The following is a 57,671-nucleotide window of genomic DNA, read 5'->3' on the forward strand; positions in this document are numbered from 1 at the left end:
AGCACCGGGAGGCAGCGTCACGATGATGGCCGACTCCAGATCATTCGTCGGCGCCAACCCGGTGGCTTGAATCAGCGCTTCCTGGGTATCTCTCCAGTTGTTGTTCGTCACCGGGACGAAGCTGCCGGGCCCGTGCAGTTCTAGAGTCGGATCGGCCAGCAGCTCCGACGCCGGGAATCCGAAGTTCGTCAATGACGGTCCGATACCGCGGATGATCACTTTCTTGGGAGCGCTGCCTGTGATGATCAGACCGCCGATTCCTGCGTTATCTCCGGTATCCGCTCGCAGACGGGTGGACAGGTTGAGGGCCTGCGCCGCAGGGGTTGCCGTGGCGGTTGCGGTAGCTGTCGACGTTGGCGTAGCGGAAGCGCTTGCCGTCGCGCTCGCCGTTGCTGTCGCCGTAACAGTCGGCGTGGCCGTGACTACCGGCGTCATGGTCGCAGTAGCCGAGGCGGTTGGCGTGGCCGAGGCCGAAGGCGTGGCGGACGCTGTGGGTGTAGGCGTCGCGGTTGGGGTGACCGTCGGAGTTGGGGTTGGGGTTGGTGTCGTGCATGGGCCGTTTATGATTGAGAGGGTGTCAATGCGCCACCCTGGTGCGGCCGTGAACAGGTCCGTCCCCATCCGCCAGCGCAGTCTGATGGTTTGTCCACTTAGGTTGGGGCCCAAATTCACCACCGTGGTGATGTAACCCGCTGAATTTCCGCTCCATGCCATGCGCCCGGCCAACGGGTTGCTCGCGGTCCCATCGATCTCCCCGGTGTATCCTCCCGAAACAAAACTTCCGCCCACGGCCGGATCGGTCACCTCGATAAACGCGCCGCCATTGATATTAGGCGAAGCGACTTCCAGCACCCCTCCATCCCAGAAAACCCCGCTACTCATTTCCGTGTTGAAATTATTGCGGAACCTTAACTGAGTTGAAGGGGACGGAATGGTGATAGGCGGAGAAATGAGGAGCTTGTCGCTCACTCCGTTCTGGTCGTCGATGAAGGCATCGTTGGGCGCGGTATCAGGAGCGATCGTCGAAGTCACCCACAGTATCCCGTTCCCGGTGCCGCTCGTGCTCCAGCCCGGCGGCAGCGCCGGCGCCGTTACTCCATCAAAGTTCTGCGAGAAAAACGTGGTACCGCATGGGGTAGGCGTTGCCGTCGCCGTCGCAGTTGCTGTCGGACTTGCGCTCGCAGTGGCGGTTGCTGTTGGACTCGCGCTAGCCGTTGCGGTGGGAGTCGCCGTTACGACCGGTGTGGCTGTGGCCGTTGCCGTTGGTGTCGCCGTCACTACCGGCGTGGCTGTCGCCGTGGGCGTCGCCGTTACTACCGGCGTTGTTGTGGCCGTGGCTGTTGGGGTCGCTGTCACGGTAGCTGTCGGGGTCGAGGTGGCAGTTGCGGTGGCAGTCGGCGTAGCTGTTCCCGTTGGCGTTGCCGTGGCTGTCGCAGTCGGGGTAGCCGTGGCACTGGCGCTGGGCGTTGCTGTGGCAGTAGGCGAACCCGTAGCCGTTGGGGTCGCCGTCGATGTCGGAGTGGCTGTTGCTGTCGGCGTAGGCGTTCCACCCGCCGGTCCGCACGGAGTTAATGGTCCCACCGCAACCGTGTATTGCGTGCCGCCACGAGTGGTATCCGCCTTATTGTTTCCAGTCGCACCGGACCCCGCTGTCGTGAACGTGCTGCCGCGCAGACCCGTCAGAATTGAGCCCGCCCCAATCGCAGCATGCCCAACGGGCAAGACAGCGTTAAACTTACTCAACGCCACTTTGATGGTGATTGTCTTCGCTGTTTGATCAAAAAATCCACAGTCGGCCGCGCCCTGGTCTGTATAAGTGATCGAGCCATCAAAGTTTCGCTTCGCCGTGCCGTAAACGAAGGTTTGAACGCCGGTTGGATCAGTGGTGGCTCGGACAAAGAATCCATCGCCCCGGTCGGAAACACCGAAGGTATATTCGTTGGTCGGACTCAGGACTGAGTTCGGCGCGTTGGCTGCAAAAGTCATGCGCCAGTTCGAGCTCGGGGTGATTGCTGTCATGTCCGATACCTTCATGGTAGCCACCAGAAGCGGCGCGGGATTTACCGCGGACGTTGGCTCAGCCGAATACAGCACCGACAGGATGTCGAGCGGATCATCGACCGGCAGGACAGCAGTGCCTCCGGTTTCCGGGTTACCACCGAGCCGCACGTCCGCCCTAAAGTCGGTCACCTGAGAACCAATGATGCCGCCCACGCTGGCCGCCGTGGGCAATGGCTGGTTGGGCGGAGGAGGCAAAGAACTGCCCTCGACCGGGGTCGGAATGGCTGCCCCGGTGGCGCCGGGTCCGCTGATTTGACGGGCGACAAAAGCGTGGCCGCTCAGATCATTGTGATCGTCACAATAACCGATGACGGCGGCGCCGGTTGGATCGAAAGCGACCTGGAAGTAATCCGCCAGGTTACGATTCGGCGACATCCCGCCCACGACCAATCCAGCCTCGGAGATATTTGCTCCATGAATAACGTGATCGCTGGCTTCCGCTTGCCGGAAGATCGGGTTGCCCTTGACGTCGGTTCCCAGCGCGTAAAAGACGTGCCAATCGGCCGTATCGTCGCCGGTGGTAAGCTTATCACTCCCGTACCAAACCACGCCAATGGTCCCGGGCACCGGTCCAGTCGTCATCCAGGGGAAGACCGCTGTTTCAGTTTCAGGTCCGTCACTCACGCGAATCGCCGGGCTCCAAGTGTTAGCCTTGTCAGTCGAAAACTTAACGAAGACATCGTGGTCGTCTGAGTAACAAACATAGACAGTTCCATCACCGCCGACTTTGACCGTGAAGAAGAGGTGCGCCTTTCCGGTGCCCGCTGCGTCATGCGTCGTATAGGTGATGGGCGGTAACCCGGGCGCAGGTGGAATACCCACCGATACGCTCCCGTTGCTGCCGCTGATATAAACGGTGCCATCATTCTGGTCGACAGAGATCCCGCCCGCCTGTCCGACGGCCCCGGCAGTCGTCGCATTGCCATAGGTAAGTCCGCCGTCGATCGAGCGCTGAATTTGCGAGATCGCCGGCTCGAGAGTCCGATAAAATATGTAAACTGTGTTCGGGCCGAAAAACTCAAGCCATTGCCGGTCGTCCCCGGCTACTCCACCGGTAGCGGTGCCGCCGGGATTCGGAATGAACATCGCACCTCTATCGGTCGAGCGCTGGGTCGAGATGTTAGCGATCGCGAGACTGGAATAAGCCAGAATCGGCGGCGCATTCAGGACTTCAATTGTTTCGGTGTTAAAGCCGACCGCGATATCAACGTCACCGCCACCGTCTCCGCCCACGGTTCCATCACAAGGAGCGGGAGCCATGCACGGGTTTGTGATTTTATCCGGCTGACCGCGGTACTGAGGATTCCGCATGAACGGATCGTAGTTGCGGTTTGGAATAGAACTTCCAGGCGTGTTTGGATCCGGAACTGTCGGACGCAGGTCGAAATACCAGAGATCGGTGCCACCCGGGACGCCTCTAATCGCCGCGACGTAGCAGTTCCCAAACTTGTCGCAACGAACGCTCGGTTCGACATCCTGGCCGATATAGGGTGCGCGAGTCGTGTAGTTGGGGCTGAAGGTCATCCCACCATGGATGTAGGTGGCGCTGCCCGTTGTTGGAATCGGTATCGGCGTGCAGGCCCCGGACTTTGCCCTTACCGTGTAAGTTCCACTGCTGGTCGAATCTTCCCCGGTGAAAACCGCGCCGCCCAAATCCATCTGGGTCAGGCCGTTCACCGCCGTCAGGAGCGAGCCAGAAGTGGGGCTGCCCACTTTCGCCATGGCAATGGCAAGCCGGATATTTCCCTGCGTATCGAAAGAGCCGGACTCGAGTCCTCCCAGCGGAGTGATCAGATTGCCCGCCACCGTGCCATATTCGTAACTCACCTGGGAGTTATCGTCGGACTTCATGGCGACGTAGTACGTGATCGCGTTAAACGTCCAACGCACGTTCCAGATTTGGCTGGGCGGAATTGCGGCCAGGTTGGAATTGACCTTCAGGACAAAGACAAGGCGTTCGGAGTTAATGAACGTGTAATCCTCGCCTGCTGATACCGACACGATATCCACGTCTGCCGGATTAGTCGGTGGCGCGGGCGACGGCAGCGGGCCCTGGTCGTTGGTCGGATCGGTGAGTACGACGACAGGAGCATTCAAGCAATCGGGATCAGGGCCTGGCGTTGGCGTGGCGGTAGGCGTTCCTGTCGCAGTTGGCGTTGCCGTGGCTGTCCCAGCAGGAGTCGCTGTTGCTGTCGCGGTTGGGTTCGGGGTTGCCGTGGGAGTGACCGTCGGTGTGGGACTGCCACCGCCGCAAACAGTCGTGATGGTCACAGACCAGCCGCCCTGGATGCTGCCACCGTCAATGGCGGTATCGTCGTCAACGAACAAGCGCCAGGTCCCATTTGGATTTGTGCCATTGAATCCGGAGAGCACGTTAGCGTAAGGCGAGGCAGGAGCGGGCGGCGCAAAACTTGCCGGATGCGCATTGCTCAACGTGTTGATGGCGCCTTGCGTTGGTTTGTACGATCCCGTCACAATTGGCCCTTCGTCGGGCACCGAAAGGGTGGCAGCGTCATCGAAGGTCATGGTGACGCCGCTGAGCGAGAACCCGGTTCCTCCGCCCCCGGCGTCAGTCATCAGGCGCACTTTCGCTCCCGTGGGTCCCACCAGCAGCGCCCCGATGTCATCCGGGAAATTATGAGTAATCCCGGTGAGCTCCACGGTGACCTTGCTCACCGTCCCCGGGGCGACGAACGCGTTGATGGTTGAGGGATAGGGTGAGGCAGGGAGGTTGTCATTGATCGTGATCGTGCCCGGGTTCGAATACTTCACCGGCGTTCCACATGGTTGGGGAGTCCCGGAGGGGGTAGGCGTGGGAGTGGCCGTCGGTGTGGGAGTAGGCGTAGGCGTGGCCGTCGGGATCGGTGTCGCCGTGGGAGTTGGAGTAGGTGTCGCCACGAAGGGAACACACTGCGGGAATTTGAAACTTCCGATTCGGGTGTGCCATACTCCGAGCGCTTCGTCGACGGAGGCGTAGTATTCGGTCGTGTACCAAAACGTGCAGTCATCGGTAGGATCAACCGTTAAGCCGCTGTAATCGCCCCAGCGGCCAAAGCTCGGAGCGAATAATTCGCCGTGCTGAGGACCGCTCCCGGCAAACATTTGCGCTTCGCCCTGTCCAAGCGTGTTGATCGTATCGGTCGTCAGCCTGCCGGCATAGGCGATGGAGGGAAAAGAAGTAGCGGAGGAAGTGCTGTAGCCAATGGCAATGTCCCCTGAGCCATCCATGGCGATGCTCCCCATCCAGCGATGGAGCAGGTCTGTCGGCCCGGACGGCCCCCACGTGCTTTGCTGGAAAATCGAAGGAGTGCCGCCGGGGTTTCGCACCTCGTACCAACGCGGCCCCATTTGCATCGTCGTGCTGTCCGCAACCACCGTGTGATTGAGGACAAGTGATTCGTGATCGCCAAAATTTCGGTAAACCAGCCGTGCCATCAGGCGATCCCCGATCGGATCCAATTGAAACGGGTCTCCCTGCTGCGGGACACATCCCGCGCTGTAGTTGACGCAATTCGGTCGCACAAAATCAGCGATCGGGGTAATCGTGTTGGGCTGCCCGTTAATTCCAAATGTCGAATTCGCTGGGTTCGCCCAGTCCACGTGAAACTTCCAAATTCGCAACGCCGCATTCGGTGGTAAATCCGTGGCGGTGTCCACTTCCGCGAAATAATTGGGCGCCCCTGCGGGTGGCAACGTCGGGCCGTCAACGTTCGCGGGGAGATGCCCACCGAAGGCAGGGTTGGCAGTGTTAAGATCGAAATAGACCATCTGGGCCGGCAGACCCGCGAGCATCTTCGCCCGCTCGAAGGCAAACGCACCGGCCCCGATATAATTGTCCGGATCGAATTGATGGGTGCTCATGTAGTAGGCGTCGGGCCACAACCCGAAGTGGGGATAGTCTTGAAACTTTTCCGGCGTCGGCGGGTTGAGCAGAAAGTCGTAGATGAAATACTGCCCCGTCGCATCGGGTGTCTTCGAAATCGCGATGCATTCGTGATAACCGACTGTGCCGCCGGGGACCGCGAACTGGCTTAGAACCCAGCGGTCCGCGATGCGATCGTAAACTACGACCGGGTCGCCGTTATTATTGTTCGCGCAGGCGGTCCCGGGCAGCCCGGCGAACAGGCTGTTGATTTGCGCGGGACCGGCCAGGCGAATCCCCGCCTTCGAGTAAACCGAGAAGGAGGCATTTACCATCTGGACGTACTGGCTGGGACCTACCGCGCCGTTCGTGTCGGGCGGAATGCAGCCGTCGCACGCTTCGCCCGAATTCAAGCCTTCGAACGTCGCCAGCGGAGCAGGCATGGCCAGGGGTGCTTCTGGTTCCGGAGCAAGCACCCGCTGCAACACAGGATCCACAAATTTTGAAGGAACCTCGCGGTCGGGGCGAATTTTCCGCAGCCCATCTTCCCGCTCAATCAAGCGCGGAGCTGAGGCTCGACCGGTCGGCAAATCACGCACCGCGGGCGAGACGCTGTTGAGAAGGGACTTGCTCACCACCGGTTTAAAAGAACTCGGCGTCGCAGGACGGCTAGGCGGCGGGGTCGGTGCGGCCATGAGTGCCAGTAACACTCCACCGAAAAAAAGGATGAAGGCCAGAAAGGCCCGAGGAGTAAAGAAACCGGATTCAGGGTTTTTCTTTTGCATAGAGGTTTTCTTTCTTCATTAGCAACTGCGCGCATTGATAGCGGATTCCGCGACGACCGCTTCCGTCGCGGATTGACCGCAACGAGTTTGCCTAAGGTCCGTCACCGCGATCATAAACTTCTACGAGCCCAACGCCGTTAGTAGCGCCGGCTCCGGCAAGGATAGCTGTGTAAAGGCCCGGCGGCAGGGTCGCCGCGATGGCGGACTCCTTCCCGTTGGAGGGCGCTAACCCGGCAGCCGTTATCTCGGCGGCCTGAGCCGGATCATCCGCCCAGTCATTGTTCGATTTCAGAAGCGTCCCATTTTGGTCGCGAAGCTCCAGCGTAGGATCCTGCAACGGGTTCGAGATTCCGAATTGGCTCAGGCTCGGCCCAAGGCCACGGACCACCACGCGATCGTCACCCGCCCCGTTACCCAGGATAAACCCGGCAATCACCACGTTGTTGCCCGTGCGAACAAAGGCACGGGTGCTGAGGTTGCCGAGCTTGGACGCTGCCGCCACGTCGAGATCGTAGACTTCAACCAGGCCCACCCCCACCCCAGCTCCGTTACCACGCACGACCGCTGTGTAAGCGCCAGGCGGCAATACTGCGATGATCGCCGACTCCAGAATATTCGTCGGCGCCAACCCGCTGGCTTCGATCTCCGTTTGCTGAGTATCTCTCCAGTTGTTGTTCGTGAGCGTAATGAAGGCGCCGGGACCATGCACCTCCAGGGTCGGATCGGCCAGCAACTCAGACGCCGGGAAGCCGAACGTCGTCAAGGAGGGTCCGATCGCTCGGATAATCACCTTTTTCGGAGCGCTTCCGGTAATGATAAGGCCACCGATTCCGGCGTTATCACCCGTATCCACTCTCATACGGGTGGACAAATTGAGCGGCTGCGACGCGGGTGTGGCCGTGGCGGTCGCAGTTGGTGCAACCGTTGCGGTCGCCGTTGGAGTAGCCGTCACGATCGGCGTGGCTGTAGCGGTCGCCGTTGGAGTAGCCGTTACGATCGGCGTGGCTGTCGCCGTGGGAGTGGCCGTCACTATCGGCGTGGCTGTAGCGGTCGCCGTCGGAGTAGCCGTTACGATCGGCGTGGCAGTGGCCGTGGGCGTGGCCGTCACTATCGGCGTGGCGGTCGCGCTTGCCGTCGGCGTAGGCGTTACAATCGGCGTAGCTGTGGCGGTTGCCGTTGGCGTCGCCGTTACGATCGGCGTGGCGGTCGCGGTCGCCGTCGGAGTGGCCGTTACGATCGGCGTTGCTGTGGCAGTGGCCGTGGGCGTGGCCGTCACTATCGGCGTCGCTGTCGCGCTTGCCGTCGGCGTAGGCGTTACAATCGGCGTCGCTGTGGCGGTGGCCGTTGGCGTAGCCGTCACTATCGGCGTCGCTGTCGCAGTTGCCGTCGGAGTCGCCGTTACGATCGGCGGCGCTGTGGCGGTTGCCGTTGGCGTAGCCGTCACTATCGGCGTCGCTGTCGCAGTTGCCGTCGGAGTCGCCGTTACGATCGGTGTCGCTGTGGCAGTGGCCGTGGGCGTGGCCGTCACTATCGGCGTCGCTGTCGCAGTTGGTGTAGACGTCGCTGTAGCTGTTGCGGTCGCTGTCGGAGTAGCCGTTGCGGTCGCAGTGGCAGTCGCCGTTGGGGTTGGGGTTGCCGTTGGTGTAGGAGTAGGCGTCCCACCCGTGGGCCCGCAGGCAACGTTTCCGACCACGGTATATACTCCGTCGCCAGACGAGTCTATGGCCGTTCCTCTCCCGATCGGCTGGTTGGGAGGACCGGCAACGTTTCTCGCGCTGACCAGATTGAAGACGTCTCCTGGTCCGGGGTTCCCGACGGCGCTATTTGCAACCGTGATGACGATAAAGCCGTCCGGAGTGAACGAGCCAGTGATCAACGGAGATGGATCGAGAGACGTTCCCTGGACCACAGGCTCATTGCCCGAGGAGGTAACCACGCCATAATCGAAACTCACCACAGCTCCGTTGGAACTCATGCCGACGTAATACCGATCAGCACCCGCCGGTAACGGCGCGGTCGGTGGAGTCCACACGATCCTCCATTGCCGGCCCGGGAGAATCGTACTGAGGTCAGCGACCTTCAGCGTAAAGACGAGTTTGTTTGGGCCGCCATTCTGGAATGGCTCTGAAATCGAAACGGACTGGGCGTCGAGGTCGGCATTTATTGTTGGCGCGCCAATCTGATCGCCCGTTGGATCCGTCGAAACGAGGAAGCCGGACGCGCTGCACGGATTAGTCGGAGGCGGAGCGCCGATGGGAAATTCTCCACAGCTCGACCCCTCGCCGATGGCATTGACAGCCGTTACCTTATACAAATAAGCGGTGGCCGGGTCAGCCGTCGTGTCATAATAGGAGGTCGTCCCCGCAGGCAGCATTATCGGAGCACCGAATGCACCGCTCGTCGTCCGGCGATAAACGTTGTAACCGATGATCGGCGAACCGCCGTGGTCGGGCTCTGACCAATTAACATGGACGACATTAGCGGCATCGCGGTAAACGCTATCCACGCGCGGTGGCGCGGGAGGCACCGGCTCCGGTGGATTTGGATCGAACGCCGAGAACAAACGTTTCCCGCCAGACTGCCGCGCGATCGACGCTCGCGCGGTATAGGAGTTCGGGTGCGCACCGGTGGGATTGGTGACACATGCGTCCACGCAGCCGTCCGGATAACCCACGAGAGTGCGCCCTTGCGCATCCACGGTTTCGTCCATGAAGTCGAGCAGATTGCGATCATTCGGAGTCCGCATGCAAGCGGTCGTCCCCAAATTGCAAATCGAGCCGCGCTGGACGGGATCGTTCGGGGTGGCGTCGACCGTGGTCCAGGTCAAACCGGCATCGAAAGTCGTCGCGATGTACAGATGCCACGGCGCACTCTGGTTGAAGGTGGCCTGGTTGGTATAGTCACCGGGCACAGTCGTGCCGAAGAACGCATACGCCGCGCGGTTGTCGTCCCCGCCAACAACTTCCGGGAAGGTTGAGTTCACAATCCCCAAGGCAGTGCCGACATCCTGGTCGCTCGTCCAGGTATCGCCCTTGTCGTGCGAGACGGCGATGTGCGCGTGACTGTCCGAAGCCTGATAGCCGAGATAAATCGTGTTACTTGGCTGACCGCCCGGCTTACCGACATCGTTGTCGCCAATGCCAACCGAAGGATCAACCAGGAAGCCGGTCGTGCTGCTCGTCGGCACGGGTTTCACCGCCCAGGTAAGACCGTTGTCGTTGGAGACAACCACGGCAGCCTTGCCGTTACAGCTGCGATTCGGCACATAAACCGTTCCATCCCGCGCCACCTTGACGTGGCCGTGAATCCCGGTGCACTGAGTGGCGTCGTAGATAGGAATACCGGCGCCAAAAGTTACGCCGCCGTCATCGCTGCGCGCGCAAAATGAAGCCGCGACGTCCTGCGAACAATAATAGACCGCGTTCGGATAAGTGGGATGAGGTGGTGGCGGAGGGACGGCGCCCCCGTTATACGGCCCCGCCCCAATCGTCTGGTGATCGACTCCCGATGGGATTCCCCCGCCCTGGCTCGGCAGATACGATCCGCCATCGTTATCGGTGAAGAACGTCGTGCTGTCTTGTCCTGTGAGTTGCGAGACAAAAGTGCGGTCGGGCGAGGTGTCGCCCGGCACGCGCATGTGATCGGTAAACAGGATTGGATCGAGCGACGCGGCCGCGGGCACATTGGTGTTCGTCCAGGTATCCCTCGCCGGCGATGAGCAGTCATCAAAGCCAACCCGGATTGAACTGAAGGACGCCAGATACATCGCGTTCCCGGTTATCCAGTCAGTGCCGAGAGAGGGTTCGCCTCCGTTAAAATTGTTCGTTGATGGTGGAACGTAGTTCTGAAAGCGAGGAATAGCTGTCGCTGTCCCTGGCGTCGGCGTGGGCGAAGGCGTGGGAGTTGGGGTCGGATTGGGGTTGCAGGACTGGTTGCTCCGAATGGTGAACGGGTTGCCGCCACGATTGATTGTCGAGATCGGCGTCCCGGTCGTAGACGGCATTCCATCGAGGATAGCGGTGACTACTCCGCCTGCCGTTTGAGCTACCGCCCCGTTCCAGTTCGTGAGGGTATGGCTGCCCCCTGCCGGCACTCCAATATTGACCGGCTTGACAATGATAGTGATTGTCCCGTCCGGATTGAAGTTACTGCCCGCTTCCGCCGGGGTGGACGAAGTGACAAAACGGCCATCCACCTGTCCACCGTTGGCCGCTCCCGCGAGATAACTCTCGAAAGTCGCCGCACCCGCTGCATCGACGACCATTCTCACACCGTAAACAGTGCCCGCCGCTGCCGGTGCTCCATCAACCGTGAAAGACGAATAGTAGAAGGAGCTAGGTGTCAGAACGCTGAGCGACTGCACCTTGATCGTGAAATAGAGTTTATCGGGACCGGAACCGGTGAACGGATAAGCCACCGCTGTGCTGATAATGTCGTGGTTCGCCTGAGCGTCCGTGGCATCGTTCGTCCCGCTATCGGTAACGACTACGACGCCCGGTGGCGTGCAAGCCGGATTCGGCGTGCCGGTTGGCGTGGCTGTGGCCGTAGCCGTAGCAGTTACGGTAGGGGTGGCTGTCGGAGTTGACGTCGCTGTCGGCGTTGGAGTCGGGCTGGCTCCCGGGGGGTCGAAAGCGGCGAATAGCCGGCGCCCCGTCAACTGGCGAACGATAGCCGCTTTGTTCGCGCGACCGGCGTAGTCGTTCGCCACGCCGCATGTCGAAGCCACACAGCCATCGGCATAGGCCGCGATGCTGCGACCTTCGCTGTCGACACTAATGTCGTTGAAGTCGAGCAGGTTTCTGTCATCGCCGCAGAGAATTCCTCCGAGGCAGATGGATCCCTTTTGAACTGGATCGCCTTCGGTCGCATTGACGGTTACCCAGTGCGCGCCCCGGTCATAGGTGGTGGCAATGTAAAAGTTCCAGATGCCTTGGAACGTCGCTTGGTCCTGGTAGTTCCCGCCGGTGGTGCTTCCGAGAAAACCGAACGCCGCTCGATCTCCGTCTCCGGCAACAACGGCTGGAAAGACCGCGCTCTTGATCCGGCAAGGAGCGTAGTGGTCGCCGGGTGGGCAACCGACTGGCGTCCCCACCTCATAGTCGTTTATCCACGCAGCCCCGTGATTGGTTGAGACTGCAATGTGTGGGCGGCCGTCTCCGTTCACGTAGCCGAGATAGACCGTGTTATCACTTCCGATCCCGACGGAGGGATCCCCACTTCCCACGCTGTTGGGAACAGTGTAGTCAACCCAGGTCAGGCCGTTGTCTAGCGAGACAGCCATGCCCTGACTTCCGCTCCCCGCGCTGCACGACGAGTTCGGAACATACACCGTCCCGTCGGGGCCCACTTTTACGTGACCGTGAATTCCGCCATAACATTCGACGGGATTAAACATGTCGACCCCCGGGCCGAACGTCAGGCCTCCGTCGTCGCTTCTCGAACATTCCGCTCCCCCGGCGACGTTTTGCGAGCAATAGTAGACCGCATTTTGATACAATGGGTGCGGCGGTGGCGGCGGAACTGCGGATGCATTGTAAGGACCGGTTCCGAGTGTTTCATGATCAGGACCCCACGGTGGTCCCCCAGCCGCAAATGCAGTCCAAGTCGTGCCGTCATCATCGGAATAGGCCGCATTGCTGCCGGCACCGGCTAGCTCGAGCCCGAAAACGCGACCCGTTTGGTGATCGACAAAGCCAATTGGATCGAGCCCGGGCAAAACAGGGCTGTTCACGTCTTCCCAAAGAGAGATAGGCGGAGAAAACGCATCGTCGAAACTAACCCGCAGCTGTTGGGTGCCTGCCGTGAAGAAGACAACTCCTCCCGTGTTGACCAAATCGTGCTTGAGCGATGGGACGCGCGGCAGCCAGTCGACGCCGATCGAGGGCTCGCCCGCACTATTTCCAAGCGCAGGGGGAGAGATATGATTCGAAAAGGCAGGAGGAACTCCAGGCTCGACTGGCGCTACGGGAGGAAATGGCACAAGGCTGACTGACCCCGTAATGCTCAGGCCTTGGGGGTTGAACGGGACTATGCGGATCGTGTAAAGGCCGTTTGTCGCCGGGATGAGAACGACGTCCGGTTGCACGTACGTCTGATTCCCAAGGCTCTTGGCGATAAGACTGCCGGTCGCGGTCGTTCCCGCGAAGACATAGAGGTCGAACTGCGCCTCACCGAGCTCAGGCCAGCCCACCTCAATCCGAATGTATTTGCTCGCCGTCGTCGCCGCACCGAGCCCGGAGACCGTGAGCGCGTACTCGTCACAGGGTTGCGCGGGGGGATTGCAGTCCGGAGTTCCGTCCACCTGGGAAGAGGGATTGGCTATGAGATAAGGTCCGCCGGTGAAGGCAAGCGGTCCGCTCGATTCGGTCAGCACCCCGTTGTTTGGAGTCGTATCGGCAAAACCAATTAGCGCCAAAAAAACGCTCGCGCTGCAAAGAAGGATGGAAAATAAAATCCGCGCACAAAAAATGCCGGATTCAGACGAGGATTTTTTCTTCATGGGATCTTTCCGGTTAGGCCGGCGGAGGCTTCGACCAATCCATCCCCTCGCCTCTTTCCCTTAATGCGACTGAAGAACGCATGAAGTAGCGCTGATCGATTCCAAAACGGAGTGCTTTCGCATGGTTTCTCCTTAACGCGGGGACGACTTAGCCTAGTTCGGAGAACAGGGGGGCAATCGGATGCCAATTTTTTGCGGGACCGCCAATCGGGAGTCGCAGAAAGAGTGAACACACGAGGGAAAGCGCGCTCGGACATGACGCAAATGTAATCTCCAGGCTGAGTCGACTTTTCCCAAAAACGCAGGCTCTCGCTCGCCTCAAGGCGTCTTCAGCGGGAACAATCGTGTTCCACTCGCCTTTCCCTTTCTGTTAGAAGATCGGCATGGCTTCGTCATCTCTTTGGCCGCGTTTCCAAAAGTACTTTTTGCGTTACGACGATCTCGATATCTCCATCGACATCAGCCGCATGCGTTTCGCCGATGACTTTTTTTCCAGAATCCAGCCCCGGGTGGAAAAAGCGTTTGCCGCGATGCGGGAACTCGAGGCCGGCGCGATCGCGAACCCGGATGAGCAACGAATGGTCGGCCACTATTGGCTGCGAGATGCAAAACTCGCTCCGACGCCAGAGCTCCGAACCGATATCGAGGAAACGAACGCGCGCATAAAGCAATTCGCCACCGACATCCACGCGGGGAAGATCGCCCCGCAAAAAAGCGACCGGTTCAAACATGTTTTGTTAGTCGGTATCGGCGGCTCCGCTCTCGGCCCGCAATTCCTGGCCGACGCCCTGGGTGAAATGACGGATCCGATGAACATCCATTTTCTCGATAACACGGATCCGGATGGGTTTGATCGTGTCTTCAGTCGCATTGGTCACCACGTGGCCCACACCCTCACGGTGGCCATCTCAAAATCCGGCGGTACCAAGGAGACTCGCAATGGGATGCTTGAGGCCGGGGCGTTCTACGAGAAGGCGGGACTCGATTTCGGCAAGCATGCGGTCGCCGTCACCGGGATTGGCAGCGAGCTCGACGACCACGCCAAGGCGAACGGATGGCTGGCGCGTTTTCCAATGCATGACTGGGTCGGCGGCCGGACCTCGATCATGAGCGCGGTGGGTTTGGTGCCGGCCGCTCTCGAAGGCTTCGATATCGATGCCTTTCTTGGTGGCGCTGCGGCTATGGACGCGAAAACTCGCGTGGCCGATGCCGCTCAAAACGCCGCCATGCTCCTGGCCTTGATGTGGCATTACGCAGGAAATGGCCGCGGCGAAAAGGATATGGTGGTCCTGCCTTACAAGGACCGGCTCATGTTGTTCAGCAAATACCTGCAACAACTGGTGATGGAGTCGCTAGGCAAGGAAAAGGATCTCGACGGCAAGGTCGTCCACCAGGGGATTGCCGTATACGGGAACAAAGGTTCGACCGATCAGCACGCTTACGTGCAGCAGCTGCGCGATGGCGTGCTGAATTTCTTCGTTACGTTTATCGAGGTCCGGAAGGATCGGGCGACGCCCCGGTTCGAAGTGGAGAAGGGCGTCACCAGCGGTGATTACCTCCAGGGATTTTTGCGCGGGACCCGCGCCGCCCTTTACGAAAATGACCGCGAATCGATCACAATCTCAATCCCCGAAGTAAGCGCTTTTACGGTCGGCGCGCTGATTGCCCTGTACGAGCGGGCGGTCGGCTTTTATGCCACGCTGGTCAATATCAACGCCTACCATCAGCCGGGAGTTGAAGCCGGGAAAAAAGCGGCGACTCGGGTGCTCCAACTCCAGAGTCGCGTCGAAAAGAGTTTAAGCAGCGGGTCCGGGAAGACGGCGGAAGAAATCGCCGGTGAGCTGGACGCTGATGCGGAAGATGTCTTTCACATCCTCCGGCACCTCGTGGCAAACGACCCGGCCATTCATGTTTCCGGCGGGACTGCAATTGCCGATCAGAAGTTTTCCCGTACCCCATAGGAGAGGCCATCCACACCATAATATTGTTGTTTGTTGGCGCTGCTCGTCGGCTTTGCTACGTTTCGTTTCCGTTTTGCCATGGCTGAATCCGTGGAATCAAATCCAGCTCCCGGCTCCGACCTCCAAGTGGCGATGCCGGACGTCGTCCGATTCATCCGCCAACTGGCGCACGATCTCCGTAACGACTTGAACGCCGCAGAATTGCAATCGACGTATTTGATTGAGATCGCGGAGAACGACGAAGTCAAAGAAGAGGTCAAACGCCTGCGCGGAATGATTGCGCAACTCAGCCTGCATCTCCAGGGCGTTACCACCGCGCTGGGCCAGGTGAAGCTTAATCCGATATCCTACCACGCCGGGGAGTTCATCGAGGATCTGCGCCAAAAGCTGGACGCCACGTATCCCGACCACAGCGCAAGAATTGAATGGAGCGTGGCCGCGGAAAAGACGGAGCTCCAAATCGATCCCCAATTCCTGTTGCCCGCCGTCATCGAGTTGTTCGCGAATGCCTTTCGACACGACCCAGCGGATGGCGCCATCGCCGTGGAAGCGCGCGAGGAAAACGGTCGTTTCGTCCTCACCATCCGCGAACCGAAACGCAGCTTCCAGCGGCCGACCGAAAACTGGGGCCGGGAACCGTTTCGCACGATCGGCCAGGGCCATTATGGGCTCGGTCTTCATCGCACCCGGGTCATCGTCGAGGCCCACCATGGACAACTGACGGCACGATTTGATCCGACGGCTTCCTCCCTGGTTAGCACGGTCTCGCTTCCGGCCGGCCAATAGCCAACGAGCGATCCGCAATTTCCGTGAATGAAAACATGTGTGCGCACGTCGATTGCTCTTCCTGTTTATGTTTCCCGCCCTGACAATGACGACCCCGACGCCGCCAATCCATGACCGCTGAAAATCGACGCATTCTGATCATCGACGACGAGCGTCCGATTCTCCTCACTCTCGAGGCCCTTCTCGGCCGCCACGGTTACCAGACGCAGACAGCTGCCAACGCTTCCTTCGGGATGCGCGCGCTAAAGGAAAATCCTCCCGCGGTTCTATTGCTCGATCTGCAGCTGCCCGATGCCGATGGTTTGGAGACGCTGGAGCAGGTAAAAAGCGAATACCCCGACACGCAGGTGATTATCCTCACCGCCCACGATTCGCTTAATAACGCCATCGAATCGATCAAACGCGGCGCCTACCATTTTATCAGCAAGCCGTACGCGCCCGAGGAGCTCCTCAGCCTGATCGAAAAGGCTCTCGAGAAACAATCGCTGCTCCGCGAGACCGAACAGCTTCGGAAAAAAACGAAACAGCTGGAGAAGCGGCTCGAAATTGCGGAGACCCGCCTGGCGCCGGTGATGAAGAGCAAATCGATGCAGGAGATCGAGGAATTGATCGACGCGATGGCGCCTTCGGAAGCGAACGTCCTCATTACCGGCGAGAGCGGCGTGGGCAAGGAAGTGATCGCGAATTTCATCCACAGTCGCAGCCGTCGCGCCGACAAACTGATGATCAAACTGAACTGTGCGGCTTTTCCCCAGGCCATGATCGAATCGGAACTCTTCGGCTACGTGAAAGGCGCCTTCACCGGCGCGACGAACGATTTTCCGGGGATGATTGCGGCGGCAGCCGGCAGCACCCTGTTTCTCGACGAGATTTCCGAAATGCCGGCGGAATTACAGACTCGTTTTCTCCGCGTGCTCCAGGAACGGGAGTACCGTTCCCTCGGCAGCACGAAAACGGTAAAAGCGGATTTCCGGGTGATCGCGGCCACGAACCGCCCGATTGCGAGTGCGCTGGCGGAGAATCGTTTGCGGTCGGATCTCTATTATCGCCTGAACACCTTCCAGATCGAGATCCCGCCTTTGCGCGAACGAAAGGAAGATATTCCGCCCCTGGTCTCCAACTTTTTGAAACAATTCGCCCGGGAATTGAACAAGCCTGAGCCGGAGATCGCGCCCGAAGCGTTCCAAAAGCTGCTCGATTACGCCTGGCCGGGAAACGTGCGGGAATTGCAAAACGCGATGGAATACGCCGTGGTTCTCGCCCGCAAGGAGAAGATCACCGTGAAAGAATTACCCGCGGAGGTCCAGTTGCCGGCGGCGCTTCAGCAGGCGGAGCGACACAGCAATGGTGTGAGTGGCGGGCAGAATCTCGACGATCTCGAGCGCAACGCCATTATCCAGGCCCTGGCCCAATGCCACGGAAACAAGAAGAAGGCCGCCCAGATTCTCGGCATCCAGCGTCCGACGCTTTACAACAAGATGAAGCGCTACGCGATCGAGCTGTGAGCATTGCAGATTTCAGATTGTAGAATTCAGATTGAGCCGAAGTCCGCTGGCGCAATCGACATTCTGCAATCTGAAATCTACAATCTGAAGTGCCCGCTTCTCGCCATCTCGGAAAAGTCCTGGCGCATGCCGAGCGTGAGCTGGCCCGCGTCCGGACGATGCGGCCCCCTGAATCGCTCCCGCTCTACCAGAAATTCCTGAAGATCGAGGAGCATCGCCTTCGCTTGCGCCATCAATACGGAGGCGGTGGCCGGGAAATTTGCGGGCTTCGGGTCGAACTTATCGATGTTTTGTTGCGCCATATTTTTGCCGCGGCGGTGAACTTTGCCGAAAAAGCCAAGGGGGCGTCCCCTCGCCCGCTCACGGTCATGGCCCTCGGCGGTTATGGCCGTCGCGAGCTCAATCCCTTCAGCGACGTGGACATCATGTTTCTCCACGGCAACAAGCGCGGCGGAATTTCTCCCTACGTCGAACATGTGGTCGAACAAATCCTTTACCTCCTCTGGGACGTCGGCTTCAAGGTCGGGCACTCGACTCGCTCCATTCCCGAGGCGATCCAACTGGCGAACACGGATATGCTGACCAAAACCGCGATGCTTGAATCGCGGCTGCTCGCCGGGACCCCGGAGCTGGTCCGAAAGTTTCGCGCCGCCTTTCGAGCGAACTGCGTGCGGGGTCACGAACGGGAATACGTCGAGTTGCGCATGCAAGACCAGGCCACCCGGCACGCTAAATTCGGCAACAGCGTTTACGTGCAGGAGCCGAACATCAAGAGCGGCTGCGGCGGTTTGCGTGACTATCAAAATCTTCTTTGGATGAGCTATTTCAAGGAGGGCGCGCTGACCACGACTCACCTTGTCGGCAAGGATTGGCTCAGCGAGCCGGACCGGCGCCGGATCGAAGCCGCCTACGATTTTCTTCTTCGCCTTCGCACTGATCTGCACTACGCGACCGGCCGCGCCACGGACACGCTCCACTTCACCATCCAGGACCAGATCGCGCAGCGGCTCCGTTATCCGCAAAAGCGAGGCTCGCTCCGGAACGAAGCCTTGATGAAGGATTACTACGAGCACACTCGAAACATTTTTCGGGTGACGGAACGAATCACGGAACTGTTCGCGAGCGGACGCTCCTCCCGGACAACGCGCTCGCTCTTCAGCTTTTTGCCCCGCCTCAAAACCCGGCCGGAACGGCTGGGCCATTTTCGCATTCACCAGGGCCAGCTCTTCGCGCAGCATTTAGACGTTTTCGAGAAGAACCCGCCCGCCATGATGGAGGTGTTCCGGATTGCCCAGGAACGCCACCTCGATCTCAGCCCGGATCTCTCCGATCTTTTTACCCGAAATCTCGGGCTCGTTACCGGCAATTATCGAAATGACCGCGGCCCCCAGGAAATGTTCAAGGCGATCATGTCGCGCAAAGGCGAAGTCGGCCGGGTCTTGCGCATGATGCATCGCGTGGATTTTCTGGGTCGATACGTCCCGGAGTTCGGTCAGCTCACCTGCCTGGTGCAACACGAGTTCTTTCATCGCTACACAGCAGACGAACACACCCTGGTCTGCATCGACAAGCTCGATCAGGTCATCCAGACCGAGAATCCGAAGCTCCGGGCCTACCGGCAATTATTTCAAAAATTAGAAGACCCGTTTGTCCTTTACCTGGCGCTGCTTTTGCACGACACCGGCCGGGGGGTCCAGGCCCGCCCGCATTCCGAGGCCAGCGCGCTCTTTGCCCAGGGCGTCTCGGTGCGTTTTCGGCTTTCTTCGGCTCAACGGCGCAGCCTCGTCCTGCTGGTCGATCATCACCTCACCCTCTCGAACATGGCCCAGCAAAGAAACCTCGATGACCCGGAGACGGCGGTGGAATTTGCCGGGATCGTGCGGGACCAGAAAAATCTCGACGCGTTAATGCTTCTCACTCTCGCCGATGGGCAGGGCACCAGCGCGGACGCCTGGTCGGACTGGAAGGAAACGCTCGTCTGGCATCTTTATCACGCCACTTCGCAATATCTTTCCGACCAGGAGACCTTTTACGAACAAACCAAGATCGAGCGGGAACGGTTGCAGAGGAATCTCACGGAAAAATTGGGCGACGAATACGCCGAGGAGATCGAGGCGCATTTCGAGTTCATGCCGGACAATTACTTCCGCGCCTTTGAAGTCGAGGAGATCACCTCCCACCTGAAACTTTTCCGCCACTTTTTGGAAAGCCTTTATCTCCGCGACGAGCCTCCTCTGGCGCCGGCGGTGGCCTGGCAGGCCTTTCCGCAGCAGGGGCACAGCATCGCCACCTTTTGCACCTGGGATGGCCAGGAGCTCCTCGCCAAGATCGCGGGTTCGTTTGCCGTCGTTCCGCTCAATATTCTCAGCGCGGATATTTACACTCGCGGCGATAACGTGGTGCTCGACATCTTTCGGGTTTGCGATCCGAAATTTCAAGCCGTGACCGACCGGAGGGACCAGGCCCAGGTGGAATCGGTTTTGCGCCAGGCGGTGGCGGACGCGAATTTCGACTTCGCTCCGCTGCTTGATCAAGCCCGCGGCAGAATTCCGAAACGCGGCGGACCGGGCATGGATTTCCCGACGCGCATTACCATCGAAAGCAAAACCCACCCCGCTTACACGCTGGTTCAAATCCAGACCCCCGACCGGCTTGGGTTGCTTTATGAGTTGGTCTCGGCCTTTGGGGAAGAACACGTTTCGATCGCCCTTTCCCGGATCAGCACCGAAAAAGGCGCGGCGATCGATACCTTTTACGTCGCGGACCGGGTAACGCGCGGCAAGATCACCGATTCGTCCCGGATCGCCGCCCTGCTGGAACGACTCCAGCGGGCGGCTGTCGGCAAAACCGCTTTGGCAAAAGGAACATAAATCCCGCTAGCCGGGGTCCTCTTTCCGTTTAGTTTCCCGTTTCTCTGCCGATGAATGCCCTGATTCTTGCCGCCGGTTACGCCACCCGCCTCTATCCATTGACTCAAAACAAGGCGAAACCGCTTCTCGAGGTCGCCGGGAAACCAATGATCGATTGGGTCTTGGATAACCTCGCACCGATTTCGGAACTGGAGCGCGTCTATGTCGTCACCAACCACAAATTCGTGAAAGACTTCCGAAGCTGGGCCGAGAGCTATAGCCAAAAGAAACCGCGCTTCGACATCCAGATCATCGACGATGGATCGACGAGCGACGACGATAAGCTGGGCGCGATCGGCGATATTTGCCTCGCGGTGAGTCGCCACGATTTGGCGAGCGACGACCTGATCGTTGTCGCAGGCGATAATCTTTTCAGCGAATCGTTGGCGGAATTTGCCGCGGCCGCGAAAAACTCGGAAGCGATGTTGGCGACGTACGACGTCGGCGACCTCGAAGCGATGAAGAAATACGCGAGCATCACGACCGATGGTGAGGGCGTGATCACGGAGTTCGAAGAAAAGCCGCCGGAACCGAAGAACACGATGGCGGGTATCGCCCTCTATTATTTTGCCCGTGACGTCGTCCCGCTCTTCACGACTTACATCGCCGCCGGGAACAATCCGGATCAGCCGGGCCGGTTCATTCAATGGCTTTACCAGCGGAAACCGGTGAAGACATTCCAGATCAAAGGCACCTGGTTCGATATCGGGAGCAAGGACACGCTGGAAGAGGCGAACCAGATCTTCGCCAAGTTTCGGTAGGGACGGCGCGCTGCGCCGTCCGCCGTTCCTAGCGTCCACCCGCCGGACGCCGCAGCGCGGCGTCCCTACCAACCCTTACTTCAACCGTCCCTCATCAAACTCGATGAGGTCGAAGTAGGTCTTGATATCCTTGCGCCCAGCGCCGCCGGATTCTTTCAGGAAATGGATGAACCGCGCTTTCTTTTCCGCGGTGTCGGGATGGCGCGCCATCATCGTCTCGTTCCAATGCTCGATGGCCTCCGCCGAATGCTTCGCGCCATTCTTTTTCACCCACTCGAGAATCTTCTCGTCGTCGTCGAGCTCGTTCGCGATTTCTTCGAAGGCATCCCCCTTTATCTTAAGGAAGGCGAGCAAGTGCTTGTCGAAGCCGACGGTCTTGTAGTTGTAACCGTCGAGCAACCCCTTGCGATGGAGCCTGGCTTTGTCGATCAGACGCGGCAAATGCACATAACCGCCGAGCCGATCGTAGGGACTGCGTGGACGCAGTTTTTGCATTCAGCCCGAGCTAGGTCGCGGGCACAGGGTGCGGCACTGCCACCGGCTCGGGCTCTTCCGGCGCCGCGGTGGCGGGCGAGCTGGTCTCGGGAAGCAACTCCGCCTGGGTGAGTCCCGCGCTGCCGATAATCAATTGGCCGCTGAAAATTCCACCCTTTTCCACGGAGATCGATCTCGCGGTGACGTTCCCATCCAGAAGCGCGTTGCGGTGAATGACAACCGTTCCTTCCGCGATGATTTCCCCGGTCATCCGGCCGCGAATCTCAATGCTCTTTACGCGAATGCGACGAAAGAAATGGACGTCGGATTTGCGCTCGATCAAAACATGTTGCGCCGTCAGCCGCCCGGGAATCTTGCCGACGAAATCGATCGTGGCCGTGCCGATGCAATTCATGTTGCCGCGCATCTTCCCTTCGATCAGCGCCGAGCGACAGGTCACGCCGGTGCTGCTGAGATCGCCCTTGGCCGTGATATGGATTTCGCCCTGGGTTTTGATCGAGCGGCTGAAACTCGTCGTGACCTTATAATTGCGCAGGTCGATGTGCGTGCTGCACTTCGGGCAAAAGGTCGAGCTGGCGGCGGAGCTGATCTCCTGTTTCGCCTTGCACTCGAAACATTCGATTTCCGAATTGTGATGCTTGTTCCAGAAGCCCTCGATCTTGTGGAAGAGCGAAGAATCAGAGGCGGCCGCGGCCTCGACGGGTTCCTCCTTGGGACGGAGCCTTATCTCCTGTTTGGGGCTGGCCGGCGCGAAATGTGAGCCGCACTGGCGGCACATCGTGCTCTTGGCCGCCGCATACTCCATCTGCTTAAAGCCACAGTGTGGACACTCCACACTGACTTTTGCAGGAGACGGCTTTGCCACGGTTGGCGCTTGGCGGAGGGTGGCTGCTGCTTTAGACTCGTGCGCCAAAGGCCGACTTTGCCGGAGCTGCCGGCTCTTCGTTCCGGACAATCTCTGGCCGCGCCGGAGGAGTGGACGCCTTGCTGGCGCCGCTGCTGGTGACCTCGGATTTTCCGATGAAAGTAGCGCCTTCCTCGATGACGAGGCGCGCGGCTTTCAGGTCGCCCTGGAGCGTGCAACGCGATTTGAGCTCGCAACGCTCACCCACCGTAATGTTGCCCTGGACCTTGCCGTAAACGGTGATCGACTTCGTTTTGATTTCGCCCTGGATGTTCGCGTTTTCACCGATGGTCAGGACGCCATCCGAATTGATTTCGCCTTCCACTTTGCCGTCGATGAGGAGTTCCTTTTGAAATTTAATCGAGCCTTTGATCTCGACGTCGCTTGAGAGAATGTCTTTGCCAGAATGTTCAGCCATATATTTTTTTGGATCGATTGTTGGTGATGCTGCCCTTTGTTCTTCGCGTTGCGCGAGCCCGTTGTTCTCCTCAGTGCCCGCGCTTAACGATCCTTCTCCGATCGACGACATGGGCTTTTGCGGAATGAATTTCTTCAGCATCGGGCGGCATTATGGTAATACCGGATGTCTCTGTCAATTGATTAGCGAGGAAATCCTCCCTTTTTCGGAGAAATTATTCGGCGAAACGAGTTCGCGAGATCGTTTTCGGGCCACCTAAAAGAATACCAGCCCGCCTTCGTCCCGCAGGCGCGGGACTCCGGCGTGGCAGCCCCGTTTTGCCGCCAGGGCGCCAAAGCGAAGGCTGGGCCCACCAGGATTCGAACCTGGGACCAAGGGATTATGAGTCCCCTGCTCTAACCGCTGAGCTATAGGCCCTCGTCGGCCTCGAATAAATCATGACCGGGGCTGATCACCAATCGCGAATGTGGCTACCGGACGCAACCCCACCGAGAACTCTGCTAGGCAAGCCTCGTAATTAATCAGTAGAGGGCCGCTCTGTTCAGGGGCCCCAGTAAAGAGCGGCAAGGGCAGATAAAACCCCACAAGAAAGAATCAATGATCATGAAACCAAAATCCATTTGGCGCACCATTGGTGCGTCGCTCACAGCGCTCACGCTGATTGCATTCCCTACTTCCTCCGTCCTGGCGGACCAGGTCGAGATACCGGAGTTTACGCAGACCGGTCACCATCCAAATACTATTTATCTCTCGATAACCACCGCAACCAGCGGAGCAATAATCTTTTATACAAGGAGCCTGTGGCCGTATGGCCCTCCCCCTTACCCGACACACAACGGCTCGACGCCGATTAATTGCCAGGTGTATTACGGGCCCCTGGGAGTTGGGAATGGTCAGTTGTCGTATTTCATGGCAGTCGCCTATAAAGAGGGCATGACCGATTCCGGTGATTACTGGGAGGTAGACAACACGGGGCTCTGACCCGGAAGTTCCGCCTTCACACGATAGCGATTGCCGGAGAATGACCCCCGCCTGAGTAAAGCACGGACAAATTGTTCCGGCCGGACTGCGCTCTACAGATGCGTTCCGGTTTGCGGCGCAGGACGCGGCGCAAGATTGCGCTCACGTTCGGCCGCTTTCGTTGCAGCAGAGTCAGCTGGGGTTGGAGGCGCCGATTTCTTCTTCACCGAGTCCAGCTGAGCCTGCGTGGGTGGCTTCGGCGGAGGTTTGTGGGTCTGCGTTCCGGTCCGGATCACCGAACCATTGACGTATTTGTACCCATCGGAGTGCACCCAGGTACCGTTCGTCAGTGTCCAGCCTGCGACCAAGGGGGCCGCGGGAGTCACGTTGGAAGCTGCTGAGGTTTTTGTGTTATGGGACTTTTTCTTTTTTGCCGGCGGCTCCGCGTGCAGGGTGACCAGCGAGGCGATGCTGCTGAGGGCGATAACGAAGAAAATTTTTCGGATCATATCGGATTAATAATTTGCGTTCCGTTCCGGGGAGAATCTCGGACGGGGCGATCGCGATTGGCCGAAACATATCCTCTTATTCGCAGGAAAAGGCAAACCGAAGCTCCTCCTTTTTTGGTAACATTTTTTCCCGGTACCCGCCGCTACACCAGAGGCCAACCGTTACGGCCCCCACCACGGATTTGATTGCGCAGGATTCTCGGTGGTCAGGACAACGATGACCCGGACGATGACGCTGAGAACAAATCCGACGACAAAGCTAAACCCAGCCGCATATCTCATCGACCGCTCGGTCAGATCAAAGATCCCGGGTGGTTTGTCTTTGTGCACGATTGCAATCTGGATGGGTCATGGTCGCGCGCAAGGGGAAGGCGCGAGATGATCCGCCAAAAGCGTTTCCTTATCTGTTTGCGATTGACACGGAACGCGGTTGGCAACCATCCGCGCACCCCGTTTCCGAGCAGCTCGCGGGTTCGCTAAAATGAATTACACCGCTTCCGTCAGCGATCATTTCAAAAGCCCAAAGTGGATGATGAATACGCTCCTGGCCGGCGTCTGCGTGTTCATTCCTTTGATAGGGCAAATTGTGATCAAGGGCTGGCTGATCACCGGCTTTTGGGGACGCGACGACCAAAGAGCCGAATCTTTCGGCGGCGCATTCCGCTTGCGGACGGCGCAGCGCACCGTCCCTGCCAGCGCAGCAAAATCTTGACGGCTTAAAGCCGTCAAGATGACCGCCGGACAGGAGTCCCCGCCGTTTTCCGTCAACCACCTTACTTCTTGGGCGCCTGCCTGATGGCGGTGTCGAGTAACTGCTGGGCCTTGTCCTGCCCGCTCTCGAATTCCCAGATGTCCTTGTCGAAAATGTATTGCGCCGGCGTCGCGAAGTTCACGTTCTGCACGTTCGTGATCCGCGATTGCAACGTCACGATGCCGCCGAGCGAGCCGCCCCGGCAGAGAATCAAGGGCCCGCCGCTGTTTCCGGGACTCACCGGCGTGGAAGTCCGGATCAGGGTCTGATCCTTTATCTTGTCGAAACGCGATACGATTCCCGACGTGATGCTCAACCCTTCGCCGAGCGCGTTCCCGATGGCGATGCAGCATTCGCCTTCCTTGATGTGGTCCAGGAAACGAACCGGAAACTGGTTCGGCGTCCATTTCCCTTCCAGCCGAACCAACAGCAAGGCGAGATCGACTTCGTTCTTCGCCCTCGCCACCACCTCGACATCGGCAAAATCCTTGTCGTGGGCAAAACGAACCCCGCACTTGTAATCGCCCGTCATGTTCTCGCCTGGATCGACAACGTGCCAGTTGGTGGCGACGAGGCCATACTCGGCGTCGTTATAAATCAGCACGCCGGTGCCGTTGGCGCCGTTGTCCTTTTTGATATTCAACGCCTTCTTTTCTTTCCAGGTCGCGCGCACTTCGAGAACGGAGGATTTATACATGTCGCGCAACTCGTCGGCCGAATAAACGTGATCGGTAGTTTGCGAGACGACGGGTGCGACAACCGGCGGCTGTTGCACCGTGGGACCGGGCGCGAGCGTCGGGATCGTGCTCGTGTCCGGCTTGGAAAGCCAATAGGCCACGCCGCCGAACAGGGTAAGAAAGAGAGCGGCCAACAGGGGCAACCCAGACATCAACCGCTCTCTCTTAAACGTCGTATGGACGTATCGGATTTGCGGGTAAGCGGAGAACGCGATCCAAGCCACGAGATACGCGGCCCAAATCACCCAGACGAGCCGGTCTCGTGAGTAAAACAACAGTCCGATGACGACGAAGCCTATCCAGAACCACGGCGCCGCCACCATCGCGCGGCGGCGGCGATTCATGCGCAGCCAGTTTCGCCAGATGATGAATCCTCCGAACGCCGGCGAGAGAAAGATGCTGCCGAGGATCGCGACGTACGGGTTCCAAATCTTTTCGCCCTCCGGCACCTCATGCGCGGCGGCGGTCGCGGTTGGCGTTGCCGGAAAAACGGTTGGCAAGGCCGGCGGAACGACCGCGCGAACTGGCGCTGGCGCCGCCTCGGCCACCGGCATGGACGGGAGCGGCGGTGGACCCGAACGCCGCACTTCGGCGGGCTTCGCCTCGACCGGCGCCGCCGAAGATGCTGGCGGCACTTCTTTTACGGCATCGCTGGGGGTGCTGCTCACCGGCTCGACCTTTGCCGCCGCCAATGAAGCCAGGAATTCGCGGAGCGGTTTCCACAGCGCTTTCTCCTGGTCCCAGGCGAGATCGTTTTCGCTCAGGCTGCCGTCCGCGATCTTACCGCGAATGACTGACTCGGTAAAACGGCCGGCGTACTCTCCGTTGCGATGGACCCAGATCTCCATGTCGCCTTTCTAGCCAAGGCGACACGTTTCCTGCAACGAAATATGCGACGAGCGCCTAAATCATGTTCACCGCGCCGCAATTCGCACAGGTGTAGGCCTGCTGCTGGGGCGGGGACAACGGCCGCGTCAGGAATTGGTGGCAGTTCCAGCACTTCACCCAGAACGGGCTCGTGCGGCCAGCGGCTTCCTCGTCACCCTTCGCGGGCTCGAGTTTTCCGATGGAGTCCGGCGGGATCTCGCGGTCCGGCTTTTTCCCTTCGACGTAGTTGCGGTCAGTCATGGTGATATCTCTGATGGAGCCGGCACGCCCTCGTGCCGGGATAAGAGTCGTTTAGACGACAGCCCTGAATTGGTAAATCCAAATCGCAATCTCCTGTTCATTGTGATTCCCGGGCCGGTTGCCTATGCTCATTTTGCAAATGAAGACGGCACCGGAGCGCGTTATTGCAGAACTTAAGGAACTTCGGCAGCTGACGAGCGACGAAAACGGGTCCCAGCGGATCGCGTTTACTCCCCTCTGGGCAAAAGCCCGCGCGTGGCTCCGGCAAAAACTCGAGGAAATTTCTCCGGAGGTTCACATCGACGAAGCTGGCAATCTTTGGGCGACCCTTCCCGGCGAATCTGAGAAAGCGCTTCTCATCGGCGGCCACATCGACTCCGTGCCCAATGGCGGCTGGCTCGATGGCAGCCTCGATACCCTGGCCGGCGTCGAAATTCTCCGGCGCATCGCTGCGCAATACGGCGGGAAGCCGCCGGTGACCGTCCGCCTGGTGGACTGGGCCGATGAAGAAGGAGCGCGTTTCGGCAAAAGCCTCTTCGGTTCTTCCGCCTGTTCCGGTCATCTCGACTTGGATGAAGCGCGCGAGCTCCGCGACAAGGATGGCATCACCCTGCCCGCAGCGCTCGCCGAAAACGGGATCGATTTCGAGCGAGTAAAAGACTGCCGAAAAGAACTCACGAACGCGGCCGCTTATCTTGAGCTCCACATCGAACAAGGCCCTGTTCTGCTCGATTTGGGTCTTCCCCTCGGAACCGTGATTGGAACATTTGGCGTCGAGCGCCAGGCCGTCACCTTTCACGGCCAGGCCACCCATGCCGGCGCCACCCCGATGAATCGCCGCCGCGATGCCTTCCTCGCCGCCGCAAAGATGAGTCCGGAAATTTATCGCATCACCGACCGGCTCGGCGGCGTCTGCACCATTGGTTCATGCACGACCCGACCCGGATTCCCCACCAGCGTCGTCGAAGAATGCCGCCTCACGCTCGACCAACGGCATCTCGACGCCGACGCCCTCGCCCGGATGTTAAGCGAAGCGAAAGAAGCCAGCGAACGTTTCGCCAGGGAAGGCAACGTTACCGTTTCCTGGAACCGCATTTGGCAAATCGAGCCAATTCTCTTCAACGATGACCTCATCTCGCTCTGTGACGAAGCGATTAGCGACGTCGGAGCCACTCCGCATCGTCTCCCTTCTGGCCCGCTTCACGACGCCTCCGAGGTCGCCCGCACCGGGATTCCCACCATCATGATGTTCATCCAAAGCCTCCACGGCATCAGCCACAACAAAATCGAGGACACGAAAGAGGAGCACCTCGAGTTAGCAATCATCGCTTTCGACAAGCTCGCCGAGAAAGCAATCAGGTGGATCGAATCCATTGGCGTTCCATAGTCCACCATGAAGAGGTTTCCCCTCGCACTTGCTCTCGGTCTGTCTGCGGCGCTCCGGATGTCCGCCGCCGCGCCCCCGCCGGATGAGGAACAAGCCAGATTCGCAAATCTTTCCGGAAGGGAGTTGGTGCAGCGTCTCACCGACGACGAGCAGCGGCCCCGCGCCTTTTACGAACTCTGGCGGAGGGCTGAGCCCCGCAAACATGCGGACTTCAAGACGTTCGAAGCGTCACACTACGATTCAACGCTTCTCGTTTGCCCACAGGAGAAGCCTCGGCCGCCGATCTATCTGGTGCTTTCCTGCTTTGAGGATGGGACAAAAACGGAATCGAGCAACGATTCTTATGCAGTTAAGAACCCGCGCGAACTTTTCCCACCCGTGCCCCCCAGCCCAGGCGGCGCCGCCGGGAAAGAACAAGCGATTTGTGCCTTCACCGCGGACGGCCGCGTCCTCAGGCCGTTCGGAAATGATCCTATTCTCAGCAGCGGCACCCTCGCCGACATTAACGGAGACGGACTCATCGAACGGGTCGACTCGATGATCTTCGGCGTGGAAGGCGGCGGGACTGCCACGGTTTTGACGATGTCGGTCGTGAAGGCGAAGGCTGAGCCGGTTCTCAGCGTGCTGCTAAACTGGGAGAACGATGAATGGACCTACCGTCTGACCGATCAGGACGGCGATGGCGTTTCGGACATCGAAGCCGGGCCCCGCACCGCGGAGGGCTTGATCCCGAAAGCGGTTTGGAAGTGGGACAAAGCGAAGCGGGCTTACATCGGTCCGCAGGGAAAAGCCGGCGATCATTTCCGTATCATCAACGGCGCGAACCTCTGGAAAGAATTCGCGCGGCTCAAGGCAGCCAAGTCGACCTTCCCGAAAGATCTGGACGCCGTCTCAAAATATGAGCTCACGTCTGAGAGCATCGTAGCGTCGACTCCACCCCCGTCACCGGCCGAGCCCTATCAGTATGTGTCTTTGAAAGACGCGCCTGACGCGGAACTGATTCGATTCATGGCTCACGGCAAGAGCGAGTTCGAGCGCGAATCTGAAAACACGAGCCGCCTGCCGGAGAATTTTTGGACGATGGACGCGAAAGCCGCCGCGCTGGCGTATGTCGAGGCAAATCGGACACAGAAGCACCGCGAGCATTACCAAATCGCGATCGACGATCGGGACAACACCGAACCGCCCCCGCACTGCACGATCGCTTTTTCAGATGCTTCGGCTCGTTGCTACAACGCGATCGACGGCCATTACTTCGTTCGGGTCGATCCAGACGACTCGTATGTGGCTTTCGCCGGATCGTCAGCCGCCGGCGTTACTTTCTATAACGCTGTTTACGATCAACCGGTGTTCGACTTGCGAATTTGCGCATTGCCCTACGAGCAAGCTCGCAAGCTCGCTCACGTCCTCTGGTGGCTGGATCGCGTTCGCAGCCGGAGCGTCATTACGGACTCCGAAACCGAGCGGATCGTCTCAACGGGCGGCGGGAGAGGCCACTTCGTCATGCGCGTGAATGACCGCGCGGTGATCGACCATGCGAATGGGTTGGATTATAGCCTGCGTGAGCGCTGGACTGACGATTACACGCCGGAGACATTTCTAAATTTTGCATGGTATTTGATCACAAGCGCGCTACCGGCGTCGCTCGGCCAGACGTGGTCGCAGTTCGAACCGACGGAGCAACGCCCGAGCGAGCTCCGAGAAACGTCCGCACCCGTCTATACCGAGGCGGAACGGAAACGTTTGCAGGATTTCAGCGAGCGCTTCCTTGGCTGGTTCTCTTTGGCACAGGAGAGAATTTCGTTTTCGATTTTGAGCGTAGCGGCGCAATTTGCCGGAGATTTCAGCGTCGTTTCGGACGCGCCGCGTTTACGCGAAATCGAAGCAGCCTTGCCCTCCCCTGCTCCTCCGAAACGCAGCTACGACGAGATATCCGCCGAGCGGAGCAAATTGCCTTCGCCTTTCGAGGTCAAGGATCCAAAGAAGCGAAAACACATCGAGGAACAACGTACTGTGCTCGATGCTGAAAGTGAGGCTGCCCTCTATGACGACATCAGCGGCAGTCCCGATCTTCTCCGTCAGGCCATTATCGTTTCGCTGCGTAAGCTGGCGATCGCAACCGACCCGGCTCGCCTGAGCGCGCTCGCCATTTCCAGCTCGGATGACGGTCAATGGGCCTTGCGGTGTCTCGCCCAGTTGGATCGAAAACGATATGCCGACGCGCTCGAAACCCTGTCCCGAAAAACCAACGGAAAGTGGGCGCGCCAATTCTACGCTGCGCTGGCGCAAGTCGATCCGATCCGCGCAGCCATGCTTGCGCGCGACTTGCCGCCTGAGAAAATCGACGCGCTCACCATCTCCGCTTTTCTAGTCCTGGCCGACGCCGGCAGCATCCCCAACGAGACCCAGCGCCTTGCGACAATTATCAAGATGCTACACGATCCGAAGACTGGCTGGGAGGAACGCGGACGCGCCATCGACGCGCTCGTCCCGGCGAGCAATCCGCTTCGATTCTCCGGCCGCGAGATCGACGAAGCTTTGTTCAAGCTTTTCGAGCGCGATCAAGCGGATGGGACCGATACCTATACGCAAGTTCAAGCGTGCAAGGCTCTCGCACTTCGGGGCCGCACTGAATATTTTGAGGACATCGTTAGCCAACTCGATGCAACTTCGGACGCATCCCAGTACTGCCGGATTCTTGGCGTACTGGCTCAGCTCGCCCAATTGGATCCGGACCGTTTTAACCCTCGCCTGGTGACTATTGTAAAACCGCACTTGTCCAGCACGAACAAGTCTGTCTCCGCGCTCATCTGGTTAATTTGGTCGGCGGACCTGCGCGTGTTGCAACCCGATGTCGAGCGATTGGCGACACGAAATGGAGATGAGTTCGAGGACAGGAAAGCTGGTAGCTTCGGAGGCGCCGTCGGCCCGCTAACCGGCCGCTTCCATCTGGCTCGAAAATTGATGAGCCTCTGGGAGGAACCGGATGCCGTTACGCGCGCGCGACTGCTGATAGCGCTGGCGATCGGGGAGAACAACGACTTTATCGAGAAAGAGAACCCCGAACGTTTCAAGCGGTTCGAGGCAGAAATAAATCGGCTGAGCAGCAAGCTGTCGGCCGAACAAAAGCAGAAACTATCGGCTTTCCTCGACGCGATGGAATCCAGTCCGGCTGGCTCCGACGCTCTGCGCGACCCCGAGGGAATCGCCCGAAAGGTCACGCGCCTGGCCCGCGAACAGTTTCGGCGCTGATTGTTTCGCTGAGCCCCATTCGCTTTTTGCTCGCGGCCATCGCCGCCGCGCCTTCGCGCAGAGCAGCGCAATGCCGAGCCAATAGCCGACGGGAAAACCAATGCCGAGACCGAGGAGCTGGGATCGTCGTGGCCGATCGTGACATGTGACATCATCAGAGGCAGAACGGGCAGTCGCCGCAAGCACCCGAAATGCGCCGAGCTGGCGATCTCATCAGTCCGCGGGCGAATGGGGCGGGAGGAGGACCATGCGGACAAACTGGGCGAGGGCGGCGACCAGGTGGATGAAGATGAGGCCGAAGAAAGGCCAGAACCGGTTCCAGACGGAAAAGTTGATGGCCTGCAGCGCCATCGCGGCCGTCGCGAGCAGGGCGATTGGATAGAAGAGTAACTTGTGCACGCCCTCCAAATCGGCCCGTGAAAGCCGTCGGGTGCGATTGCGCGTGCCAACGATAACCAGCAGCTGCGCGGCGAACCCGAAGCCGCTGCACCAGCGCCAGATGCTGGCCGGTGGCGGATCGGCCGACAGCAAGAGGAGGCCGAAGAGCGCCTCGGCCAGCGGCAAGGCGGAGTTTGTGAGCAGGAGCTGGAGCCGGAATCGGTCGATCGCCGACCAGCGATGAACGGAGTCTGGCCGGAAGACGACGACGATGCCAGCGAAACCGGCCAGTGTGACAGCCACCTGCGCCGCCGTGCTGAGTGCTTCGCCCGGTTGCATCGCTGGGATTAAGAGGGAAGCGGGAGCAAAGATCAAGGGTAGTGACAGGTGACGAGTGACGAGAGAGCTTCGTCGGGCAAGCGCTCCGCTTGCCGAGCGAAAGGATGGCAACCGGTGCGGTTGCCCTACAATTCAAAATGCGCAGCTGCCGTGGAAGGATCGAGTCCCGCGCGGGCGGGACCGCTCGACAAGACGCTGGGCACGAAACGTTGTCCGAAAAATCGCCGACGGAGCGCACGATCCACCTATTCGCCGCAAGAGGGTGCTATACGTGACTCACGTATAGCACCGAAGGCGCGGTAACTTTGAATCAATCTTCCGGTCGCTCGCCGCTGGGGCACATTTTGACGAGCTTTGGATCGAAGCGGCCGAGGACATCGACGAGGTCGGTTTGCGCCGCCATGACGGCTTCGATGTCTTTGTAAACGCCGGGCACTTCGTCCAGTCCGGCCGAAAGCAAGGTAACGCCCCTTTCGGCGAGCTGTTTCTTAACCGCATTCCAGGTGAAGGACTGGAGCGCTTTCGTGCGGCTCATGACGCGGCCGGCGCCGTGCGAAGCGCTGTGGAGCGACTCGGTCTGGCCTTTCCCGCGGACAACGAAACCGGGCGAGGCCATCGAGCCCGGGATGATGCCGAGCACGCCCGGACCGGCGGGTGTGGCCCCTTTGCGGTGAACAATGACTTCGCGTTCCTCGCCGCCAACGAGGTGGCGCTCTTTCCAGGCAAAGTTGTGATGGTTCTCGATGTCGAGGAGGACTGTCGCGCCTAACGAGCGGGCGATGAATTTATGGATGAGGGCGTGGTTCGCCGCGGCGTAATGGCCCATCAGGTTCATCGCGGCCCAGTATTCCTGGCCTGCTTCATCGTCGAGCGAGAGCCAGGCAAGATGCTTAAGCTCTTTGGGCAGCTCGGTGTGACGAGCCATCGCGAGGCGGCTGTAGTGCTGGCAAACCTGCGCACCGGTGCCGCGCGAACCGCTGTGGGTGAGCAGCGCGAGGTATTCGCCCGCGGGCAGGCCTAACGACTGGTCGACCATGGTAAAGGCGCCAAATTCCACGAAGTGGTTTCCGCTGCCGCTCGTGCCGAGTTGTGTCCAGGCTTTGTCGCGGAAGCGATGCGTGATCGGCGAGACGGTCCAGTCTTCATCCATCACGTCGTGATCGCGGCGCGGCTTGAATCCACAGCCCACGCCGAAGCGCGTCTCGCGTTCGATGATATTGGCCAGGCGGTCCTGCTCTCCCGCGATCGTGTTCGCCTTGCGATCGAAGACGGTGAGCTTCATGCGGCAGGCAATGTCGACGCCGACAGCGTAAGGAATCACCGCGTTCTCGGTGGCCAGAACGCCGCCGATTGGCAATCCGTAGCCGACATGCGCATCCGGCATGAGGGCGCCCGCGACAGAAACCGGCAGGGCACAGGCGTTCGCCATCTGCTTGACGGCGTCGGGCTCGAGGCCGGAACCCCATTGCTGCCAGGGCGCGAGCGTTTCACGCTGTTTGAAGGCGGGCTGGTAAAGGGAGCGGGCAAAGGATTCGCGTAGCGGATCGTTCAGGAATGCTTCCGGTTGGCCGACGATGGCACCGATCTCGTTTGAGAGCTGCGACATGTCGCCCCCGCTTTCCCGGAACGCCACGATGAAGGCGTGCGCGCGCTTCACCGGTTCGCCCGGTGGCACTCCGATTGCGATGAGGTCTTTCGTATTCATGTGGTCCTTCAATTCTAAAATTACACTTCTACTGACACAGCGGTGTTTGTTCTTTTGTCGTTAATCGTAGGGAGGGTGCGCTGCGCCGTCCGAGGCGTGTGGCTACGGGTGAGACTTCCCAACCGCAGCCACACTAAAGAACGCCGCAGCGCAGCGTCCCTACCTCGACCAGATTTGGAATCCGATGGACGGCTTGTCGTTCGCCAGCTCGTGCGAGCCGGGATTGAGGACTTCCGCCAGGGAGTAGCCTTCCGACCACTCGTTAGGCGTGAAGGCCAGGCCGCGGTCCGCGGCGAGGCGCTCGGCAGCTTCGCGGCTCAACGGCTCGAAGCGGCGATGATTCATCAGACGGCCCGGGCGAAGAACGGCAGGATCGAGATCCTCCATCTTCGCGTTGACCGAGCAGATGATGTGCAATCGCAGCATCCGGCCCATGAGGCCGTCGGCAATGTTGAGCAACGACGAGACCGCTTCGCGGTTGTCGCCGGTGCGCCGCCAGAGCAAACGCTCCGCGTCCTCCATGACGATCACCTTAACGCGATCAGCATGACGGGTGTTCTGCGTTTGCCAGAACGGCACCAGCTCCGGGGAAGAGAGCGCCTTGTCCTGCGAGACCGGCAGCGAGTAGAAGACGTGAGTCTTTTCCAGGCGCCGAATCATCTCTGAGATGAGGCTTGTCTTTCCCGTGCCCGGCGGTCCGTCGAAAATCGTCAGACCACCGGCGCGCGCAACAGTTCTTTCTCCAAATTGCGCCACCCATTCGAGAATGTCTTCGCCGTAGCAAAGACGCAGGAAGTCGTCGGTGACAGCTTCCGGCAGGTTCTCGATCGGGTCGGCCGAGATGTCGTTGTAGTCGTAGCGCAGCATGAAAAACGCAGGCTGCTTTGGCTTGTTTTCGCCATGCAGGACCTTGCGGATTTCCGCGTGCAGCTCGCGCACGTTCTCGGCGCTGGACGCGATGATCTCGGCCCAGTTGCACCCATCGCCGTGGGCGACGAGGAACGCTTTTTCCTCGAAGCGAAGCAGGAGCGTTGTCCAACTTAATTTCTCGTCGCGGAACCACTGCCGCGCCCGAAAGACGCGGTCGGCGTAATGCTCCGAGAGCTTCTGGATTCCAGCCTCATCGACTTTGAAGCCGATCCGGTGGAACGGCGAAAGGGCAAAATCCACCCCGAGATCGGACATGATCCCGTGCAGCGCCCAGTCGCCCGTGAATGTGATTGATTTGTTCATTAGGTTCTTTGGAATTGTTTTAGTTGATGCGGGTGTGGGTTGCTTCCGAAGAAGCCGCGCGTTCACCCCGGCGCGCGGATTGGCGCGGATGCGCCGATCTCGATGACTCATTGGCGTCACCTCCTTTCTGTTTGGTTGTTGGTCTGCGGTTGAAATTTGGGGAGCTGCCGGGGCCGCCGCCTGCCAGGCGCTGTTGTTTTCACGCCCGCAATGCGTAGCGACGGAAGAAGCGGTTCAACCCCTCGACAAGCTCGGGGCCTTGAGCCTGTCGAAACGGTTCCTCCATCTCGGCCACGACATCACCGGGCTCCTTGAGCGACTCGAGTCGCGACAGTTCGCCTTCGGCAAAGCGCGAGAGCGCTTCGACCGGCGGCGCAACCGCCATCTCTTCACCGGCCTGCTTGCGCACGACGAGAGCCTGGAGCGCCTCGCGAACTTCCCCTTCCTCCAGGACGCTCTCCACCAGCTGGGAGAACAGCATCGGTACCTGGCCGAGCTGGCGCTCGATCCAGCGGCAGGCCAGAAGCGGCCGAAAAACGTAAAGATACTTTTTCAGGCGCACCTCGGCGCGGCCGCGCAGATAATCGCGCCAGTTGCCATCGGCCATGTGCAGATAGTGGGCAAAGCAGCGCCGCGGCGAGTAAAACTCGGCGGCGAGCGCACCGAACTCGGCGAGAAAGACCGGATCGTGTCGATACACAACCGGGGACTTCAGCCATTCAAGCAACGGCGGATTGCTCTTGCGGAGCAACCGCAGCGCTTTGCGCAGTTCCCAGCCGCTTACGTCCAGATCGGCAGTGATTGGCCGCTCGATTACGTCGCGCGGATTCTCTACCGAGAGATACCAATCGCGCTCGTGAACATAAAGAAAGCGAACGTCGTAGTCGCTATCGCGCGAGGCAAAACCCCACGCCCGGCTGCCGCTTTCGCACGCGAAAAGCACGCGCACGTTCTGCTCGTGTTCGACACGAGCCAGCGCGTGGCGAACGCGCTCATGAACTTCGTTCCCGTGCATGGGGAACCTCCTTTCGGTTGATGGTTGTTTGTAGGCTTTGAAATGATTTCGGAAAATAAACCCTTCCGGGTGAACCCCGGCGGAGCCGATCTCCGCCGGGGTCTGCGTATGACGCAGCGAATGGTTACGCCTCCTCGGACTCAGGAGCAGCGCGGGGATTACCGCGCGCCTTGATCGCCGGCGTGAATGCAGACATGTCGTTCATCACGACCATCTGCTTCGAGCCGGCATCGCCCAGAGTTTGGAGGAAACGCAGGGTGGCCAGACCTGGCTGGTTGTCCACGAGGCGGGCCGCGTTGGCGAGATTACGCAGGGCAGCCGTTTCACCGCGCGCGCGTTCGAGCGCCGCCTGGCCTTCCTGTTTGGCTTTCAGCACTTCACTAAAAGCTTTGCGCAGGTCGCCCGGCAGCATCACGTCGCGTACTTCGGCCGCGTCGATCTTAACACCGACCGCTTCCGCCTGAGGCGCGATGCGCTCGCTGAGTTGCGCGCCGATGCCGACACGCTGCGTGAGCAGCGCCTCCATCGTCACGCCGGCAATGATGGCGCGAATTGCGGTCTGCGCGGCGCTATAAATGTGCGTCGCGTAGTTGTCCGCCGTCAGCGCGCTCTTGGCCGCGTCGACGATTTGCATCGTCAGCACGACGCTGAGCTTCACACCCACGTTGTCGGCGGTCAGCACTTCCTGGCCGGCGACGTTCAGCAGAGTCTTGCGAACTTCCACGAGCGTAACGCGATAATGTTTGCCCCAGCGAACGCGGCGACCGGCCGCCAGCGTCCCGCTCAGTTTGCCTTCGTGATAAAGCAGACCCGCGAAGCCGTCGCTCGCGATGAACTCGTGGCGGTAACGGGCACGGACAATTTTCACCGCAAGCGCACCAGCGATCGCGAGGAAGATGATGAACAGGTATTCGTTAGTCATGTTGTTGGTTCCTTTCTTGTTTTGGTTAAAAAAAATTTGCCGATCTACGGCAGCAGCCATCGCGCGGCAGCGGGCCACTCGGCTAGAGGCCGGTGACGCTGAGCTGATTTTCGATTGTCCTTTGCTTTCGCTAGGGACGGGATGCCGACGCAGATCGGGGTTGGGAGTCGAACCCTGTCGGTTTACAGCCGAGTACCGTTGTGGAGCGTCGCGTGCCAATGTGCGAAACCGCGTGCGGCGATGCCGCGCGGTCGCATGGCGATGGCGACGAAATCTGTTGAGCCCGTAGGGAGTCGCACCCTCCTCAACCGCTTAAAAGGCGGTTGCTTCGCTACCAAAGCTTCGAGCTCGAAAATGGTAGTCGCGACTGGAGTCGAAGCAGTACTGGCAGCGTTCTCGGCGCTGTGCCTCTGCCGGTTGGGCTACGCGACCATTCTCTGGAATTGGCACCCGCGGCCGGACTTGCACCGGCTAGAACTCGCTTGAAAGACGAGGCGCGCGGCTCTTGCATTCACGGGGTACTGCTCCCGGTCGGAGTTGCACCGACACTTGACGGATTTTAAGTCCGTTGCCTCTGCGTTGGGCTACGGGAGCGAAATGGTCCCGGCGGCAGGACTTGCACCCGCACTCGACGAGGTCTGAGCTCGCTGCCTCTGCGTTGGGCTACGCCGGGTTGGAAATCGGAAATGGCACTCCCGGCAGGAATTTCGCCTGCAACCTCCGCGTTCGAAGCGCGGCGCTCTATACGTTGAGCTACGGGAGCGTGACGGATCGCGGCCTCGGATGGATTCGCCCTTCGACGGGCTCAGGGCCTTGAGCAAGCGAAGCGCGTCGAAACGGCACCATCAGCCTCGCGCTCCAAAGTCGGGCGCTCCGCTCGTTGAGCTACATGGCTAAGAAATGGAGGCGCACCCCGGACTCGCACCGGGTAAGTCGGTTTTGCAGACCGTTGGTTCGACGACTTTGCCTTGTGCGCCCAAGCGAAATGGGGTGATCAGTCGGACTTGCACCGCACACGACGGTTTTCACAGAACCGGATGCTGCTCTTACATCATGATCTCCATCTACATTGGATCCGGCTACCGGTGCTGCCCCGGTCTGGGCTCGTTTACAAGACGAGTGCATGCGCTGCTCTGCCAAGCCGGAATAAGTTGGCGGCCCCGGATGGATTTGCGCCATCAACCTCCCGAGTCAAAGTCGGGCGCTCTACATTGAGCTACAGGGCTAAGGAGAAAGAATTGCTCCCGCGAGGACTTGCACCTCGAACCTCCGCCTTCGCAGAGCGGCATGCATGGCTCTTACACTTCAGGAGCGAAACTGGCGGCTGCGTTCGGAATCGCGCCGAACTCTCCTCGTCTTCAGCGAGGCGCTAATCTCTCTCAGCTACACAGCCCTGGTTCCTCCGCACGGTATTGCGCCGCGATCGATCGGTTATCGGCCGATTGCTCTGCTTTTGAGCTACAGAGGAATAGAATGGTCGCCCGACGAGGTAACGCTCCCCGGTCCGCCGGATGTAAGCCGGTTGCTCTGCTCTTGAGCTATCGGGCGTTTTGAAAAATGGCTCCCCAACGTGGACTCGCACCACGACGATCCGGTTAACAGCCGGACATGCTCCTTTAACATCATCGGGGAAGTTTTACTCCCGGCAGGAGTTGCACCTGCGTAGTTCCGTTTAGAAGACGGATGCCTCAGGTCTGCTCGGCCACGGGAGCTGGAACGAAATGGTCGCGCGCCTCGGTGCCGCCCCGAGTATCTCCTCGTCCCAGGCGAGGCGGGTTCCTGTCTCCCTCGCGCGCGAAAAATGTTGCTCTTCAAATCGGCGGCCTGTGTGGGCATTGCTCCCACGACCTTCCGCTAGACAGGCGGTTGCTCTTCGTAGCTGAGCTAACAGACCAGGAAAATGGTGAGTTGTGTCGGTAACGCTCCGACGCCGGTCCGATCGGACATCCGCTTTACAGGCGGCCCGCGCTCTTTACGCGACTACCAACCCTGGATTTGGAACAGTTGGTGGACCGCCACGGCTTTGCACCGTGCTCTCCCGCTTGCCATTCGACGCGCTTCGCTGCGCTCAGCTTGCTCATGGCCTTCGGCAAGCGTTAGAAAAGGGAATGTCGCTCGTCCAGCAGGCGCGTCGAATGGCCCCGAGCCTGTCGAGGGGCACCGTAGTCGTCCACATTCTGCGACTGCAATCCGGTCGCTTATACATCGGGTGTTCCGCAGACCTGATAGGCCGAATGCGTCGGCACGCCGAGGCAAGGGCGGCGCGGACGACCGCAGTGGATGCGCCGCTCGAACTGGTTTTATCGAAATTCACGCAACGCTTAACGCGGCGCGAAAACGAGAAGCGGGGATAAAGAAGTGGTCGCGGGCAAAAAAGGAAGCTCTCATCGCCGGTCAGTTCGCGCGTCTTAAACGGCTGAGCGGCCGCCGAGACTAACGCTCAAAGACTTAGCGGAGGCGGGAATCGAACCCACGCGTAAGCGGCTTATGAGGCCGCTGCCTTCCCACTTGGCGACTCCGCGACAGTTGATATTGGCACGGCGTCTCGGTGCCGCCCCGAGGAGGCAAAGTTTTGGAGACTTCGTTGCGCGAACTGGCGCCCGCCGTGTGTCGAAAAATTGGTGCGGTCAGCCGGAATCGCACCGGCGTCGCCTGGTTGGCATTCAGGCATCCTCCTTCTGAACGATGACCGCGTTTGAAGGCGCGGCCGCTATGACTACCAGCCGCGCCCTCTATTACGACAAAAGAACAAACACCGCTGCCTGGAGCATTCGTTAGGTAAACGCCCGGGCACCCGCTGGATTTTCTCGGCGGATCTTTCGGTGTTTACCAGGCACACCTCCCACAAAGCCTTTGTAGTTAAAGTTGAGGCGTAGGTTTTGGTTCATAGCAACAGGTCCTGGTCGGGCGGTTGACACACCGCACCGGCGAACGTAACCGTCTTATTGGTTACGCTTCAGCGGACTCCCAAGTTTACTGTTGCTAAGTGACCAATCCCGCCCCGGGGCCGGTTCGCGCCGGCCCCGGGGCCTTCTTTTCGCCACTATCGCTATTAAAATTTAGTCGTTGGTTCTTTTCCTTTGGTTAATCGGGGCAATAAAAAACCCTGCTGGCCATCGCGGGCGAGCAGGGCGAAAGAAATCGTTCTAGTTCTTTTCCTACCTGCTCACCTCCGCGTCCTTATTGCCTTCGAGTCTATAACTCGGCCGGGCCATAAATAGATCGCGGCACAACCCAGCTATCCCCGCTAACCCAAAGGTTCGCGGGCAATGTTGCCAGATTGTTAGTGACGTCTTCATGGTAGGTATCAGATAGAGTTGGGATGTTAGGTGAAACTACCAAGACGTGTCAACGCTTTTTTTTATTCAATCTTTAACTCGTTAGGCCTTGCCATCTTTCCGCAGGAGCGAAGGCGATCTCGGATGCGCGCTTGTGCCCGGGGAAGAGGGGCTAACCGTCTCGTGACCATGACCTCGGCGCCTTTTGCGAAAGAACATTGCAAAAACACGCAGCTACGCTCTCTTGTCGCTCTGCCATGCAAGTCACCCTGTTAAAATCCAAAATCCATCGCGCCGCCGTCACCGGTGCCAGTCTGCACTATGAGGGCAGTCTCACCGTGTCGGCGGATATCGCAAAAATGGTGGGCCTGATGCCGTACGAGAAAATCCTGGTCGGGAATCTCCAGAACGGGGAGCGTTTCGAGACCTACGTGATCTACGGGGCGGCCGGACTGGGCCTGATTGAATTGAATGGCGCCACGGCACGTCTGGGAGCAATCGGGGACCGTCTTACCATCATGAATTTTGGTCAGTTTACCCCGGAAGAAGCGAAGACCCACCATCCACGCGTCGCCGTGCTCGATGAGAAGAACCGGGTCGTGCGCTGTGAGCAGGCCAAGACGAAGATCGGGCGGAGTGAGCGAGAAGTGACAATCGCAGGCGAATGATCGGCCTGGAAAACTTTCCGGCGCCCGACTCCCGGCGTTTCTAAGAATGCTTCAGCAGATCACTCGAAGACATTTCGCAGCTCTTGGCCTGCGCGGAGCTGTCGGCGCTGCCTGCACTTCATTTCTGGTCGTCCGGCGCGCCGAAGCCGCGGGCGACGCACGATTGCGCGCGCGGCCGGCAAGACCAAAGCTGCGACCGTCGGCCGGACGGCGTGCCTTTGGACTGGGCAGCAACCGGGACGGGTTTTTGTCCGTGCCGTCGAATTACAATCCAGAAAAACCGGTCCCGTTCATCCTCATGCTCCATGGATCGCACGGCAGCAGTGCGGGCCTGCAGAGTTTTTGCGAATCGGCTGCCAAAGAAGGAATCGCGGTGGCGGTGCCGGAATCCAGAGGACTGACCTGGGATCGCATCAAGGGAAGTTTCGGACCGGATATCAATTTCCTCGATCGAGTTCTCGCCTGGACGTTTGACCGCATCGCCGTCGATCCCCGGCATCTGGCGATCGCGGGATTTTCGGACGGCGCCTCGTATGCGCTTTCGGTCGGTCTGTGGAACGGAGATCTTTTCTCGCACGTCATCGCCTATTCCCCCGAGTTTGTGGCCGCTCCGCTCCGCGTCGGCAAACCTCCCATCTTCATTACGCACGGAGCGCAAGACCCGGTCCTCTCGGTGAATCTGACTGAGGCCATGGTCCGTCAATTGAAGCGCTCGGGTTACAACGTGGAGCTGAAAGAATTTTCCGGCGGACACTTCATGCGGCCGGACCTCGTCAAGGAGTCGTTCCGTTGGTTTACGGGCCCTGGCCGGTAACAGAAAACGCGGCAACCGGTGCGGTCGCCCTACAATGCCAATCGCGACCCGAGGCTTAAGCTGGCGACGGCTCACGCCCCAGCAGGGTTCGACGCAGAGCAGGGCGGCGATCCGACCACAATGTCAGATATCGGACGCCGTCAGATCGCGGCGGCCCGTTCCCGGATTTGCTCGACGAAGGCCCGGTTCGCAGCTGAAAGATCCTTCTGCCAAAGGACGGCGATGACAAGCGGCGGGAACTGCGGTAGCGGCAAGACGCGCAGTCCCTTTCCGAGTTTCGCTCCCGGCGTTGCGAGGGACAATCCGACGCCGAAGCCAAGCGACACGTAAATCGGGATAAGGTCCATCGCGCTCACTTCCACCCGGGTCGGCCACGTGACCCCGCGCCGGGCGAGTTGCGCGTGAAATTGTTTCACCATTATTTCCTCCGGGGGGAGTGAGATGAGGGTTTCGCCGGGGGCCCCGGCCCGCCATAAGTCCGTGGCGGTTTTCACTTTCACCCGCTGCGGAACGATCAGAACGAAAGGAAGCTTCAGGAGCACGGCCGATTGAATTCCGGCGGCAGGCTTGCCCTCGAGCTCGGTGACCGCGACATCGATCTTGCCCTTGCGCAGGAGCGTTTCGGCCCCGGCCTGATTCGCATCATGCAGTTGCAATCGCAGGGCCGGGAACTTCCGCTTGTGCTCTCTCAGGGCCAGTGGGAGATGATTGCGTAAAATCGTGGCGGGCGCCGCGAGCCGAAGCAGCGCGTTCTCCTCTCCGCGCAAGCGATGGGGCATTTCCCGAAGCCGCCCAAAGAACGGTTCCGCAAAGGCAAACAGCTCGCGACCCGCCGGCGTGAGGGTAAACGGGCGGCGCTGAAACAGCTTCACCCCAAGGGTCTTCTCGAGTTGTGAGATTTGGCCGCTGACGGCCGGCTGTTGAATCCCATACGGCATTTTGCGGGTCGCCGCACTAATGCCGCGATGGGTAGCCACGTAGTAGAACAACTCCAAGTGATGAACGTTCACGAATTGACAATCACTTTAATCGATGTTTATAGCAATGATTATCGATTAACGGAAGACACCAGGATTCCCTACCCTGGCGTCATGCCAATTTTCTTAATTTTCGTCGTCGCGGTCGGTTGTTTTGTCATCGAGCGCTTCTGGCCGGCCATGGAACTTCCGCGGGTTCGCGCCTGGTGGCCGCGGGTCATCGTCATCAATATTGTTCAGCTGGCCATGACCCTTCTTGCCGGCGAGACCTGGAATCGCCGGCTCGGACGCGTTTCCCTGTTCCATTTCAGCGAATATTTGAACCAGTGGAGCGCCGCCCTCGGCGTGTATCTATTCTCCTCTTTTATCTTTTACTGGTGGCATCGCTACCGGCATGAATCGCAGTTCCTCTGGCGCACCATGCATCAAATCCATCACTCGGCGCGGAGGATGGAAATGTTCACCGCGTTTTACAAGCATCCGGTCGAAATTTTCATCAACTCGATCATCACCAGCCTGATTGTCTTCGGGATTTTCGGGTGTGATCTGGGAGCGGCCGGCTACTACACGCTCTTCATCGCCGCGGGTGAGATGTTTTATCACTGGAACATCAACACGCCGCGCTGGCTGGGTTACGTTTTCCAGCGGCCCGAGTCGCATCGAGTGCATCATCAATTCCGGCATCACACCAATAACTTCTCGGACCTGCCCATCTGGGACATGATTTTTGGCACATTTCAAAATCCGGCGAAATTCCGCGGTCGTTGCGGCTTCGAAGAGTGGCGCGAGGATCGCTTCGACGACATGCTTGCGTTTCGCGATCTCCATTCGGAAGCCGTCGTGAAGGCTCCCCCGCTCCATTTTTTGCCGACCTGTATCGGCTGCTCAAAACGATGGGCTTGCACGGCAGCGAATAAGCAGCTCGGCGTCCCGGCACTCTTGGAGGTGGCAAAGTGAGGTTGCGACTCGTTCTGGGCCTCAGCGCGATCGTTGGTTACCTTGTCCTGGTTAGTTGCCTGCCTGTGCTTGATCAATTTGTCCTCTTTCCTTCTACGACCGGCATTCAAACGTCCGGCGCAACCCGCAAGGCGGTCCCGTTTGAAGGAGGCGAGGTGGAAGTGTGGACCGCGGCGTCTCGCTCCGCGCGGGCGGGACAACCCACGACGTATGTGCTGCGTTTTTATGGGAACGCCGATCGTGCGGAACGCTGGGTCGCCGACGAAGCGGAGATGTTCGGTAACCGCGCGATCGAAGTTTGGGGAGTCAACTACCCGGGATTCGGTGGCAGCACAGGGCCGGCGCGGCTGACGCGAATTGGCCCGGCGGTCCTGGCGGCGTTTGATGAGCTAAAACGCGCCGCCGGCAATCGGCCAATCGTGATTTTTGGCGCGAGCCTGGGCACAACAGCCGCGTTGCACATTGCCGCCAAGCGTCCCGTCGCTGGAGTGATCCTGCATAATCCGCCCGCGCTACGTCAGATGATCCTCCGTCAGTTTGGGTGGTGGAATCTTTGGCTGCTGGCAGGCCCGCTCTCATTCAAGGTACCGGCTGATCTCGACAGCATCGCAAACGCGAAGGCGACCCGGGCCCCGGCGATTTTCCTGCTGGCCGAGAACGACGAAATCGTTGCGCCGCGATTTCAAAAGATGGTGGTGGAAGCCTACGCTGGGAAGAAACGGGTGATACCGCTTCGCGGCGCGAACCACAATTCACCGATTGACGCCGAAGGTTGGCGAAGCTTTCACGAAGCCCTGAATTGGTTGCTGCCCGCGAGATAGCGAAGCTAAGCGAATGCGCGGGACACCTGTCATCCCGAGGCTGGCGAAGCGCGAAGAAGGATCTCGAGGTCGCGCGCCCGTTCCGCCGCCCCTTCGGGGCTGGTGCCGTTTACACCAAGTACCCGGAGTTTTGCTTCGCTCCACTCCGGGCTTGATTGCAGCGTCCCTCCGGGACTCTGATGCAGCGCAAGTTTTTCGCTGCATTCCATGCCAAGGACGCGTTGTTCGAGAGAGCGCCGGAGGCGCGAAGGACTAGAGCCCGGAGTGAGCGCAGCGAACTCCGGGGTTAGGTGTCAACAACACCAGCCCCGAAGGGGCGGCGGGACGGATTCGGACCCAGTCGCACGCCCGCTTTGCGAGACTATCCACCTTCTCCGTCATCGCCCGCTCCCTGTTTGGCGATAGCCGATATAGCAATTCGGGGTCCCTCGACTTCGCTCGGGATGACGGGCATGAGCGCCCGCTACTGAAGCTGCGGCTCGAGGCTGAAACTGGCAACGAGTTCGCCGCCGGGAGGGATCTGCTGGATTCCCTCTTTGTTTTCGAAGACCCGTTGCTCGTGATGATCGGTCAGGCCCCAGCACGGTTCGACGCAGAGGAAGGGGCCGCCGTCGGACCACAACGTCAGGTAAGGGACGCCGGTCAGATCGACGACCACGCGGCGCCCTGAGGGAGGGTCGGTGAAGGTAAATGTGCGATCCGGAACGCCTACCAGTTCGAGAATGTAGGAACCGCGCAGTTTCTCCCTCGCGAAAGGCATTTCGCCGCCAGCGAAACGGATATCCTCCGTTTCGCCGCTCAAATAATTGTCCGGAGAAAAATGACGGCGGTAAAGACCGGGCGGCATGAGGAAGTGGAACGATTCGAAAGATTCCGCCGCGAATCCGGGATGCAATCCGAACTCTAGATGCGCGGTCAGGACAGGCTCGTCATTTTTGAATTTGAACGTAACCGTGAGGCGCGCGCCTTCGATCCGATAGGTCAAATGGAGCGAAACCTTGAGCGGATATTCCGTAGCCGAAAAATCTTGAGGCGTGATCCGATAAGTTAATTCATCGGCGCGATCCGACAGCACTCGATGCCACACTTTGGTCCGCAGAAAACTGTGCGTTCCGCCGCGCATCTCCTGGCCGCGGTAAAGGGTCCGCTCGTTTTTGATTCGATGCAGGAAATAACCCATCACCGTCGCGTGGTTAGCCCAGCCTTTCTCCGGGGGACCGAGCTCGTTATCGCGATGCAGGAAGCCGATCCACTCGCCTTGCCGATTTCGCCGCGCGAGGCTGATCAGTTCCGCGCCGAGCCGGGAGACGATGAGTCGCAGCCCGTTCTCCTCATCGGTGAGAACATCCAGGAGCCGCTCGCCCCGCTTCTCTTCGCGCTGCGAGAACTTCATCGTTGAGAATCGGCGGTCTGAGACCGCCGCTACAGGGTTAGGGGAACAAACCGCGGGCGTGCTTCGCCTTCATGACCCGCTCGACGCCGATGGCCATCGCCGCCGTCCGGTGCGAGATTTTGTGCGCCTTCGCGCGCTTGATCACTTGCGTGAATGAATGTTCGAGAATGCGGAAAAGCTTATCGGTCACCTCCGTTTCGCTCCACATAAACGCCTGCAAACCCTGGACCCATTCGAAGTAAGAAACGATCACACCCCCGGCGTTGCAGAGAATGTCGGGAATGACGAAAAGCTCGTCCCAGCGCTCGTTCAGGATCAGATCGGCTTCGGGCGTGGTCGGGCCATTCGCGCCTTCGGCGAGAATCCGGCATTTCAATTTCGCGGCGTTGCTCCCATTGATGACGCGATCCACGGCCGACGGCACGAGCACGTCACACGGCATAATGAGCATTTCGTTTGGATCGATCCGGTCGGCTTCGTTGAACGCCCGCAGATTTCCTTTCTTGATCACGTGCTGTTCCGCTTTCGCGACATCGATCCCATTGGGATTGTAGAGCGCAACCGTGGCATCGCTGATTCCGACAACTTTCACGCCGGTCTTGTAGGCGAGCGACAACGCGGCGACAGAACCGACGTTGCCAAACCCCTGCACGATCGCGGTGCATTTTTCCGGGTCGATCTTCAGCACGTCCATCGCCCGCTCGATGAGATAGACGACGCCGCGGCCGGTGGCTTCGCGGCGCCCTTCGGTTCCGCCAATCGAGACCGGTTTTCCGGTAACGATTTCGTTCACGCAATAGCCCTGGTAGACCGAGTACGTGTCCATGAACCACGACATGACCTGCTCGTTGGTTCCCATGTCGGGGCCCATGATGTCGGTGTGCGGGCCGACGAACGGGATCATCTCCTGCATGTAACGGCGGGAGACGGCTTCGAGCTCGTTCCGGGAAAGCTTGGTCACGTCGCAGGCCACGCCGCCCTTCGCGCCGCCGTAGGGCAAATTCGCGAGCGCGCATTTCCAGCTCATCCACATGGCGAGGGCAGCCGTTTCGCCCATGGTCAAATCAGGGGCGAAACGGGTGCCGCCCTTGGTCGGCCCGAGCGTAAGGTGGTGCTGAACCCGATACCCCTGGAAAGTCTGGGTGCTCCCGTCATCCATGTGCACCGGGAGCGTGACCGCCATGGCCCGCTTCGGGAGCATGAGCCGGTCGCGGTCATTGGCGTCGATCTGGAGATAATCGGCGATGACCTGGAACTGGTCGCACGCCATTTGGAAAACTTCGTCGTTGTAAATGCTCATAAAGCGAAGGCCGGAAGATAAATTGTCCCGGCGTGAAAATCAGGTGCTATTTGCGCTGGAGCGAAGGAGCCGTCAAATCGAATTGCGGGGGGAGGCCTCGACTGAGCGAGGCGGCTACAGTAAGAAGAAGGATCGTTGTGAAACCGGATCGCAAAACTCGGATCGAAACGCTGGCGGTCCACGCTGGGCACGAGGTCGACGCGGCGACGGGCGCAGTCGCCACCCCGATCCACATGGCGACCACGTTCCAGCGCGATGCGGAAGGCGGTTATCCGCACGGCTACATTTACGGGCGAAGCGGAAACCCGACCCGCCATGCGCTCGAACAAGCACTGGCAGCCCTTGAGGACGGAGAAGACGCAGCCGCCTTCGGATCCGGACTGGCCGCCTCCAGTGCGGTCCTCCAGGCGCTGGCGGCCGGCGATCATGTCATTGCGCCAACGGACGTTTATCACGGCATGACGAAGCTCCTGCGCGAGGTTTATCTGCGGTGGGGCCTGGAAGTGAGCTTCGTGGACATGACGAAGCTCGATGAAGTCAAAAACGCGGTGCGCCCCGAAACGAAGTTGATCTGGATCGAGACGCCTTCCAATCCGCTGCTCAAGATTACCGACATCGCCGCGGCCGCGGAGCTCGCTCATGCCGCCGGCGCGCTCTGCGCTTGCGACAACACCTGGGCGCCGATCGTCCAGCGGCCGCTCGAACTGGGATGCGACCTCGTCATGCATGCGACCACCAAATATCTCGGTGGCCATTCCGACGTCACGGGCGGCGCGATCATCGCCAGGGCGGCGTCAGATTTTTTTGGGCGGGTCCGCGAAATCCAGACGACCTGCGGCGGGGTCCCCTCACCTTTCGATTGCTGGCTGATCCTGCGCGGGCTGCGTTCCCTGCCTTGGCGTATGCGCGGGCATTGCGAAAACGCGCTCAAACTTGCGACCTGGCTGGCTGACCACGCGCGGGTCGAAGCAGTCCATTATCCGGCGCTGGAATCGCACGCCGGGCATGAGATCGCGGCCCGGCAGATGAGTGCGTTTAGCGGGATGCTTTCGTTCGAAGTACGCGGTGGCCGGGAAGCCGCAGTAGGAGTCGCCGCGAAAACGAAGCTGTTCATTCAAGCCACGAGCCTGGGCGGCGTGGAAAGTCTCATCGAACATCGGGCCTCGATCAAAGGCGAGGACCCACGCACGCCGCAGGGGTTATTGCGGGTATCAGTCGGGCTCGAGCACGCCGATGATCTCATCGAAGACCTGGCGCAGGCGCTCGAATCGTAGGCATTTCCGTGAAACGCCGGGTTGAAGGCGCCTGGCACAGACACCCTACAATTCCAGCGCGCCGAGGAAGGTCTGCTCTTGCTGTGACAGCCCCGGAGGGGCGTCGGAATAAAGCCCGGAGTAGAGCGCAGCGAAACTCCGGGAACCGATGCAATCGCATTTGTCCAACCCCTGACAAGGGGTGACGGACGGGCTGAGAGGCCGCGCCTTCCGTCGCCCCTTCTCAGGGCTCATTCCTTGCATCATACACCGGGAGTTTCGCTTCGCTCCACTCCCGGCTTTAAGTCCGACGCACCCTCCGGGCGCTGTGGCCTTTTCCTCTGCTATGCGACGCGCGCCCGACCGAGCTTCCCGCGAACCAGCTCCACCACATCCCGCACTTCGTCGACGCGAAGCAAATACGCGGCGCCAAAGAACACCCCGGCGCCAGCCACTATGGTGATGAGTAGCCCGGCCGCCTTCTGCCAAAGGCTGCCGTCGTGCGAAACGAAAATGAAATTCTGCGCGGCGAAGCAAATCCCGGCGAGCAACGCCCCGGCCAGGAACAATTTCGCGAGCGTCCGCAGCATCACACCGGTTTCGAGACGGCCGACATAACGCCGCATCATGGCGTAAAGGACGAGGAAATTCGTCAGCGCAACCAGGCTGGTGGAAAGAGCGAGTCCACGGTGGCCGAGGTCCATGCGAAACGTGAAGAACCAATTTAGCGCCACGTTCAACCCGATGGAAAAAAGACTGACCAGCATGGGCAGATTCCGTTTATCGAGCGCGTAAAAAGCTGGCGCCAAAACTTTGACCGCGGAATACCCGACGAGCCCGATCGCGTAGAAACGCAACGCGCCTGCGGTTTGAATCGTGGAGGCGCTGGTGAAGCGGCCATGTTGATAAATCAGGCCGATGATCGGTTCGGCTAAAATCGTAAGACCGATGGCCGATGGAATCGTCAGCAACATGACGAGCCGCATCGCGTGAGCGAGCGCCCCGCGAAACTCCGCCTTGTTGCCGAGTGCCGCACTGCGCGAAACAAGGGGGAGCGTCACGGTCGCGATGGCGACGCCGAAAATGCCGAGCGGCAATTGCATGAGACGAAAGGCGATGTTCAACCAGCTCACCGGCCCGTCGCCGAGGCGCGCCGCGAAGCCACTATTGATGAGCACGTTTACCTGGACGGCGCTGGCGGCGATCACGGCCGGCCCCATGAGCGTGAGGACGGTGCGCACGCCCGGGTCGCGCCAGGAAAAATCGGCCCGGAATTTGTAACCGACCCGGCGCAGCGACGGGAATTGCGCGGTCAACTGCCACAGACCTCCGATGAGGGTGCCGATCGAAAGGCCGATCAATGAACGCGCGCCAAAATGCGGATCAAACCACCAGCCGAGGGCGACGCCGGCGATGATCGAGCCGAGATTGAAAAAGCTCGACGCCATCGCGGGCATCCCGAAGACATTTTTCGCGTTGAGCATTCCCATCGCGAGAGCGGCCAGCGACACCAGGAGGATGAACGGCCACATGATGCGCGTGAGTAAAACCGTGAGCGCAGTCTTTTCCGCGTCCCAACTCCACCACGTCATCACGTCGACAAGTTGAGGGGCGAAGAGGATTCCGAGCAGCGTCACCGCGCTCATGAAAACAACCGCCAGCGTGGCCACCTTGTTCGCAAGCCGCCAGGCGGATTCATCCCCCTCGGTGGCGATCTTTTTCGAAAACGTGGTGATGAACGCGGTTGAGAGGGCGCCTTCGGCAAAAAGGTCGCGCAACATGTTGGGCACGCGGAACGCCATCAGGAACGCGTCCAGATTTTTTCCAGCGCCGAAGAGCGCGGCGAAAAGCACTTCGCGGATCAGGCCCAGGATGCGGCTGGAAAGGATGGCGATGCCGACAATGCCGGTCGCGCGCGTGCTCACGCGTTTGTTCGCCGGGATGGCCGCTTCTTTCACGGCGCAACACAACAGCGGAGTCGCGTTTTACGAAAGCGGAATATGCGGGCGCTCCTTCTGTAACCGTCCCCCTGTCCGTCGCCCCTTTCAGGTGCTTGCTTGTTTCGATTCAGACACCGGGAGTTCCGCTGCGCTTCACTCCCGGCTTTATTCCTTCGCGCGTTTCGGGCGCTGCTTGGCGCCTGCAACAGCCCCGGAGGGGCGCTGGGATTAGAGCCCGGAGTGGAGCGGCAGCGAAACTCCGGGAACCGACCGATCGCATCTGTTCAACCCCTGACAAGGGGTGACGGAGGGCGCTTCGAATGGCAGGTGTCTCATCAATCGGCAAACGGGAATAGAGGATCCAATAATCCTTTCGCGTTTTCCGTCGCTCCTTTCAGGGGCTTGCTGGTTTCGATTCAGACACCGGGAGTTCCGCTTCGCTGCACTCCCGGCTTTATTCCTTCGCGCCTTTCAGGCGCTGCTTGGCGCCTGCAACAGCCCCGGAGGGGCGTTGGATTAGAGCCCGGAGTGGAGCGGCAGCGAAACTCCGGGAACCGATCGAATTGCATTTCCAACCCCGGAAGGGGTGACGGAGGGCACTTCGAATGGAAGGTGTCTCATCAATCGGCAAACGGGAACAGAGGATCACCTTTAATCCTTTCGCGTTTTCCGTCACCGCTTCCCAAGGGCTCGCTGGTTTCGAATCATATATCGGGAGTTCCGCTTCGCTTCACTCCCGGCTCTAATCCCGATGCGCCCTCCGGGCGCGGGTTGGCCGCCTGAGATGTTCGAGCGCCCCACGCAAACGCGGCTCCAGCTTGGAGCAGTCTGTGAGGCTCGCCCGAACACTCGGCGCTGGCCGATGATCGCCACCGAGGGGGATGAATCCGCCTGGCGGCTCGCGAACAAGGTGGCTCGGCGCTGGCCGATGATATACGTCAGTGACGTATATCATCACCGGTGTTGCTGTTGGTGTCGGTGCAATGGTCGCCGCTTTCCTAGGACGAGCTCGATTGCAGGGGCGGAGGGGGAGGAGGCATCGGCGGTGATGACGGTGACGACGGCACCGGCGGTGGAGAGTCCGGTGGGACTGGAACCGGCGGTGGCGGCGGGACTGGCGGCGGCGGTCCTGCGGGAGGAGGAGGCGGCGGCGGCGGCTTCTCGCCTTTCGGCACGAGGAAGCGTTGATAGAGAAACGACGCGACGATCAGGATAACCGCGACGCCGATAAAGGCGCCGATGCGGTAGAGCTGGCTGAGCTGGCTGAGATCATGCAGGAAGAGTTTCGCGAGCGTGACGACCAGAAGGGCCACGCCGGAATAACGGACCCAGCGGGTCTTCTGGCGCATGCCGATGAGGAGCAACGCAAAGGCGTAAAGCGCCCAGGCGATCGAATAGGTCATGTCCCGCGCGAAGTTGCCTGAGAACGAAAAGGTCAGGGTCGGCCCGATGGAAAAATAATCGGCAATCTCGATGTTGAGGAGGAGAAAGGTAAGGATCGCGCCTAACGAGTAGAGAGTCGTGGGCGCGGACCGTTCGAAGACCGTGTTCCGCGGCGGCCGAATCAGCCAGGCGCCGGCAAAGAGGCAGACGATGGTAATTCCGTAAGCATACAGGTACCAATTCAGGATCGGGGTGGGAGTGCGGCGATGATATTCCAGCACGGCCGGGTTCAGGGCGAGCCGAACGAAGGCCAGGCAGAGCAAGCCGAAACCGACGTAACGGAGCCCGCGGTTCGGAACCCGCCGGAACAACCAGAGGAGCGCCAGGCCTTCCAATGCCCAACCCAGCGTGATCCATTCCCGGTCGAACTGGATCGGGAAAATGAGGGTAATGAAAAACAACGCGGCCCCGCCTTGCCACGCGAGCCGCGCATCGCCAGTGGCGGGATCCGCCTGGCGGTTACGGATGAGAAAGAAAACGGCGATCGCATACGGAACAACGAAAGCAGCGGGAGCGAGGCCGTTCTGCAACCCGGGGAACGCCTTCGTGATGGTGTCGTAGATGAGCGCGAACTGGAGCGGGCCCGCGAGCGCGCCAATCGCCCACGGCAACGCCTTCCGTTCTTCCGAGGTGAAAAACGGAAACGCGAAGAAGATCAGGAAAAACGCCGTCTGCCATCCGAGCGCGAGGGCGGCGTAATCAATGTGGAAATTCGGGGCGCCCTGCCATTCACATTGGACGAGCCAGCCGAAAACGAGCGCGATAAGCGCGATCCAACTCGTGCGGGCGATGACCGCGAGGCCCAGCAATAGCACGCAGAGAACAAACGTGGTGAGGAAATAGGGCGTCGGATTCGCCGCCGGCAGCTTGGTCATTGCCATCATGATCAGGACAAACGGAAGCGAGGCGGCGAGCGCGGGGATGTTGCGGCGCGCATGCGGCGAATCGGGGAAGAAGCGTCGCGCCGTGAAGAGTAACACCGAGAAAAACAAAGTGCCCGACCCCGCGGCGACAATGAGAAAGCTGCTCAGGTCGATGTCCGGCTCGCCGGCTGAGATCCAAAGAAACGCAGAAATGAAGGTGAGGACGACAGCGCCGGCGATGGCGAGCACCGAGCGTCGGACGAGCGCGACACCGATGACGACGAAGTCGAGAATGAGGAGACAGAACCAGACTGCGGAACCGGTTTGATTTTTCGAGACGCAACTCCAGATCAGGACCAGCGGCAGAAGCGGAAGATAACTGAGCCAGGGCGATCGTTCTGCGTCAGGTCCCGTTGTTCTCGGCCAGACCGCGAAGCCCGCGTGAAAAATCGAATACGCGACGTAACCGCCCAGCGCCCACCAGAGTGAAGCGGACGTCAGGTACATCCCGGTCCAGATCGCGAGAAAAAGGAAAACGATTCCGCCGGCGAGCGGGACGACCAGGTCGCGTTTGGAATAAAAGAAGGCGAGCGCGAGCAGGCCCGCTTCGGCCACAAACATGTAGGTGAAGAGGAAACCAGGTCGCGGCCCAAAGTCCCGGTAACTCAACAGGCAGAACCCCCAGGCGAGTGCCGCCAGGCAAACCGCGATGGCAGCGCGCGCGGTCCAGTTGGCCGGAGGATGCAACCGGCGCGCCCAGGCAAAGATGGCGAGAAACTGCACTTCGAAGCCGATGAAAACGGCAAAAGCGGTGTTGCCTTTCCAAGGCACAAAAAACTTCGCGGCCCAGGCGAATTCCATCACGATCGTCCCGGCCGCCGCGAGCAGAACCAGATAATCCCATCGTTTGCGCAGGGCGACGGCGGCAACCCCAACGTTCAGGACGGCGATGTAACCGAACAGCGCGGTCGGATTATCGACGCCAGTCGAGAGCAAGACCGGCGTGAGAAATCCGCCGAGGAGCCCGAGCACGACGATGACCTGCGCGTTCATGCGAACCGCGAGGAAGAACGCGGCCGCGGTCACGACCGCCATGAAAGCGAACGCCGGAACGAGGGCGATCAAATGGTAGTAAACGTGCGCCGCAAAGATGTTGCCGTAGAGAACCAGGACGCCAGTCGCACAAAGGCTCTGGCCGGAGACGCGATATCGCCGAGTGGAGGTGAACCAACCGGTGATGACAAGGCCGACACCGAGCACCGTCCCGATAGCGACGCGCATTGCGGGCGTGATCAGGTTGTTGTCGAAGGAATATTTTACCAGGAAGACGATCCCGAGGAAGAGGACGAACCCGCCGATCCAGGCGAAAAGTTTCACTCCGAAAAATGCTTCCCAATCGAACGGCTTTGCGGGGACCGGTGGCGGCGGCGGCGGGACAATCGGCGGCGGTTGGAACGCTGGCATCGGCGGGACCGGGGGCGGTTCCGGTGGAGGTGGAGGCACAGCCGGCTGCGATGGGATCGGCACCGTGGCTATCGGTGGAGGCGGAGGCGCGGACACCGTTTCCGCGGCTCGCGCGGGCACGGTCGCTACAGCCTGCGCCGCTGCTGGTGGCGCGACGGGAGCGCGGCCGCCGCCTGCTTCCAGTTCCGCCACGCGCCCAACCAAATTGCGAACCGCACTCTTGAGTTTGCAGATCTCGACGATGCCCACGATCACCAGAGCAATCGGGACGAGGAAGACCAGCAGGCCGATACAAACGAATGTGTTTTCCATCAGGACCTCACAAGCCGGTGGGAAAATCGATAAATTCCCACGGCAAATTGAAGCGATTGGACAGGTGGGCGGCCAGCGCTTTTACGCCAAATGTTTCGGTCGCGTAATGCCCGCCGAGCAAAAGATTGATGCCCAGCTCATCCGCCGCGACAGCCGCCCAATGGGGCGCTTCGCCCGTGATAAACGTGTCGATTCCTTCGCGCGCCACGGCGTAAATTTCCGAGCCGGCGCCTCCGGTGATCACCCCGATCGATTTAATTTCCTCGGGACCGGCCGGAAACAGTTTCACCGGCCCGCCCAACGATTGCTCCAGCTTGCGCGCCAAATCATCGCGGGAGATGCGCGCATCAATTCGCAGCCCGAGGCAACGGCCCTTTTCCTTGAAGAACGGCGCGGTGTTTTCGAAACCGAGCGCGTTGGCGAGCTGTGCGTTGTTGCCGAGCATCGAATGGACATCGAGCGGGAGGTGCGAGCTGTAGAGAGCGAGGTCGTGGTGAAAAGCGCGCTCGAGCAGGCGACGGCGGCCGCCGGTGAACGGTTGCAATCCCGGCCAGAACAACCCGTGGTGGACGATGAGAAAATTGATCCCCTTCTCGATCGCTGTATCGATCGTGCGAGTAGAGGCATCGACCGCGGCGCCGATCTTCGTGACTTCGCCCGAGTTCTCAATCTGCAAGCCGTTCAACGCATTAGGCCAGTCTTCGATCTCATCCACGCCAAGGAGGTCGCGGCAATAATCCACCAGTTGAGGCAGGTTCGGCATTCGCGGTCCTTTCTACTCAACGGACGCGCGCTTGAACAGGGGGTAGTGCAGGCCGGCCCAGGATTCTTCATCCCGGCCACCCCACCCGACCGCGATCCTGTTCGTACACATCAAGATCGAGACGACCGGGAGAAGGATTCTTGCCGATTCGGAATTGGGATTCCCGGGCGATGAATCACTCTTCTTGACGGATGGCCTTCTCCTTGGAACGATGACCTCAGCGATTCTCAAAAAAAGGAAGGAACATTTTGGAATACACTGACGCGCCCGTTTCCGAACCGCCGGTTTCCTCCGACACGATGGTGTGTCCGCTCTGCGGCCATATCCTGCCGAAAGACGCGGAAGCGTGCGACCGCTGTGATTGGGTGCGCAGCGAGCACGAGACGGCCGAGGGCAAGGCGAGCGATGCCGTCGCGGTCATGCTGAGCGTGATCCCGGGACTCGGTCATGTTTACAAGGGCTATAAGGTGCTTGGACTACTCTTTTTCGTTGGAGCTATCGGAGCACTTCTCGCCGGCGCCCTGGCCGCGACAGCGACGGCCGGCTTCGGTTTGGGGTTAATTCCGCTCTATTGGTTCGGCGTAATGTTTCACGTCTACGGCGTCAAGGACCAGGTAGCGCCGACGACGAAGGACGAGGGCGAGGAGTACTGAGAGCGCCATCCGCGCGCCAGCCTTGTAGCGACGCCGCTCAGTCGGCGTAAGAACGCGCAGCTTGATGCAAAGCCTCCGTACGGCGACACCGCGCCGTCGCTACACTTAGAATTCCGGAGTCTTTGCTACTCGTCCTTAACCGCCGCGTGAATCTCTTCCAGGATTTCACGCAAGCCGTAACGGAGTTTCCATTCGGGATAATGTTCCTGAAATTTGCGAACATCGCTGATCCACCAAATGTGATCGCCGATCCGGTTGTCTTCCTCGTACTTCCAGGTCAGGCGTTTGCCGCTGATCTCTTCGCAGAGCGTGATCGCCTCCAGCATTGAACAGTTGCTGTGGCGGCTGCCGCCGATGTTATAGACTTCGCCGGCCCGCGGGGCGCGAATGAAAGCGGCGAAGGCGTCCACTAGATCGGCGCTGTGAATGTTGTCGCGCACCTGCTTCCCGCCGTAACCGAAAACGCGATAAGGCCGTCCGGTCACGGTGCAAATCATGAGATAGGAAAGAAATCCGTGCAGCTCGGTGCCGGCGTGGGCCGGGCCGGTCAGGCAGCCGCCGCGGAATGAAACCGTGGGCATCCCAAAATAGCGGCCGTATTCCTGGACGAGGATGTCCGCGGCCGCTTTCGAGGCGCCAAAGAGCGAGTGCTTTGTGTAATCGATGCTCATCGTCTCGGAAATCCCGGGCTCGTATTCGTGGCCCGGCTCGATTTCCCAGCGCGAGGTCAGCTCGCGCAACGGCAACCGATTCGGTGTATCGCCGTAGACCTTGTTCGTCGAAGTGAAAACAAACGGTGTTTCGGGGCAAACTTCGCGCGCGGCCTCGAGCAGATTCAGGGTGCCGTTCGCGTTCACGCCAAAGTCCGTCTGCGGATCGCGCGCCGCCCAATCGTGCGATGGCTGCGCCGCGGTATGCACCACCCCGGCAATCTCGCCGCGATGCTGCCGGAAAAGATCCCGCACGCCATTCGCATCGCGAATATCAATATCGTGATGCTGATAATCGCGCACCGTCTCCACGAGCCGGTCCCGGGTTTTCTGGGTGGAAGCTTCGGCGCCGAAGAAGCGGCTGCGCATGTCGTTATCGATGCCGATCACGCGATAACCCTCGGCCGCGAAATGCTTGACCGTCTCCGAGCCGATCAAACCGGCGGAACCAGTCACGATGATCTTGCGCATGAAGAAGTAAAAGCGGAACCCGTGCCGTGACTAGGCGTCGCCCAGGATCCAGGTGAGACCGCCGTCAACGGGTTCGACCCGCGCGGCCGGAAATTGCCGGTCGCCCGCGAGGACTTTCTCCAGGAGCGCGGCGTTCTTGTGCGCGTCCGCCAAAAAGCAGACGTGCCGCGCCTGGTTGATCAGCGGAAAAGTAAAAGTGAGCCGCCAGGTATTGAACTTCGGGACAAAATTGGCCACGACTCTTCGGGTTTCTTCCTCGAGCGCGGCCGTTCCGGGAAACAGGGAAGCGGTGTGCCCGTCATCGCCGATTCCAAGCAAAACCAAATCAT

At 59.8% G+C, this 57,671-nt stretch carries 37 protein-coding genes and 11 tRNA genes (1 of these 48 running past the window's edge); 15 read left to right on the forward strand and 33 right to left on the reverse strand.

The annotated features are described in order from the left end of the window. Both VJU77_08175 and VJU77_08180 read right to left on the reverse strand, forming a co-directional pair. Positions 1-6,708 (reverse strand): hypothetical protein (locus tag VJU77_08175; GenBank protein ID HKP03329.1); only part of this gene is annotated, 6,708 nt, incomplete at its 3' end. Between the two features lie 91 nt (positions 6,709-6,799). After that, positions 6,800-13,207 carry a fibronectin type III domain-containing protein gene (locus VJU77_08180; GenBank protein HKP03330.1) on the reverse strand — a complete coding sequence of 2,136 codons (6,408 nt, stop codon included), beginning with the start codon at positions 13,205-13,207 and terminating at the stop codon, positions 6,800-6,802. A 383-nt stretch (positions 13,208-13,590) separates the two neighbouring features. Between VJU77_08180 and VJU77_08185 the strand changes: the two genes are divergently transcribed. The 5 genes from VJU77_08185 to VJU77_08205 all read left to right on the forward strand — a co-directional run bounded on the left by VJU77_08185 (position 13,591) and on the right by VJU77_08205 (position 21,129). After that, positions 13,591-15,168, forward strand: a complete 1,578-nt coding sequence (locus VJU77_08185; protein ID HKP03331.1) for a glucose-6-phosphate isomerase — start codon at positions 13,591-13,593, stop codon at positions 15,166-15,168. A gap of 78 nt (positions 15,169-15,246) precedes the next feature. Then, positions 15,247-15,954: an ATP-binding protein gene (locus tag VJU77_08190; GenBank protein HKP03332.1), complete on the forward strand. Its 708-nt coding sequence runs from the start codon at positions 15,247-15,249 to the stop codon at positions 15,952-15,954. A 110-nt stretch (positions 15,955-16,064) separates the two neighbouring features. After that, entirely contained in the window at positions 16,065-17,459 is a 1,395-nt protein-coding gene (locus VJU77_08195; protein HKP03333.1) for a sigma-54 dependent transcriptional regulator, read from the forward strand. Between the two features lie 89 nt (positions 17,460-17,548). Further along, the gene (glnD, locus tag VJU77_08200; GenBank protein HKP03334.1) at positions 17,549-20,329 is read left to right on the forward strand and encodes a [protein-PII] uridylyltransferase; all 2,781 of its coding nucleotides are present in this window, start codon (positions 17,549-17,551) and stop codon (positions 20,327-20,329) included. Between the two features lie 50 nt (positions 20,330-20,379). Continuing rightward, a complete protein-coding gene (locus VJU77_08205; GenBank protein ID HKP03335.1) occupies positions 20,380-21,129 on the forward strand; it encodes a nucleotidyltransferase family protein in 750 nt (249 codons plus the stop codon). Positions 21,130-21,204: 75 nt separating this feature from the next. Here VJU77_08205 and VJU77_08210 read toward each other — a convergent pair whose 3' ends face one another. The 4 genes from VJU77_08210 to VJU77_08225 form a co-directional block, all read right to left on the reverse strand. Next, positions 21,205-21,624 carry a DUF5069 domain-containing protein gene (locus VJU77_08210; protein HKP03336.1) on the reverse strand — a complete coding sequence of 140 codons (420 nt, stop codon included), beginning with the start codon at positions 21,622-21,624 and terminating at the stop codon, positions 21,205-21,207. Between the two features lie 10 nt (positions 21,625-21,634). Continuing rightward, complete coding sequence (locus VJU77_08215; GenBank protein HKP03337.1) at positions 21,635-22,429, reverse strand: polymer-forming cytoskeletal protein; 795 nt, start codon at positions 22,427-22,429, stop codon at positions 21,635-21,637. Positions 22,430-22,520: 91 nt separating this feature from the next. Next, on the reverse strand, positions 22,521-23,087 hold the full coding sequence (locus VJU77_08220) for a polymer-forming cytoskeletal protein (protein ID HKP03338.1): 567 nt from the start codon (positions 23,085-23,087) through the stop codon (positions 22,521-22,523). A gap of 203 nt (positions 23,088-23,290) precedes the next feature. Next, a tRNA-Ile gene (locus VJU77_08225) sits at positions 23,291-23,363 on the reverse strand. A 186-nt stretch (positions 23,364-23,549) separates the two neighbouring features. Here VJU77_08225 and VJU77_08230 point away from each other — a divergent pair. Further along, entirely contained in the window at positions 23,550-23,927 is a 378-nt protein-coding gene (locus VJU77_08230; protein ID HKP03339.1) for a hypothetical protein, read from the forward strand. A gap of 92 nt (positions 23,928-24,019) precedes the next feature. Here the strand turns inward: VJU77_08230 and VJU77_08235 are convergent, their stop codons facing one another. Continuing rightward, positions 24,020-24,415, reverse strand: a complete 396-nt coding sequence (locus tag VJU77_08235) for a hypothetical protein (GenBank protein HKP03340.1) — start codon at positions 24,413-24,415, stop codon at positions 24,020-24,022. A gap of 162 nt (positions 24,416-24,577) precedes the next feature. Next, on the reverse strand, positions 24,578-24,745 hold the full coding sequence (locus VJU77_08240; GenBank protein ID HKP03341.1) for a hypothetical protein: 168 nt from the start codon (positions 24,743-24,745) through the stop codon (positions 24,578-24,580). 202 nt (positions 24,746-24,947) lie between these two features. Between VJU77_08240 and VJU77_08245 the strand changes: the two genes are divergently transcribed. Continuing rightward, entirely contained in the window at positions 24,948-25,127 is a 180-nt protein-coding gene (locus VJU77_08245; protein ID HKP03342.1) for a hypothetical protein, read from the forward strand. Positions 25,128-25,188: 61 nt separating this feature from the next. On the opposite strand, the gene VJU77_08250 is transcribed toward VJU77_08245, so the two are convergent. Next, positions 25,189-26,751 (reverse strand): trypsin-like peptidase domain-containing protein, encoded by a 1,563-nt coding sequence (locus VJU77_08250; GenBank protein HKP03343.1) that lies wholly within the window; start codon positions 26,749-26,751, stop codon positions 25,189-25,191. A 55-nt stretch (positions 26,752-26,806) separates the two neighbouring features. After that, entirely contained in the window at positions 26,807-27,031 is a 225-nt protein-coding gene (locus VJU77_08255) for a hypothetical protein (protein ID HKP03344.1), read from the reverse strand. Between the two features lie 139 nt (positions 27,032-27,170). On the opposite strand from VJU77_08255, the gene VJU77_08260 reads away from it, so the two are divergent. Together VJU77_08260 and VJU77_08265 are read left to right on the forward strand one after the other, a co-directional pair. Further along, positions 27,171-28,418, forward strand: coding sequence for a Zn-dependent hydrolase (locus tag VJU77_08260; GenBank protein HKP03345.1), 1,248 nt, complete (start codon positions 27,171-27,173; stop codon positions 28,416-28,418). Positions 28,419-28,424: 6 nt separating this feature from the next. Further along, complete coding sequence (locus tag VJU77_08265; protein ID HKP03346.1) at positions 28,425-31,670, forward strand: hypothetical protein; 3,246 nt, start codon at positions 28,425-28,427, stop codon at positions 31,668-31,670. Between the two features lie 213 nt (positions 31,671-31,883). Here VJU77_08265 and VJU77_08270 read toward each other — a convergent pair whose 3' ends face one another. The 15 genes from VJU77_08270 to VJU77_08340 form a co-directional block, all read right to left on the reverse strand. Then, positions 31,884-32,387 (reverse strand): hypothetical protein, encoded by a 504-nt coding sequence (locus tag VJU77_08270; GenBank protein ID HKP03347.1) that lies wholly within the window; start codon positions 32,385-32,387, stop codon positions 31,884-31,886. A gap of 310 nt (positions 32,388-32,697) precedes the next feature. Beyond that, positions 32,698-34,092 carry an RtcB family protein gene (locus VJU77_08275; protein ID HKP03348.1) on the reverse strand — a complete coding sequence of 465 codons (1,395 nt, stop codon included), beginning with the start codon at positions 34,090-34,092 and terminating at the stop codon, positions 32,698-32,700. A gap of 159 nt (positions 34,093-34,251) precedes the next feature. Then, on the reverse strand, positions 34,252-35,325 hold the full coding sequence (locus VJU77_08280) for an AAA family ATPase (protein HKP03349.1): 1,074 nt from the start codon (positions 35,323-35,325) through the stop codon (positions 34,252-34,254). Between the two features lie 199 nt (positions 35,326-35,524). Continuing rightward, positions 35,525-36,340: a nucleotidyltransferase domain-containing protein gene (locus VJU77_08285; protein HKP03350.1), complete on the reverse strand. Its 816-nt coding sequence runs from the start codon at positions 36,338-36,340 to the stop codon at positions 35,525-35,527. Between the two features lie 124 nt (positions 36,341-36,464). Then, positions 36,465-37,262 carry a slipin family protein gene (locus VJU77_08290; GenBank protein HKP03351.1) on the reverse strand — a complete coding sequence of 266 codons (798 nt, stop codon included), beginning with the start codon at positions 37,260-37,262 and terminating at the stop codon, positions 36,465-36,467. Positions 37,263-37,540: 278 nt separating this feature from the next. Continuing rightward, positions 37,541-37,612: transfer RNA gene (locus VJU77_08295), tRNA-Lys, on the reverse strand. A gap of 5 nt (positions 37,613-37,617) precedes the next feature. Next, a tRNA-Leu gene (locus tag VJU77_08300) sits at positions 37,618-37,694 on the reverse strand. A gap of 90 nt (positions 37,695-37,784) precedes the next feature. After that, positions 37,785-37,856 (reverse strand) — tRNA-Leu (locus VJU77_08305). 4 nt (positions 37,857-37,860) lie between these two features. Further along, positions 37,861-37,935 (reverse strand) — tRNA-Leu (locus tag VJU77_08310). A gap of 14 nt (positions 37,936-37,949) precedes the next feature. Further along, a tRNA-Arg gene (locus VJU77_08315) sits at positions 37,950-38,025 on the reverse strand. A gap of 138 nt (positions 38,026-38,163) precedes the next feature. Next, a tRNA-Cys gene (locus VJU77_08320) sits at positions 38,164-38,239 on the reverse strand. A gap of 341 nt (positions 38,240-38,580) precedes the next feature. Then, a tRNA-Phe gene (locus tag VJU77_08325) sits at positions 38,581-38,655 on the reverse strand. 244 nt (positions 38,656-38,899) lie between these two features. Further along, positions 38,900-38,974, reverse strand: a tRNA-Arg gene (locus tag VJU77_08330). A 737-nt stretch (positions 38,975-39,711) separates the two neighbouring features. After that, a tRNA-Met gene (locus VJU77_08335) sits at positions 39,712-39,784 on the reverse strand. A gap of 97 nt (positions 39,785-39,881) precedes the next feature. Continuing rightward, positions 39,882-39,955 (reverse strand) — tRNA-Gly (locus VJU77_08340). A gap of 842 nt (positions 39,956-40,797) precedes the next feature. Between VJU77_08340 and panD the strand changes: the two genes are divergently transcribed. Together panD and VJU77_08350 are read left to right on the forward strand one after the other, a co-directional pair. Next, the gene (panD, locus tag VJU77_08345) at positions 40,798-41,208 is read left to right on the forward strand and encodes an aspartate 1-decarboxylase (GenBank protein HKP03352.1); all 411 of its coding nucleotides are present in this window, start codon (positions 40,798-40,800) and stop codon (positions 41,206-41,208) included. Between the two features lie 46 nt (positions 41,209-41,254). Further along, positions 41,255-42,022: a hypothetical protein gene (locus tag VJU77_08350; GenBank protein ID HKP03353.1), complete on the forward strand. Its 768-nt coding sequence runs from the start codon at positions 41,255-41,257 to the stop codon at positions 42,020-42,022. Positions 42,023-42,162: 140 nt separating this feature from the next. Here the strand turns inward: VJU77_08350 and VJU77_08355 are convergent, their stop codons facing one another. Continuing rightward, a complete protein-coding gene (locus VJU77_08355) occupies positions 42,163-43,032 on the reverse strand; it encodes a LysR family transcriptional regulator (GenBank protein ID HKP03354.1) in 870 nt (289 codons plus the stop codon). Positions 43,033-43,113: 81 nt separating this feature from the next. Between VJU77_08355 and VJU77_08360 the strand changes: the two genes are divergently transcribed. Further along, entirely contained in the window at positions 43,114-43,956 is an 843-nt protein-coding gene (locus tag VJU77_08360) for a sterol desaturase family protein (protein ID HKP03355.1), read from the forward strand. Next, positions 43,953-44,777: an alpha/beta fold hydrolase gene (locus tag VJU77_08365; GenBank protein ID HKP03356.1), complete on the forward strand. Its 825-nt coding sequence runs from the start codon at positions 43,953-43,955 to the stop codon at positions 44,775-44,777. The genes VJU77_08360 and VJU77_08365 overlap by 4 nt, the downstream gene beginning before the upstream one ends. Before the next feature lie 463 nt (positions 44,778-45,240). Here the strand turns inward: VJU77_08365 and VJU77_08370 are convergent, their stop codons facing one another. Beyond that, positions 45,241-46,170 (reverse strand): hypothetical protein, encoded by a 930-nt coding sequence (locus tag VJU77_08370; protein ID HKP03357.1) that lies wholly within the window; start codon positions 46,168-46,170, stop codon positions 45,241-45,243. A 37-nt stretch (positions 46,171-46,207) separates the two neighbouring features. Beyond that, entirely contained in the window at positions 46,208-47,470 is a 1,263-nt protein-coding gene (locus tag VJU77_08375; GenBank protein HKP03358.1) for a Glu/Leu/Phe/Val dehydrogenase, read from the reverse strand. A gap of 137 nt (positions 47,471-47,607) precedes the next feature. On the opposite strand from VJU77_08375, the gene VJU77_08380 reads away from it, so the two are divergent. After that, entirely contained in the window at positions 47,608-48,744 is a 1,137-nt protein-coding gene (locus tag VJU77_08380; GenBank protein ID HKP03359.1) for an aminotransferase class V-fold PLP-dependent enzyme, read from the forward strand. Positions 48,745-49,067: 323 nt separating this feature from the next. Here VJU77_08380 and murJ read toward each other — a convergent pair whose 3' ends face one another. From murJ to VJU77_08395, 3 genes are all read right to left on the reverse strand, one after another. Beyond that, on the reverse strand, positions 49,068-50,681 hold the full coding sequence (gene murJ / locus VJU77_08385; protein HKP03360.1) for a murein biosynthesis integral membrane protein MurJ: 1,614 nt from the start codon (positions 50,679-50,681) through the stop codon (positions 49,068-49,070). 980 nt (positions 50,682-51,661) lie between these two features. Next, positions 51,662-54,745 (reverse strand): DUF2339 domain-containing protein, encoded by a 3,084-nt coding sequence (locus VJU77_08390; protein ID HKP03361.1) that lies wholly within the window; start codon positions 54,743-54,745, stop codon positions 51,662-51,664. Positions 54,746-54,752: 7 nt separating this feature from the next. Then, positions 54,753-55,508 carry a Nif3-like dinuclear metal center hexameric protein gene (locus VJU77_08395; GenBank protein ID HKP03362.1) on the reverse strand — a complete coding sequence of 252 codons (756 nt, stop codon included), beginning with the start codon at positions 55,506-55,508 and terminating at the stop codon, positions 54,753-54,755. Between the two features lie 248 nt (positions 55,509-55,756). Between VJU77_08395 and VJU77_08400 the strand changes: the two genes are divergently transcribed. Beyond that, positions 55,757-56,161, forward strand: coding sequence for a hypothetical protein (locus VJU77_08400; protein HKP03363.1), 405 nt, complete (start codon positions 55,757-55,759; stop codon positions 56,159-56,161). A gap of 125 nt (positions 56,162-56,286) precedes the next feature. Here VJU77_08400 and VJU77_08405 read toward each other — a convergent pair whose 3' ends face one another. Both VJU77_08405 and pgl read right to left on the reverse strand, forming a co-directional pair. After that, positions 56,287-57,342, reverse strand: coding sequence for an NAD-dependent epimerase/dehydratase family protein (locus VJU77_08405; GenBank protein ID HKP03364.1), 1,056 nt, complete (start codon positions 57,340-57,342; stop codon positions 56,287-56,289). Positions 57,343-57,372: 30 nt separating this feature from the next. Further along, a protein-coding gene (gene pgl, locus VJU77_08410; protein HKP03365.1) for a 6-phosphogluconolactonase crosses the window boundary here: on the reverse strand, positions 57,373-57,671 show its 3' portion. The gene runs 397 nt beyond the window's last position; only the last 299 of its 696 coding nucleotides appear in the window; the start codon falls outside the window, past its right edge — the gene reads right to left on this strand; the stop codon is at positions 57,373-57,375.

It is taken from the genome of Chthoniobacterales bacterium (genome assembly GCA_035274845.1).
Classification (GTDB): domain Bacteria; phylum Verrucomicrobiota; class Verrucomicrobiia; order Chthoniobacterales; family UBA10450; genus AV80.

Excerpts from the sequence above, each read along its gene's own strand:
- VJU77_08180 (HKP03330.1), bottom strand. The coding sequence starts at position 13,207 with ATGAAGAAAAAATCCTCGTCTGAATCCGGCATTTTTTGTGCGCGGATT.
- VJU77_08270 (HKP03347.1), bottom strand. The coding sequence starts at position 32,387 with ATGCAACCGGGCGAAGCACTCAGCACGGCGGCGCAGGTGGCTGTCACA.
- VJU77_08205 (HKP03335.1), top strand. The coding sequence starts at position 20,380 with ATGAATGCCCTGATTCTTGCCGCCGGTTACGCCACCCGCCTCTATCCA.
- VJU77_08370 (HKP03357.1), bottom strand. The coding sequence starts at position 46,170 with ATGAAGTTCTCGCAGCGCGAAGAGAAGCGGGGCGAGCGGCTCCTGGAT.
- VJU77_08235 (HKP03340.1), bottom strand. The coding sequence starts at position 24,415 with ATGATCCGAAAAATTTTCTTCGTTATCGCCCTCAGCAGCATCGCCTCG.
- VJU77_08210 (HKP03336.1), bottom strand. The coding sequence starts at position 21,624 with ATGCAAAAACTGCGTCCACGCAGTCCCTACGATCGGCTCGGCGGTTAT.
- VJU77_08360 (HKP03355.1), top strand. The coding sequence starts at position 43,114 with ATGCCAATTTTCTTAATTTTCGTCGTCGCGGTCGGTTGTTTTGTCATC.
- VJU77_08375 (HKP03358.1), bottom strand. The coding sequence starts at position 47,470 with ATGAGCATTTACAACGACGAAGTTTTCCAAATGGCGTGCGACCAGTTC.
- VJU77_08395 (HKP03362.1), bottom strand. The coding sequence starts at position 55,508 with ATGCCGAACCTGCCTCAACTGGTGGATTATTGCCGCGACCTCCTTGGC.
- VJU77_08350 (HKP03353.1), top strand. The coding sequence starts at position 41,255 with ATGCTTCAGCAGATCACTCGAAGACATTTCGCAGCTCTTGGCCTGCGC.
- panD (HKP03352.1), top strand. The coding sequence starts at position 40,798 with ATGCAAGTCACCCTGTTAAAATCCAAAATCCATCGCGCCGCCGTCACC.
- VJU77_08275 (HKP03348.1), bottom strand. The coding sequence starts at position 34,092 with ATGAATACGAAAGACCTCATCGCAATCGGAGTGCCACCGGGCGAACCG.
- VJU77_08265 (HKP03346.1), top strand. The coding sequence starts at position 28,425 with ATGAAGAGGTTTCCCCTCGCACTTGCTCTCGGTCTGTCTGCGGCGCTC.
- VJU77_08390 (HKP03361.1), bottom strand. The coding sequence starts at position 54,745 with ATGGAAAACACATTCGTTTGTATCGGCCTGCTGGTCTTCCTCGTCCCG.
- VJU77_08255 (HKP03344.1), bottom strand. The coding sequence starts at position 27,031 with ATGACTGACCGCAACTACGTCGAAGGGAAAAAGCCGGACCGCGAGATC.
- VJU77_08230 (HKP03339.1), top strand. The coding sequence starts at position 23,550 with ATGAAACCAAAATCCATTTGGCGCACCATTGGTGCGTCGCTCACAGCG.
- VJU77_08280 (HKP03349.1), bottom strand. The coding sequence starts at position 35,325 with ATGAACAAATCAATCACATTCACGGGCGACTGGGCGCTGCACGGGATC.
- VJU77_08215 (HKP03337.1), bottom strand. The coding sequence starts at position 22,429 with ATGGAGTATGCGGCGGCCAAGAGCACGATGTGCCGCCAGTGCGGCTCA.
- VJU77_08190 (HKP03332.1), top strand. The coding sequence starts at position 15,247 with ATGGCTGAATCCGTGGAATCAAATCCAGCTCCCGGCTCCGACCTCCAA.
- VJU77_08185 (HKP03331.1), top strand. The coding sequence starts at position 13,591 with ATGGCTTCGTCATCTCTTTGGCCGCGTTTCCAAAAGTACTTTTTGCGT.
- VJU77_08245 (HKP03342.1), top strand. The coding sequence starts at position 24,948 with ATGAATACGCTCCTGGCCGGCGTCTGCGTGTTCATTCCTTTGATAGGG.
- VJU77_08195 (HKP03333.1), top strand. The coding sequence starts at position 16,065 with ATGACCGCTGAAAATCGACGCATTCTGATCATCGACGACGAGCGTCCG.
- VJU77_08220 (HKP03338.1), bottom strand. The coding sequence starts at position 23,087 with ATGCTGAAGAAATTCATTCCGCAAAAGCCCATGTCGTCGATCGGAGAA.
- VJU77_08290 (HKP03351.1), bottom strand. The coding sequence starts at position 37,262 with ATGACTAACGAATACCTGTTCATCATCTTCCTCGCGATCGCTGGTGCG.
- VJU77_08285 (HKP03350.1), bottom strand. The coding sequence starts at position 36,340 with ATGCACGGGAACGAAGTTCATGAGCGCGTTCGCCACGCGCTGGCTCGT.
- VJU77_08250 (HKP03343.1), bottom strand. The coding sequence starts at position 26,751 with ATGGAGATCTGGGTCCATCGCAACGGAGAGTACGCCGGCCGTTTTACC.
- VJU77_08405 (HKP03364.1), bottom strand. The coding sequence starts at position 57,342 with ATGCGCAAGATCATCGTGACTGGTTCCGCCGGTTTGATCGGCTCGGAG.
- VJU77_08260 (HKP03345.1), top strand. The coding sequence starts at position 27,171 with ATGAAGACGGCACCGGAGCGCGTTATTGCAGAACTTAAGGAACTTCGG.